53 protein-coding genes, 1 tRNA gene and 2 pseudogenes (1 of these 56 only partly in view) are annotated in these 57,671 nt (G+C 41.6%); 35 read left to right on the top strand and 21 right to left on the bottom strand.

The window, feature by feature from the left end; translation table 11 throughout:
* The first annotated feature begins 861 nt into the window (after positions 1-861).
* From HWQ43_RS28845 to HWQ43_RS28830, 4 genes are all read left to right on the top strand, one after another.
* On the top strand, positions 862-2,091 hold the full coding sequence (locus tag HWQ43_RS28845; protein ID WP_292740019.1) for a sedoheptulose 7-phosphate cyclase: 1,230 nt from the start codon (positions 862-864) through the stop codon (positions 2,089-2,091).
* 4 nt (positions 2,092-2,095) lie between these two features.
* Complete coding sequence (locus HWQ43_RS28840; protein WP_292740017.1) at positions 2,096-2,929, top strand: class I SAM-dependent methyltransferase; 834 nt, start codon at positions 2,096-2,098, stop codon at positions 2,927-2,929.
* A 59-nt stretch (positions 2,930-2,988) separates the two neighbouring features.
* The gene (locus HWQ43_RS28835) at positions 2,989-4,386 is read left to right on the top strand and encodes an ATP-grasp domain-containing protein (RefSeq protein WP_292740015.1); all 1,398 of its coding nucleotides are present in this window, start codon (positions 2,989-2,991) and stop codon (positions 4,384-4,386) included.
* A 290-nt stretch (positions 4,387-4,676) separates the two neighbouring features.
* Positions 4,677-5,723: a D-alanine--D-alanine ligase gene (locus tag HWQ43_RS28830; RefSeq protein ID WP_292740013.1), complete on the top strand. Its 1,047-nt coding sequence runs from the start codon at positions 4,677-4,679 to the stop codon at positions 5,721-5,723.
* A 321-nt stretch (positions 5,724-6,044) separates the two neighbouring features.
* On the opposite strand, the gene HWQ43_RS28825 is transcribed toward HWQ43_RS28830, so the two are convergent.
* Positions 6,045-6,473 (bottom strand): hypothetical protein, encoded by a 429-nt coding sequence (locus HWQ43_RS28825; protein ID WP_292740011.1) that lies wholly within the window; start codon positions 6,471-6,473, stop codon positions 6,045-6,047.
* Between the two features lie 414 nt (positions 6,474-6,887).
* On the bottom strand, positions 6,888-8,723 hold the full coding sequence (thrS, locus tag HWQ43_RS28820; protein WP_292740037.1) for a threonine--tRNA ligase: 1,836 nt from the start codon (positions 8,721-8,723) through the stop codon (positions 6,888-6,890).
* A gap of 607 nt (positions 8,724-9,330) precedes the next feature.
* On the opposite strand from thrS, the gene HWQ43_RS28815 reads away from it, so the two are divergent.
* The 5 genes from HWQ43_RS28815 to HWQ43_RS28795 all read left to right on the top strand — a co-directional run bounded on the left by HWQ43_RS28815 (position 9,331) and on the right by HWQ43_RS28795 (position 11,760).
* A complete protein-coding gene (locus HWQ43_RS28815) occupies positions 9,331-9,648 on the top strand; it encodes a DUF2605 domain-containing protein (protein ID WP_292740009.1) in 318 nt (105 codons plus the stop codon).
* A gap of 307 nt (positions 9,649-9,955) precedes the next feature.
* The gene (locus HWQ43_RS28810) at positions 9,956-10,285 is read left to right on the top strand and encodes a DUF2973 domain-containing protein (protein ID WP_104905415.1); all 330 of its coding nucleotides are present in this window, start codon (positions 9,956-9,958) and stop codon (positions 10,283-10,285) included.
* Positions 10,286-10,452: 167 nt separating this feature from the next.
* Entirely contained in the window at positions 10,453-10,638 is a 186-nt protein-coding gene (locus tag HWQ43_RS28805; RefSeq protein ID WP_292740007.1) for a hypothetical protein, read from the top strand.
* Entirely contained in the window at positions 10,623-10,919 is a 297-nt protein-coding gene (locus HWQ43_RS28800) for a type II toxin-antitoxin system RelE/ParE family toxin (protein WP_366932927.1), read from the top strand. Before HWQ43_RS28805 ends, HWQ43_RS28800 begins: the two co-directional genes overlap by 16 nt.
* A 151-nt stretch (positions 10,920-11,070) precedes the next feature.
* Positions 11,071-11,760: a DUF1877 family protein gene (locus tag HWQ43_RS28795; protein ID WP_366932926.1), complete on the top strand. Its 690-nt coding sequence runs from the start codon at positions 11,071-11,073 to the stop codon at positions 11,758-11,760.
* Between the two features lie 181 nt (positions 11,761-11,941).
* Here HWQ43_RS28795 and HWQ43_RS28790 read toward each other — a convergent pair whose 3' ends face one another.
* The gene (locus tag HWQ43_RS28790; protein WP_292740005.1) at positions 11,942-14,233 is read right to left on the bottom strand and encodes an amylo-alpha-1,6-glucosidase; all 2,292 of its coding nucleotides are present in this window, start codon (positions 14,231-14,233) and stop codon (positions 11,942-11,944) included.
* Between the two features lie 1,307 nt (positions 14,234-15,540).
* Between HWQ43_RS28790 and HWQ43_RS28785 the strand changes: the two genes are divergently transcribed.
* The 3 genes from HWQ43_RS28785 to trpE all read left to right on the top strand — a co-directional run bounded on the left by HWQ43_RS28785 (position 15,541) and on the right by trpE (position 19,907).
* Complete coding sequence (locus HWQ43_RS28785) at positions 15,541-17,550, top strand: DICT sensory domain-containing protein (protein WP_292740003.1); 2,010 nt, start codon at positions 15,541-15,543, stop codon at positions 17,548-17,550.
* Positions 17,551-17,804: 254 nt separating this feature from the next.
* Positions 17,805-18,227, top strand: a complete 423-nt coding sequence (locus HWQ43_RS28780) for a photosystem I reaction center subunit II PsaD (protein ID WP_292740001.1) — start codon at positions 17,805-17,807, stop codon at positions 18,225-18,227.
* A gap of 150 nt (positions 18,228-18,377) precedes the next feature.
* On the top strand, positions 18,378-19,907 hold the full coding sequence (gene trpE, locus HWQ43_RS28775) for an anthranilate synthase component I (RefSeq protein WP_292739999.1): 1,530 nt from the start codon (positions 18,378-18,380) through the stop codon (positions 19,905-19,907).
* Between the two features lie 491 nt (positions 19,908-20,398).
* Here the strand turns inward: trpE and HWQ43_RS28770 are convergent, their stop codons facing one another.
* Together HWQ43_RS28770 and HWQ43_RS28765 are read right to left on the bottom strand one after the other, a co-directional pair.
* The gene (locus HWQ43_RS28770; RefSeq protein ID WP_292739997.1) at positions 20,399-20,638 is read right to left on the bottom strand and encodes a hypothetical protein; all 240 of its coding nucleotides are present in this window, start codon (positions 20,636-20,638) and stop codon (positions 20,399-20,401) included.
* 69 nt (positions 20,639-20,707) lie between these two features.
* Positions 20,708-20,920, bottom strand: a complete 213-nt coding sequence (locus HWQ43_RS28765) for a chlorophyll a/b-binding protein (protein ID WP_292739995.1) — start codon at positions 20,918-20,920, stop codon at positions 20,708-20,710.
* Positions 20,921-21,525: 605 nt separating this feature from the next.
* Between HWQ43_RS28765 and HWQ43_RS28760 the strand changes: the two genes are divergently transcribed.
* Positions 21,526-22,488: an orange carotenoid protein N-terminal domain-containing protein gene (locus HWQ43_RS28760; RefSeq protein ID WP_292739993.1), complete on the top strand. Its 963-nt coding sequence runs from the start codon at positions 21,526-21,528 to the stop codon at positions 22,486-22,488.
* A gap of 355 nt (positions 22,489-22,843) precedes the next feature.
* A complete protein-coding gene (locus HWQ43_RS28755) occupies positions 22,844-23,536 on the top strand; it encodes a hypothetical protein (protein WP_292739991.1) in 693 nt (230 codons plus the stop codon).
* Between the two features lie 410 nt (positions 23,537-23,946).
* On the opposite strand, the gene HWQ43_RS28750 is transcribed toward HWQ43_RS28755, so the two are convergent.
* From HWQ43_RS28750 to HWQ43_RS28735, 4 genes are all read right to left on the bottom strand, one after another.
* The gene (locus HWQ43_RS28750) at positions 23,947-24,411 is read right to left on the bottom strand and encodes a nuclear transport factor 2 family protein (protein ID WP_292739989.1); all 465 of its coding nucleotides are present in this window, start codon (positions 24,409-24,411) and stop codon (positions 23,947-23,949) included.
* 138 nt (positions 24,412-24,549) lie between these two features.
* A complete protein-coding gene (locus HWQ43_RS28745; RefSeq protein ID WP_366932923.1) occupies positions 24,550-26,766 on the bottom strand; it encodes a Piwi domain-containing protein in 2,217 nt (738 codons plus the stop codon).
* A 50-nt stretch (positions 26,767-26,816) separates the two neighbouring features.
* A complete protein-coding gene (locus tag HWQ43_RS28740; protein WP_292739985.1) occupies positions 26,817-27,638 on the bottom strand; it encodes a PD-(D/E)XK nuclease family protein in 822 nt (273 codons plus the stop codon).
* 37 nt (positions 27,639-27,675) lie between these two features.
* The gene (locus HWQ43_RS28735; protein ID WP_292739983.1) at positions 27,676-27,897 is read right to left on the bottom strand and encodes a hypothetical protein; all 222 of its coding nucleotides are present in this window, start codon (positions 27,895-27,897) and stop codon (positions 27,676-27,678) included.
* A gap of 365 nt (positions 27,898-28,262) precedes the next feature.
* On the opposite strand from HWQ43_RS28735, the gene HWQ43_RS28730 reads away from it, so the two are divergent.
* From HWQ43_RS28730 to HWQ43_RS28720, 3 genes are read left to right on the top strand one after another with little or no spacing between them, the layout of a single operon-like run.
* Positions 28,263-29,357 (top strand): XRE family transcriptional regulator, encoded by a 1,095-nt coding sequence (locus HWQ43_RS28730; RefSeq protein ID WP_292739981.1) that lies wholly within the window; start codon positions 28,263-28,265, stop codon positions 29,355-29,357.
* Between the two features lie 23 nt (positions 29,358-29,380).
* Positions 29,381-30,082 carry an ImmA/IrrE family metallo-endopeptidase gene (locus tag HWQ43_RS28725; protein WP_292739979.1) on the top strand — a complete coding sequence of 234 codons (702 nt, stop codon included), beginning with the start codon at positions 29,381-29,383 and terminating at the stop codon, positions 30,080-30,082.
* A 57-nt stretch (positions 30,083-30,139) separates the two neighbouring features.
* Positions 30,140-30,727 (top strand): Uma2 family endonuclease, encoded by a 588-nt coding sequence (locus tag HWQ43_RS28720; RefSeq protein ID WP_292739977.1) that lies wholly within the window; start codon positions 30,140-30,142, stop codon positions 30,725-30,727.
* Between the two features lie 2 nt (positions 30,728-30,729).
* Here the strand turns inward: HWQ43_RS28720 and HWQ43_RS28715 are convergent, their stop codons facing one another.
* The 3 genes from HWQ43_RS28715 to HWQ43_RS28705 form a co-directional block, all read right to left on the bottom strand.
* Complete coding sequence (locus HWQ43_RS28715) at positions 30,730-32,664, bottom strand: hypothetical protein (RefSeq protein ID WP_292739976.1); 1,935 nt, start codon at positions 32,662-32,664, stop codon at positions 30,730-30,732.
* 402 nt (positions 32,665-33,066) lie between these two features.
* Positions 33,067-33,471 (bottom strand): biopolymer transporter ExbD, encoded by a 405-nt coding sequence (locus HWQ43_RS28710; RefSeq protein ID WP_094352241.1) that lies wholly within the window; start codon positions 33,469-33,471, stop codon positions 33,067-33,069.
* Positions 33,455-34,108 carry a MotA/TolQ/ExbB proton channel family protein gene (locus tag HWQ43_RS28705; protein ID WP_292739973.1) on the bottom strand — a complete coding sequence of 218 codons (654 nt, stop codon included), beginning with the start codon at positions 34,106-34,108 and terminating at the stop codon, positions 33,455-33,457. The genes HWQ43_RS28710 and HWQ43_RS28705 overlap by 17 nt, the downstream gene beginning before the upstream one ends.
* Positions 34,109-34,439: 331 nt before the next feature.
* Here HWQ43_RS28705 and HWQ43_RS28700 point away from each other — a divergent pair, with 331 nt between their 5' ends.
* The 3 genes from HWQ43_RS28700 to HWQ43_RS28690 all read left to right on the top strand — a co-directional run bounded on the left by HWQ43_RS28700 (position 34,440) and on the right by HWQ43_RS28690 (position 37,844).
* Positions 34,440-35,945 (top strand): energy transducer TonB, encoded by a 1,506-nt coding sequence (locus HWQ43_RS28700; RefSeq protein WP_292739972.1) that lies wholly within the window; start codon positions 34,440-34,442, stop codon positions 35,943-35,945.
* A gap of 602 nt (positions 35,946-36,547) precedes the next feature.
* Positions 36,548-36,793, top strand: coding sequence for a hypothetical protein (locus tag HWQ43_RS28695; RefSeq protein WP_094352238.1), 246 nt, complete (start codon positions 36,548-36,550; stop codon positions 36,791-36,793).
* A 10-nt stretch (positions 36,794-36,803) separates the two neighbouring features.
* Positions 36,804-37,844: a hypothetical protein gene (locus HWQ43_RS28690; protein WP_292739969.1), complete on the top strand. Its 1,041-nt coding sequence runs from the start codon at positions 36,804-36,806 to the stop codon at positions 37,842-37,844.
* A gap of 122 nt (positions 37,845-37,966) precedes the next feature.
* On the opposite strand, the gene ilvA is transcribed toward HWQ43_RS28690, so the two are convergent.
* A complete protein-coding gene (gene ilvA / locus HWQ43_RS28685; protein ID WP_292740031.1) occupies positions 37,967-39,478 on the bottom strand; it encodes a threonine ammonia-lyase, biosynthetic in 1,512 nt (503 codons plus the stop codon).
* A 392-nt stretch (positions 39,479-39,870) separates the two neighbouring features.
* Here ilvA and HWQ43_RS28680 point away from each other — a divergent pair, with 392 nt between their 5' ends.
* The 6 genes from HWQ43_RS28680 (at position 39,871) to HWQ43_RS28655 (ending at position 43,417) form a co-directional block, all read left to right on the top strand.
* Positions 39,871-40,176: an RNA-binding protein gene (locus tag HWQ43_RS28680; RefSeq protein WP_292739967.1), complete on the top strand. Its 306-nt coding sequence runs from the start codon at positions 39,871-39,873 to the stop codon at positions 40,174-40,176.
* Between the two features lie 334 nt (positions 40,177-40,510).
* Positions 40,511-41,029, top strand: a complete 519-nt coding sequence (locus HWQ43_RS28675; protein WP_292739965.1) for a hypothetical protein — start codon at positions 40,511-40,513, stop codon at positions 41,027-41,029.
* Positions 41,030-41,189: 160 nt separating this feature from the next.
* The gene (locus HWQ43_RS28670; protein WP_292739963.1) at positions 41,190-42,218 is read left to right on the top strand and encodes an aldo/keto reductase; all 1,029 of its coding nucleotides are present in this window, start codon (positions 41,190-41,192) and stop codon (positions 42,216-42,218) included.
* 521 nt (positions 42,219-42,739) lie between these two features.
* Positions 42,740-42,883 (top strand): hypothetical protein, encoded by a 144-nt coding sequence (locus HWQ43_RS28665; protein WP_292739962.1) that lies wholly within the window; start codon positions 42,740-42,742, stop codon positions 42,881-42,883.
* Positions 42,870-43,124: a type II toxin-antitoxin system ParD family antitoxin gene (locus HWQ43_RS28660; protein WP_292739961.1), complete on the top strand. Its 255-nt coding sequence runs from the start codon at positions 42,870-42,872 to the stop codon at positions 43,122-43,124. The genes HWQ43_RS28665 and HWQ43_RS28660 overlap by 14 nt, the downstream gene beginning before the upstream one ends.
* Positions 43,124-43,417, top strand: a complete 294-nt coding sequence (locus HWQ43_RS28655) for a type II toxin-antitoxin system RelE/ParE family toxin (protein ID WP_292739960.1) — start codon at positions 43,124-43,126, stop codon at positions 43,415-43,417. The genes HWQ43_RS28660 and HWQ43_RS28655 overlap by 1 nt, the downstream gene beginning before the upstream one ends.
* Before the next feature lie 103 nt (positions 43,418-43,520).
* Here the strand turns inward: HWQ43_RS28655 and HWQ43_RS28650 are convergent, their stop codons facing one another.
* The 3 genes from HWQ43_RS28650 to HWQ43_RS28640 form a co-directional block, all read right to left on the bottom strand.
* The gene (locus HWQ43_RS28650) at positions 43,521-43,769 is read right to left on the bottom strand and encodes a type II toxin-antitoxin system Phd/YefM family antitoxin (RefSeq protein ID WP_292739959.1); all 249 of its coding nucleotides are present in this window, start codon (positions 43,767-43,769) and stop codon (positions 43,521-43,523) included.
* Positions 43,770-44,031: 262 nt separating this feature from the next.
* Positions 44,032-44,769, bottom strand: coding sequence for a Uma2 family endonuclease (locus tag HWQ43_RS28645; RefSeq protein WP_292739958.1), 738 nt, complete (start codon positions 44,767-44,769; stop codon positions 44,032-44,034).
* A 64-nt stretch (positions 44,770-44,833) separates the two neighbouring features.
* Positions 44,834-46,060, bottom strand: coding sequence for a hypothetical protein (locus HWQ43_RS28640; RefSeq protein ID WP_292739956.1), 1,227 nt, complete (start codon positions 46,058-46,060; stop codon positions 44,834-44,836).
* Positions 46,061-46,424: 364 nt separating this feature from the next.
* Here HWQ43_RS28640 and HWQ43_RS28635 point away from each other — a divergent pair, with 364 nt between their 5' ends.
* The 3 genes from HWQ43_RS28635 (at position 46,425) to HWQ43_RS28625 (ending at position 48,795) form a co-directional block, all read left to right on the top strand.
* Positions 46,425-47,015: a chromophore lyase CpcT/CpeT gene (locus HWQ43_RS28635; RefSeq protein WP_289798593.1), complete on the top strand. Its 591-nt coding sequence runs from the start codon at positions 46,425-46,427 to the stop codon at positions 47,013-47,015.
* Positions 47,016-47,257: 242 nt separating this feature from the next.
* Positions 47,258-47,328: transfer RNA gene (locus tag HWQ43_RS28630), tRNA-Cys, on the top strand.
* A gap of 228 nt (positions 47,329-47,556) precedes the next feature.
* Entirely contained in the window at positions 47,557-48,795 is a 1,239-nt protein-coding gene (locus HWQ43_RS28625; protein WP_292739953.1) for a tyrosine-type recombinase/integrase, read from the top strand.
* Positions 48,796-48,855: 60 nt separating this feature from the next.
* Here the strand turns inward: HWQ43_RS28625 and HWQ43_RS28620 are convergent.
* A pseudogene (locus HWQ43_RS28620) lies at positions 48,856-50,078 on the bottom strand (ISAs1 family transposase).
* A gap of 168 nt (positions 50,079-50,246) precedes the next feature.
* Here HWQ43_RS28620 and HWQ43_RS28615 point away from each other — a divergent pair.
* From HWQ43_RS28615 to HWQ43_RS28590, 6 genes and pseudogenes are all read left to right on the top strand, one after another.
* Positions 50,247-50,567: a hypothetical protein gene (locus tag HWQ43_RS28615; RefSeq protein WP_292739951.1), complete on the top strand. Its 321-nt coding sequence runs from the start codon at positions 50,247-50,249 to the stop codon at positions 50,565-50,567.
* Positions 50,468-51,544, top strand: a complete 1,077-nt coding sequence (locus HWQ43_RS28610; protein ID WP_366932925.1) for an IS4 family transposase — start codon at positions 50,468-50,470, stop codon at positions 51,542-51,544. Before HWQ43_RS28615 ends, HWQ43_RS28610 begins: the two co-directional genes overlap by 100 nt.
* 215 nt (positions 51,545-51,759) lie before the next feature.
* Positions 51,760-52,050, top strand: a complete 291-nt coding sequence (locus HWQ43_RS28605) for a hypothetical protein (RefSeq protein ID WP_292739949.1) — start codon at positions 51,760-51,762, stop codon at positions 52,048-52,050.
* A gap of 46 nt (positions 52,051-52,096) precedes the next feature.
* Complete coding sequence (locus HWQ43_RS28600; RefSeq protein ID WP_292739947.1) at positions 52,097-52,402, top strand: hypothetical protein; 306 nt, start codon at positions 52,097-52,099, stop codon at positions 52,400-52,402.
* A gap of 5 nt (positions 52,403-52,407) precedes the next feature.
* A pseudogene (locus HWQ43_RS28595) lies at positions 52,408-52,560 on the top strand (site-specific integrase); the annotation flags it as partial.
* 198 nt (positions 52,561-52,758) lie between these two features.
* Positions 52,759-53,808: a DUF4158 domain-containing protein gene (locus HWQ43_RS28590; protein ID WP_292739945.1), complete on the top strand. Its 1,050-nt coding sequence runs from the start codon at positions 52,759-52,761 to the stop codon at positions 53,806-53,808.
* Positions 53,809-53,911: 103 nt separating this feature from the next.
* On the opposite strand, the gene HWQ43_RS28585 is transcribed toward HWQ43_RS28590, so the two are convergent.
* The 4 genes from HWQ43_RS28585 to fdhA form a co-directional block, all read right to left on the bottom strand.
* Positions 53,912-55,549 (bottom strand): cyclic nucleotide-binding domain-containing thioredoxin-disulfide reductase, encoded by a 1,638-nt coding sequence (locus HWQ43_RS28585; protein WP_292739943.1) that lies wholly within the window; start codon positions 55,547-55,549, stop codon positions 53,912-53,914.
* A gap of 21 nt (positions 55,550-55,570) precedes the next feature.
* On the bottom strand, positions 55,571-56,176 hold the full coding sequence (locus tag HWQ43_RS28580) for a nitroreductase family protein (protein WP_292739941.1): 606 nt from the start codon (positions 56,174-56,176) through the stop codon (positions 55,571-55,573).
* Positions 56,177-56,228: 52 nt separating this feature from the next.
* The gene (locus HWQ43_RS28575) at positions 56,229-56,546 is read right to left on the bottom strand and encodes a response regulator (RefSeq protein WP_292740027.1); all 318 of its coding nucleotides are present in this window, start codon (positions 56,544-56,546) and stop codon (positions 56,229-56,231) included.
* 107 nt (positions 56,547-56,653) lie between these two features.
* Positions 56,654-57,671: the 3' portion of a formaldehyde dehydrogenase, glutathione-independent gene (fdhA, locus tag HWQ43_RS28570; protein ID WP_292739939.1), read on the bottom strand. 179 nt of this gene lie beyond the right edge of the window; the window shows 1,018 of its 1,197 coding nt (coding positions 180-1,197); its start codon lies beyond the right edge, outside the window; its stop codon occupies positions 56,654-56,656.

Raw genomic sequence — 57,671 nt, 5'->3', positions numbered from 1 at the left:
TTACTGAGGTAAGTATGCTAAATACTGACCATTAAAATGACTAACAAAGGAGGTATCATACTGGTTTCCTGTATAGAATGCAGTGAGTCATCTTTGTTTTGAGCCATTTTATGGTTTGAGACTAATGCAAAAAACAGCGAGATGAGGATTAATCATGCCTGTAATATCAAATGTCAGCGTGGAGATAGACAGTGATAAACAATATGAGTAGTTTACTAAGATATGAGTTTTACAAAGTCTAACGATCACAAAGTTGTTAGAGACAAACATATTGGAGTTAATAAAAATTCAGGAAACTTCAGTTAAAATTCCTAAAATTCCACTGTTATTCTGAAGCCAAGAAAATATAGCGACTTTAGTAATATAAGGTTTGAGACTAATGCTAATAAACAGCCAACTAACGATTAATCAGGGTTCTAATCTCAAATTGAAGCTTGGAGATCAACTATATAATCAGTTATCTCGATTAGAATTTTTACGGAATCGTACAGTTGGAAAGCCACTATATTTAAATATAGTGGAATCAATCTGAATTCAGATGAATTTCCCAAAATTAAAGTCAATAATCCCCAGAAGAGGCAGGCAAGTATTATGCCAATATATTGCTAGTGGGGCTAATTGACTTGTTTGAGGTTATGCCGAATTAAAGGTTAACCCATCTACAGAATTTACTCAAATGAATGGTGTTGTTTCATAACATTGCCAGTCAGCAATAGGCGCTAGCTTTTGATTGAAAGCTAACTTTGTCCTGTCTTTTACCTGAAAGGGTAAAAAGCATAGTTGCTTGCTGACATTCATTAGGGTAAATCGCAATTATTACCGAAATCTCACAATCTTTATAATTGGAATAAGGGCAACACAATGAATAAGGTTCAAGCATCATTTGAAGCTACTGAAGCTGCGTTTCACGTGCAAGGTTACGAAAAAATCGATTTTAGTCTTGTCTATGTGAACGGTGCATTTGATATTGAAAACAGAGAAATTGCAGATAGCTATGCAAAATTTGGTCGCTGTCTGACTGTAATTGATGCCAATGTCCATGAACTTTATGGCGATCGGATCAGGTCATATTTTAGACACTATGACATTGAACTGACAGTATTTCCGATCATCATTACAGAGCCAGCTAAAACCCTGGCAACGTTTGAAAAAATTGTTGATACTTTTTCGGATTTTGGCTTAGTTCGTAAAGAACCAGTCTTAGTCGTCGGTGGTGGTCTAGTTACTGATGTGGCTGGGTTTGCTTGCGCTTCTTACCGTCGCAAGAGCAACTATATCCGCATTCCTACCACATTGATTGGTTTGATCGATGCAGGTGTAGCGATTAAGGTAGCAGTTAATCATCGCAAGCTGAAAAATCGCTTGGGAGCATATCATGCACCTTTGAAAGTAATCCTGGATTTCTCATTCTTGAAAACCTTGCCAACGGCTCAAGTTCGTAATGGGATGGCAGAGTTAGTGAAAATTGCGGTAGTTTCTAACTCTGAAGTCTTTGAACTGCTATACGAATATGGCGAAGAACTGCTTTCCACTCACTTTGGACACGTAAATGCGACACCGGAAATTAAAGAGATTGCTCATAAAGTCAACTACGAGGCAATCAAAACCATGTTGGAGTTAGAAACTCCTAACTTGCATGAACTAGACCTCGATCGCGTCATTGCTTACGGTCACACTTGGAGTCCTACCTTAGAATTAGCACCTCAGATACCCCTATATCATGGTCATGCAGTCAATATAGATATGGCTTTGTCTGCAACCATTGCAGCACAACGTGGCTACATTCCAACAGAAGAACGCGATCGCATCCTTGACTTGATGAGTCGTATCGGTTTATCACTCGATCATCCTCTACTAGATGGGGATTTGCTTTGGGATGCTACCCAGTCTATAAGCTTGACACGAGATGGTAAGCTACGTGCAGCGATGCCTTGTCCGATTGGTGAGTGCTTCTTTGCCAACGATCTGACTCGTGAAGAACTTGATGCTGCCCTAGCTGAACACAAACGTCTTTGTGCTAAATACCCTCGTGGCGGAAAAGGTGTTGACGCATACATTGAAAGTCAAGAAGCCAAGCTAGTAGGGGTGTGAAAATATGACCAGTGTTGTAGGACGAGAAACAGCTAGACCGATAACGCCACACAGTATCTTAGTAGCCCAGCTACAGCAAACCCTCAAATTAGCAGAAGAGAACAACATTCCCGTAGAGATATTAGATTCTTTGCGGCAGGGAGTTCAATTAGCGGCGGGTTTAGATCCCTACTTGGATGATTACACCACCCCGGAATCGAGCGCATTGACAGCATTGGCGCAAAAAACAAGTATTGAAGACTGGAGCAAACGCTTCAGCGATGGTGAAACAGTGCGCCAACTAGAGCAGGAAATGCTCTCAGGACATCTGGAAGGACAGACATTGAAAATGTTTGTTCATCTCACCAAGGCAAAGCGCGTTCTAGAAGTAGGAATGTTCACAGGGTATTCAGCCTTAGCAATGGCAGAAGCATTACCAAGTGATGGGCAACTTATCGGTTGCGAAGTAGATCCTTATGTTGCTGAATTTGCTCAAGCTTGCTTTAGTGAGTCTCCCCACGGTGACAAAATTGTTGTCGAGGTAGCACCTGCTTTAGAGACACTCCACAAGCTGGCTGCCAGAAATGAAGTATTCGATCTAATCTTCATTGATGCCGATAAAAAAGAGTATGTAGATTATTTCCAGATCATTTTGGATAGTAACTTACTGACTCTCGACGGTTTAATCTGTGTGGATAACACTTTGTTGCAGGGACAAGTTTACCTACCACCCGAACAACGCACCGCCAACGGTGAAGCGATCGCTCAGTTCAACCGTATTGTCGCTGCCGATCCTCGTGTAGAACAAGTTCTGTTACCCATCCGAGATGGTGTAACCCTAATTAGACGCGTGGTGTAGCGAAGTTTGTAGAGGCGTTGTATTGCAACGTCTCTACAATAAACACAAAGGAAAAACTTATGGCACAATCAATTTCTTTATCTCTGCCTCAATCTCCAACGTCATCAACGGGTATTAAGGTAAAGCTAGTAGCTCTATTCAAGACTCTCGGTACTCTGACATTATTACTAATAGCCTTGCCGTTCAATGCTTTGATAGTATTGATATCTTTGCTGTGGGGCATTGTGAGTTGGCCGTTTACGAAAAAAGCTGTCGTAGCTGCTCATCCTCAGACTATCTTGGTAAGTGGAGCCAAGATGACTAAAGCATTGCAACTTGCTCGCTCCTTCCATGCCGCAGGACACAGAGTTATTTTGATTGAAGGTAACAAATACTGGTTGTCTGGTCATAGATTCTCAAAAGCGGTAAGTCGTTTTTATACGGTTCCGGCTCCACAAGAAGATCCAGAAGGCTATATCCAGGCGCTAGTGGAAATCGTCAAGCGAGAAAAGGTTGACGTTTATGTACCTGTATGCAGTCCTGTAGCTAGCTATTATGACTCTTTAGCAAAGCCTCTACTATCAGAATACTGCGAAGTTTTCCACTTTGATCCAGATATAACCAAAATGTTGGATGATAAATTTGCCTTCACCGATCGGGCGCGATCGCTTGGTTTATCTGTCCCCAAATCGTTTAAAATCACCGATCCTCAACAAGTTATCAATTTCGATTTTAGTCAAGAAACCCGCAAATATATTCTTAAAAGTATTGATTACGACTCCGTTCGCCGCTTAAATTTAACCAAACTTCCCTGCGACACCCCAGAAGAGACAGCAGCCTTTGTCAACAGTTTACCCATCAGTGCAGAAAAACCTTGGATTATGCAAGAGTTTATCCCTGGTAAGGAATTATGCACACATAGTACAGTGCGGAATGGAGAATTAAGATTGCATTGCTGTTCAAACTCTTCTGCGTTTCAAATCAACTACGAAAACGTCGAAAATCCCCAAATCCGTGAATGGGTGCAACACTTCGTCAAGAGTTTGGCATTGACTGGGCAAGTTTCTTTCGATTTTATTCAAGCTGAAGACGGTACAGCTTACGCTATTGAATGCAATCCCCGTACCCATTCGGCAATTACAATGTTTTACAATCACCCAGGTGTTGCAGATGCCTATCTTGGCAAAACTCCCCTAACTGCACCTCTGGAACCCCTAGCAAGTAGCAAGCCGACTTACTTCCTATATCATGAAATCTGGCGACTAACTGGTATTCGTTCTTGGAAACAATTGCAAACATCGGTTAATACTCTAGTGCGGGGCACTGATGCTATTTACAGTCTTGATGACCCTATACCATTTTTGACTTTGCATCATTGGCAGATTCCCTTACTTTTGCTGAAGAATCTGCAACAACTCAAAGGATGGGTAAAAATAGACTTCAATATTGGCAAACTGGTGGAATTAGGTGGCGATTAAATAATTTGTAATTAAAGAAGAATTCAGTACATCATAGCCGCCTCGTCGCTTGCCTACGGTGTACACACAAGTCCTTTTGACCCCCTCTAACTCCCCCTTGGCAAGGGGGAGAACCGGATTGGATTTTTTCCCCCCAATGCATCGGGGGGATTAAGGGGGGTAAATCCAGGGTTTGGGCTTCATTACCAACATGTATGTACACCGTAGCCTCGCTTGCGGGGAGGGGTTTTTATAGCCCACTCAACTAATAACCGCTATATAAATTTTAACAATACATAGGAAGATGAATCATGCCAGTACTTCGTATCCTTCATTTAGTTGGGTCTGCACACAATGATTTTTACTGTGATTTGTCACGCCTTTATGCCCAAGACTGTCTCGCGGCAACGGCAGATCGATCGCACTATGACTTTCAAATTGCATACATCACACCCGATCGCCAATGGCGATTTCCTCACTCACTTAGCCCGGAAGATATTGCTGACACCAAACCGATGGCTGTGTTTGAAGCCATAGAGTTTCTAACAGCGCAAAACATTGACCTTGTGTTACCACAAATGTTTTGTATTCCTGGAATGACTCAATATCGCGCCCTATTCGACCTGCTGAAGATCCCTTATGTAGGCAATACTCCAGATATTATGGCGATCGCAGCGCACAAAGGCAGAGCTAAAGCAATTGTCGAAGCCGCAGGGGTAAAAGTGCCTCGTGGAGAACTGCTTCGCCAAGGAGACGTTCCGACAATTACACCTCCAGCGATCGTTAAACCCGTAAGTTCCGATAACTCTTTAGGGATGGCTTTAGTTAAAGATGTTACTGAATATGACGCTGCCTTGAAGCAAGCATTTGAATATGCTTCGGAGGCGATCGTAGAAGAATTTATCGAACTCGGTCGAGAAGTCAGATGTGGCATCATTGTCAAAGACGGGGAACTAGTGGGTTTACCCCTTGAAGAATATCTGTTAGACCCCCACTCCAAACCCATCCGCAACCATGCTGATAAACTCCAACAAACGGACGATGGTAACTTGCGTTTCGCCTCTAAAGATAATATGAAGTCTTGGATTGTAGACCCTAACGACCCGATTACCCAAAAAGTTCAGCAAGTAGCTAAGAAGTGTCATCAGGCTTTGGGTTGTCGTCACTACAGTTTATTTGACTTCCGCATCGACCCAAAGGGGCAACCTTGGTTTTTAGAAGCTGGGTTGTATTGTTCTTTTGCCCCCAAAAGTGTAATTTCCTCTATGGCAAAAGCAGCGGGAATTCCTCTAAATGAGTTATTAATCACGGCTATCAATGAAACGTTGGACAGTAATAAAGAGGTGTTGCAAAATTAATCGTGAATTTCTCGGCATAGGTTTTCCTGCTTGTAATTAATTTTGTTTATCTAATTACTTAGTGGTTGAGACTGCGATCGCTTAACTATTTGCTCTAACGTTTGTAATAAAAATCTGACCTTTCACGTCATATAGAAAAGCTAACGCTAAACCTGAGCAATGAGCAAATTTCATTACTAGGGAATGGAAGCGAGGTTTTCTAGATAAAAGTGAAAAGTCAGATATTGGAATGAGTGGAAAAAGAGATTGTATTTGTCTTATCGCCAAGTAGAATCAATGCTCAATTCACCTGGAGCTAAGCTTAATAAATGGGCGGAGGAATTAACCACGACCCCAGTCGCGATCGCGCTCATAACGACGGTTATTGTCATAAATGTTGCGAAGGTTATTATCGCGTTCATAGCGACGATTGTTATCGCGTTCATAACGACGGTTATTGTCGCGGTCATAGCGGCGATTGTTATCGCGGTCATAGCGGCGATTATTGTCGCGGTCATAGCGACGGTTATTATCGCGGTCATAACGGCGATTGTCACGAATGTTGCGCAGGTCATTCTGACGGTCATAGTCATCATTTCTATGGTGACGACTCTGAAGTTCATAGTTACCATCATCATTACGTTGATAACTATGGCTATCTAACTCAGCAAGATAAGATGCTGGTGTATTAGCATCAGCTTTTGGAGAAATAGCCAAAGCTGATGCAGATGCTATCAAACCAGCCAGCAAAATAGAGGTAAAGCGGTTCATAATGTTAGTCAAAAATTATTGACATTAATTTATGCAAGTCCAGTCTGTTTAGGAAGAGCAGATTCCACAAGTCTTTAAATCAATCCTAACAGTCTTGAATAAATCAGAAAGTTTTCTGGGGTGCGGTGATTGAGAAAAGTTTTGTTGTCTGCGATACTTTCTGACCTTCCAAATCCCATGAAAAGTTAAAATTAACATGAGTATTTGAACTGGATAAATCCACCTTTGAACTCCGTTAACGAGTCTTTAATACTTGTGAATTCACCTCATAACTTTGGCAATGACAAACTTAGGGTTTCAGCCTGCAAGTAGAACGCGATCGCACCCTTACCAAAACCTACCAGCTAGCTAATGCTCCAATCTACGAAAATAAACGCACACCAATTATAATTAGTGTGCGTCTGCGGTTAGATTTTAGAAATTCTCGAACTTAGCGATCGCATCCTTCATCTTATCCACCACCTCATCTACAGCGATAACTCCCAATTCCCCAGAGGCGCGGGTACGGATACTCAAGGTGTTGGTTTCCACTTCCTTGGCTCCTACCACTGCCATCACGGGTATTTTTTCTTTCTCTGCATTGCGAATTTGTTTACCCAAGCGATCGCCACTGGTATCAACTTCTGCACGGATGCCCAAGGCTCTCATTTTCGCCACCACATCTTTCGCAAAGTCTAGCTGTGTATCACCCACTGGCAGTAATCTAGCTTGCACTGGCGCTAACCACAAAGGGAAATCCCCTGCATATTCTTCAATTAAGATCCCAATCAACCTTTCCAGCGAACCAAAAGGCGCACGGTGAATCATCACTGGACGTTTGCGAACCCCATCTTCAGCGACGTATTCCAACTCAAAGCGTTCTGGCAAATTGTAATCAACCTGCACAGTTCCCAATTGCCACTCCCGTTCTAAGGCATCACTAAAGATAAAGTCAAGTTTGGGCCCATAAAAAGCCGCTTCTCCAATCCCTTCAAAGTGTTCCATCCCCAAGGTTTCAACTGCCCGGCGAATCGCACCTTCGGCTTTATCCCAAACCTCATCAGAACCGATGTACTTATCACTAGCAGGATCGCGGAAACTGAGTCTAGCTTTAAAGTTCTTCAGTTGCAGCTTATTGAACACCGACAAAATCAAATCCACCACACTGAGGAATTCGCTATCTAGCTGTTCTGGGGTAACGAACAGGTGAGAATCATCTACAGTAAAACCGCGCACCCGTGTTAAACCGCCCAATTCGCCTGATTGTTCATAACGGTAAACAGTACCAAATTCCGCCAAGCGCATCGGTAGTTCCCGATAAGAGCGCAACTCACTCTTATATATTTGGATATGGAAAGGGCAATTCATTGGCTTCATAACAAAGCCCTGTTCCTGTGCAGCCGATTCCTGATCGTCTGCCATCAAGGGGAACATATCTTCTTTATATTTCTGCCAATGTCCAGAGGTTTTAAATAAATCTACTCTGGCAATGTGAGGTGTGACTACAGATAAATAACCCCGTTTTATCTGTTCTTGCTTGAGGAAGTCTTCTAAAGTACTCCGTAACAGAGTGCCTTTGGGTGTCCACAAAGGTAAACCCGGCCCTACTAAATCAGAGAATATAAATAATCCCAGTTCCTTACCTAGTTTCCGGTGATCTCGCCGTAGCGCTTCTTCTTTGCGTCGCTTATATTCAGCGAGTTGTTCTGGGCTTTCCCAGGCGGTGGCATAGATGCGTTGTAATTGGGCTTTAGTTTCATCCCCACGCCAATAAGCGCCAGCAACGCTTTCTAGTTCAATTGCTTTCGGGTTTAATTCACTGGTATTTTCCAGATGAGGCCCCGCACACAAATCCCACCATTCATTCCCCAGGTGGTAAATTGTGATTGGTTCGTTTTTGATATCTGCCAGAATTTCTAGCTTGTAAGGTTCCTTAATTTCCTGAATCCGGCGTTCGGCTTCTTCACGGCTGACTTCTTCCCGAATTACTGCCAGTTTGCGATTGATAATCTTCGCCATCTCTTTTTTGATGGTTTTGAGATCGTTTTCGCTAAATGGTTCTGGACTGTCGAAGTCATAGTAAAAACCGTTTTCTATCCAAGGGCCGATTGTAACTTGTGCCTTGGGAAACAGCTTTTGTACTGCCATTGCCATTACATGGGAAGCAGTGTGGCGAATCTTTTTTAAGTTCTCCGATTCGCTGGTACGCGGTAAATAAATTTTTTCAACTTGTTCTGACTGTTGTGACTGATTTGATGAATTTGGCGACATTGGCTGCTGAACCGTTGGCGAAGTGATTACAAAAGTTGATTTATCTGAATCTGTAGGCTTATTCAACTATAACGACTTTGGTTAAGTAGTCATTTGTCATTTGTCATTGGTCATTGGTGCATACCCTATCCCTTGCAATCCCATAAGTAGTTCAACAAAGTTCACTGGAAACTTGCTTTGACGGTGGGTAGAAAAATTTTTTCTTTCATTGGAGTAATTCAAACTATGTTACAGAGTGGGCGTGCTTTCTCTTGGACTAATGAGTAATGACTCCGCGTAGCGATTTGATTCTCAGTCCTGAATTTTGACTCCTGAATTCTTCTTCAACCCAAAGATAAAGATAAATTTTTGATTTGTTACCTGAGTCTCGAATTCAGGATCATCCGCGATCGCTAAATTATCTTATGAATTGCCACTCGATGTCATATATACCTATAGATGCCTGTCCAAAGGCACTGTACAAACCAGATATCAAGACTATATAATAAATTTTGTGCCCTTTGTTACAAATTTTTACATCTGGGAATTATGAGAAAAATCAGATAAATGTTAAGAAACGTAAATAACGTTAATATTAGTAAGCAAGTTTGAAATATCCCCTTCATTTATGCCAGACTCAAATTTACCAGGGACTGAGTTGTTCAAAACGGTTTTAGATCCGCTGCTAGAAGATTTTCAGCATTGGTTTACGCGATCGCGCCATTTACTCGAAACTGAGGAACTATCATTTATGAGTCACCAAGAGCAATCTGACTTGCTCTTGCGGGTCAAGCAAGCGCAAGATGAACTAAATACGGCAAAGATGCTATTCAATGCAACTGATAAACAAGTCGGAATTGATATGGCAACGTTAATGCCTTGGCATGAATTAGTAACAGAATGCTGGAATGTCGCAATGCGCTTTCGTCAAGGACGTGAAGTCTAAGCGCTAAATTTCAGCAGACTACTTAGCGATGTCTCAAGACTAGCCAAGGAAGCGTCTACGCAAGATGGCAAATCAATCGTTAAAGAGATAGTAAAAAATTCTTAAGAATTTCTTAACATTATCTGGATTAACAAAATAATGTATCCTATGCTACCGTAAGTGGAATAACGGTTGACAAATAGCTCCATATAAATGTAAGCGCATGAAGAGTGCGTAGAATACTCGTCTTAACTGTGAGTCACAGTATCGGCGAAACAAAGCGTTACAAAATAAAGTTTAAAAAATTCCTGTCCTGGAGGAAAATCCAATGTTACATCTGCTTTACATTCTTGCTTTTACAATCCTTGCATTTATAGCTGTTGGCAACTTAATTCGTAACCTGATTATGTTCAGTTTTGATCGGGAACGAACTTACCCGACGAATTCCTCGCCAATGAATAATCAAGGTAACTATGGTTATTATTCGTCAAAGAAACAGTTTGTACCCCATCCAGAGTTATTAGATAGCGCTGGAAACTTAATTAAAGAGCCACTTTTGGTAATGCGTTCAATTAACGTTGAAGATGCGCGTCAACATCTTGATGCACTTTACGAAGCATCCCCAGGACATAAAAGAGAAAATTCCGAAGAAGCGTAAAAAAGTTAGGAGTTAACAGTTAGGAGTTTGGATGTAAATGATTGTTGTTTTTACATCCTTAATTTTTTTTAGTATAAATTTATTACCATGCTTAAATTTGGGGCGATCGCGTCGGTAGGCTGGTAAGTTAACATTGTGTTGTCCACTTGGCGCAGGTTTAAGTTGCTATGAGTGACAAAGAAGCCGTTATTGAGTTGGTAAAACATTTACCCCAGGATGTAACCCTAAGAGAAATTGTTCAGAAAATTGAGTTTATTGAAGCTATACGGGAAGGGTTTGATCAGATTGAACAAGGGCAGGGGATTCCAATTGAGCAGGTTGAGCAAATAATGGATACATTGACTACCAAGTAATTCTCTCGCCAAAAGCAGTTGGAGATTTAGAGACTCTCATTCGGTACATTGCTCAAGATAATCCTGAAGCTGCCAGAAAGCTTGGTAAGCGGTTATTAGTAAAAACTAAAGAACTAAGCCAATTTCCATTTAAGGGTCAAAAGGTTTCGGAATTTGATGAACCTAACATTCGCCAGTTAATCCTAAAGCCGTATCGCATTATTTATCGGGTTGAGGAAGACAAAAAACAGGTGAGCATTGCAAGGTTCTGGCACGCATCAAGATTCAGCCCTGAATTGTAATTGTAAACTTTTAAAAGAAAGCGTATTGACAACGTAAATACATCTTGCCTAGACTATGTGGTCGCAATCAGCAGTTAAACAAGGCAATATTCTGGTACACATCAAGATGTAGGTCTGAATTATAACTGTATAACATCTCATTTGAGCAGATATACAAAATACACTGGTACAGATAAGGTATGGGAATAGAGGGAAATTTCAAACAAATATCCGCATCTATTTTAGAGATAGGGAAACAAGATTTGTATGTGTTGAACTTGTATCTTCATGCAAAAGAAGCCCTAGAAACCGGAGCAGTTCAACATCTACCTACCTACTTAAAAAAAAAGGAATTAATCATAACCTAAACGCTCTTATTGCTGAGGAGCAATGGAGAATTGGAAGACTAGATATTGATTCATATTGGCACGCAATTCACTACTTGCTAACTGAGGACATATCTTCGTGGGAAGAATGTCAGATACCTTTTATTGTTGCCCGAAAGGAGGAAAACAACCGATTGCTAATCAATGCGGTGATGGGCAGAACCTCAATTGAAGGAACTAAAGGTAGTTTCAAAGATTTCGGCCCTGTAAAATATCTTGTTCCCTCAGAAACTCAGCAAATCTCCGAAGCGCTGCTTCAAATTTCAGAAAAAGAGTTTGCTAAGAGATATGAAGAAGCTTGTGTGCTGAATCCAGATGTTTACAGAACATTATGGGATGAGCAAGTAGATGAATATTGGTATATATTTCAGTGTATTTCAGAGTACTACAGAATAGCTGCTGAAGAAACCAGAGGTATGCTTCTCTACCTCGGTTATTTTTCCGGGGTTGATTTCATGTGGGAAATGCAAGACTAATGCCGCAGGTTAACAATTCAGTTGCAACGGACTGAAGGAAACCCTGGAGTTGATGCAAAAGTTATCTACGGCGGCTCAATTTTGAGATTATGCCAGCAAGCGATGTCTACAACGGGCTACGCCTACGCACCAATCATAAAATAGGGAGTAGTAAATTAATTCCTTACTCCCTACTCCCTTTCTAAGCTTCAATAACTACCCGCAAATTGCCCCGTTTTTTCGCAACGCGACAAGCAGTCGTAGTCCCAGAACGCTCGAATTCCAAATCGAGGATGGTGGGGCCGACTCGCAAATTATGAAATGACAGACGATTAATCGATTCTGGCAAAGCGGGGTCGATTATTCGCAAGCAGTTATTTTGAGCATCAGGCACCAAGTTGACCATCATTTGTAGGAGTTGGAAGATGCTACCCGTCGCCCAAGCTTGGGGAGTGCAGGCAACTGGATACTGCACAGGAGCATTATCACCATTCCGTTCGTAGCCGCAGAAAAGTTCTGGAGGACGTTGATAGGGTTGTTGCTGAGTCATATCGAATAAACCTTGGAATATTTCCAGGGCTTGATCGATAAGACCGAGCGATCGCAATCCCATTGCAATCAGAGCATTATCATGGGGCCAAACCGAACCAATGTGATAACCCATCGGATTATAAGCGGGTGACAAACTACTTAGAGTCCGAATGCCCCAACCATTAAACATATCTGGTGCCCGCAACCGTTCTGCTACACTATGAGCTTTTTCGTCTGTGAAGAGTCCCAAATGCAGACAATGACCAGGATTTGAGGTAATACTGTCTACTGGCTTACCTTCTCCATCCAAAGCCAGGGCGCAGAAATCTTGGTCTTCCACCCAAAAATCTCGATTAAACCGAACCTTAAGATTTCTGGCTTCTTCTTGCCAACGATCTGCCAAATCAAGCCGCTTCTTCATCCTAGCTATTTCTGCTAGACGCATTTTTGCAGCATAGACGTAAGCTTGTACCTCACAGAGGGCAATTGGGCCGTTGGCTAATTCTCCCTTACGGTCTACAATACAGTCGCCAGAATCTTTCCAACCTTGGTTAGCAAGACCGCGTTTCGATGTACGGAAGTAACTGAGGTAAGTGGTTTCTTTGGTATTGCGATCGATCCACTCCATTGCCGCTAGAGCATTGGGCCAAAGTTGCTCTAGGAGTTCTCCATCGTGAGTCCAAGCGTAATGTTCGGCATAGAGCAGCAACCACAAGGGAGTGGCATCAACAGTACCGTAGTAAGGTGTATGGGGAATTTCTTGACAACGAGCCATTTCTCCCAAACGTAACTCGTGCAAAATCTTACCCGGTTCTTCTTCGCGCCATTCGTCATCAATCTTGCCTTGGTATGTCGCAAGTAATATCAAAGTTTCCTTAGCGATTTGTGAGTTTAACATCAGGCTTTGAGAAGCTGTAATCAACGAATCTCGCCCAAATAATGTCGAAAACCAAGGTACTCCAGCGGAAACAGTCTTATGCTTACCAAAAGACTGGCGCAACAAATACATATCTTGTTCAGCCCGCTCAATCACTCGATTGAAGGTACTCTTATCTGAGCTAATGCGGGTAATTTGTTGTACCCAGTTTTGCTCCTCCATCCACTCAGCAGCTTTCGCTTGTCCTAATGTCGTGGCGGCGCTCACGGTTGAGCTGGACTGGTTGTTTCTCAACATATTCACTCGGTAGCCCAGCTTTTGAGTTTCGTGAGAAGCCAACTCTAGCTGCCAAACCGCAGTGTAACCCTTGAAAGAGTCTGGTTGCCGATGCTGGAATAAAATCCGGGATTCCATTACTGAGCCATCCAGACCTTGATAGGCAAGTGTTAAGGATTCTTCTCTAGAGGTAGATGGCTCTTTAGATACTGGTGCAACACCATCGACGTGAGAAAATGTTCCTTCCTCAGTCGTCGGTTCTACTAGGCGTAAAAGCCGACCTCGTTTTTCTCTGTCATAGCCCCGGACTTCAAATAAATCAACAAAATCCGCATCAAAGCTGATGGTTAGTTCAAAATTGACAGTAGTTGTGCTGTAGTTAGATACTTCTATTTCTTCAAATAGTGCCCCATTCAGCACGATTTCTCGGCGAATTCCGATAGTCTCGGCTTTTAGACGTTCGTCGATTCTGGGGGTAGTACACAAAACTGAGAGTGAAAAGCCTTTCTCAGCAGTACTACTGAGGAGTACAGGCGATCGCCCTTCAATTTGTAACTCCAAGCGATTGAGAAATCTCGTATCACAACAAAACAGTCCCATACTGGGATTGCCTTCGTTGAGGGAACAGCCAGAAATATTCCCGATAGTATCTGTCACAAAAAATAAATCATCATCTTTAACCGTTAGTGTCGGTTGCGATCTTTCTGCCACAACACAAGGCCACTCCGGGATCGGTAATTGTTCAGCAGGAATAAAAGTTTTTCCATCCAGAAAAATTTTTTCTGGGGTCATTAGCGTATCCGGTGTCATTAGCCAAAGTTCCGTGTACAGGTCTATATTTGTGTGGTCTTTTGAGTAGAAATCTCTTACCCAAGAGGCAGAGAGAAAGAAGAAATACCCTTTTGCTTTGAGACAGAGCAACTAAATTTATTCAGATCGAAAAAAGAAAGATTTGTGTCGAGACACGTAGTGCAAACAAAGAACAGCGTATCCTAGAGAGACACAAGATGCGGATTCAGGTCAGTTATCTGGCGCTGCTTTTACAGTGCTTTCAAGTAATTGATACACTAAGCTCCCCACTCCATACTCCCCGTCTCAGTCGTAGTCTAAATATCTGAAAATCGCTGTAAGTATGGGGTTTTCCTTTTAACCCCATCTCTTTGCTTTTTGTTCATCCTCACAATTTCCGAAAAAAAGACGCTCTTTAAAACTCGTTTGAGCTATTCTAACCAAAATAATCCTGATATATTGCTGACAAAATAGCAGCGCTTATATCTATATAAACAAATCTTGTTGAAGGATGCAGAAGGACGTTCAGCGAGCGCTCAATCGAGCCGCGGCAGGCGACAGGTAAGACTGCCCTGTCTACGACACGCTGCGTGAACAGCAAGAACTGTCTTTCTTTGATAAATTTATATTTTATAAGTGTGAGGTCAAGAGTGAAAACTGAAGATTTTGAGATATTTGAGATAATTTATTAGTCGTTGAACTTTCAAAGACACAAGATATATAGTATACTCAGCAAAAACTTGAAACTGCACAGTTATTTGTTGAACATAGATAAAATTTATTTAGTATACGATTTTGTTTTAAATAATCTTTGATATTTGATTAGACTAATTTATGATAATTAATTGATTAAGTTTAATAACTAATTATAGATTAAGTTATGTAAATATCGCAGTCACGATTTTTGGCTAAGAAAATTTATTTAGCGAGCAGAAATCAAGGTCGGCAAAGTAGCGATGTCTACGACAGGCTATTTTACCGACGTATAGACTGTAAATCGATCATCCGTGGTTATTAGCGAACACAGTAGTTAAAACCATACAATGATAAATGTTTTAGTACTTACTCCTGAAAGATTTTACCTTTGCAAGCAAAAGCATCAGTTGTCGAGAATGTATGTATATTGGGCGTAATAGGTTGTCAATCAACAAATCAAGTGTACCCACGCCCCTTAGTTAGTAACAAAGTGTTGCGACTGCTTTGGCGAAAAGCGCTTTTTAGCGTTCTTTACATATTGCAGCTGTCTATTTAACTTGAGAGTCCCTTGGAATTTGTACAATGCAGCTGTGACGTGGATCTGATCGAGGTTGAGCGTTTAACAATAATTCATGAGCATTTCGACTTCTGTGCTGAGTGATCTGCTAAAGTCCTTACCCTACTTGCGGCCCCAGCTATATTTTAAGGCTTCACTAACGGCGCTCTCCCACGCGATGGAAGATCAAGTTTTGGCTGCGACTTTAGCTAAACCCCTTGTAATTGCTAGTTTCCAGCGAGAGCGATTCTACCGCCAAGAAGCTCATCGCTACCAGCGACTTGCTTTGCGAAGTAATCAAATATACGTATTATCTGCTCCAGAAACGGATTTCACCAACAGTTCGGAACACTACGAAAAAGTGGCTTTTGAGCCAACGGATGGCTTAAGTCAGGAGTGGCATTTGGTAGTGATTGCTGACAATTATGCTACTTGTCTGGTTTGCCGAGAAAACCTTGGTTCTCTTGCCAAAAACACCCAACTACCGGAACTAAGCCCTAATCTGGATATAGACACAGCTCGAAGATTTGAGGGAATTTGGACATCGGAAAGAGGAGCTAGCCTCAAAGCAGCCGAATTACTGTTAGATAGGGTTTTGGTTTACAGACCAGAACTGACAAATAAAATTCAAGAGGCACGTCAGAGGTTTGGCATTGGGGAGCCGCGAAACTATTCTGGAGCCGAACAGGTAAACGAGTATGCCTGTGATATTGATACAGATCCCTTTGTGCAGCGCTTAGTAACTTATTTGCAAGCTAGTCAGTACAAATTGCACAAAGCTTACCGTTCTATTGCTGCCCAGGCACGAAAAGAACGATTAGTCAACTCAATTAGTACTGCCATTCGGCGATCGCTAGATCCTCACGAAGTTCTCCAAGTGGCGGCACAGGAATTAGGGCAACACCTAGAAGCTTGTCGCTGTTTAATTTACCGCGCTCAAGCTACAGATAGCCAAGCCATAATTGAACACGAGTTTTTGAATCCCGGTGTTTTATCTGTTTGCGGTCAAACCTGGGAGTTAGAGAACAATTCCCTATTTCGGGACATCGTGGAACAAGGCGAAGGTGTTTGTGTGAGCGATACGCTGAGTGACCCCCGTGTTACCAAGTCGCCAGGACTTTCCACGATCGCCAAAAAGTTTGCCATTCGTTCTTGGCTGATGGAACCAGTATTCTATCAGGGGCGATTATTGGGGATTGTGGAGTTACATTACTGCCGGATGCCACCCCACGAGTGCCAACCTGGAGAATTGGATTTGGTAGAAGCGATCGCTACCCAAGTAGGAGCAGCTCTCATCCAAGCGGAAGCTTACGCTAACCTAGAAGAACTTAACCAGCAGCTAGAAGCCCTAGACCGCACCCGCAGCAACCTCATAGCCATCACCGGACACGAACTACGTACTCCCCTATCCACAATTCAAGTGTGCCTAGAAAGTCTCGCTACCGAGCCGGATATGCCTTTGGAGTTGCAACAGGTGATGCTCAACACCGCTCTTTCCGACTCAGAGCGGATGCGAAAACTGGTACAAGATTTTCTTACACTTTCCAACTTGGAAAGCGGCCGGGTGGAATGGCATCCAGAATCCCTCACCTTACAAGAATGTGTGGATTTAGCACTCAGTCGAAATCGCACGCGTTCCTCAATGGAAAAGCCGCCCCAAATAAAGACTCAAATTGCCGAAAACCTACCTCTGGTAAGAGCTGACGGTGATTGGCTAGTCGAGGTACTGGCAAAACTCATGGACAATGCTTTGAAATTTACGCCGCCCCAAGGAGAAATCACGATTAAAGCGATTTACAACAGCCGTCAAATGGTCGAGGTGACTGTAGCTGACACTGGACGCGGCATTGAACCAAATCGTTTAGAAGTAGTTTTTGACCGCTTCTATCAAGAAGAAGGAGCGCTGCGCCGCACCACTGGCGGGACTGGACTTGGTTTAGCAATTTGCCGTCAAATTGTTAATGGCTGGGGTGGGCAAATTTGGGCAGAGTCAACTGGTAAAGACCAGGGTAGCCAGTTTCACTTCACCATCCCGATTGTTCAGAATAGCCAAGAGGAAAAGCGGACAAAAGTCAAGAGTAAATAGGCATTGGGCATGGGGCATTGAAAAGAGGCAGAGGGGCAGGGGAGCAGAGGAGAAATAATAACTCCTAACTCAGCACGGGCTAAACGCCCCGCTACCGCTAACAGCACTCCTGAAGGGCATGGGGCATTAATTTTTAACAAATGACAAAGAACCAAGGACAAATGACTAAAAACTGTTACAGTCTATGACGCGATCGCAATATGATCCTGGTTGCGATGTTAGGATTCCCTAAAAACGTTGAGAGAACAGACTTTATGGCAGAAACACTCTCTGGACAAACCCCGCTATTTGCTGGCAGCACTGGTGGCTTGCTTACAAAAGCAGCAGTAGAAGAAAAGTACGCGATCACTTGGACTAGCCCGAAAGAGCAAGTTTTTGAATTGCCTACAGGTGGTGCTGCTATTATGCGCAAAGGTGAAAACCTGCTGTATATAGCTCGTAAAGAATATGGCATCTTTTTGGGCGGTCAGCAACTTCGTAAACTCAAAATCACAGATTACAAAGTTTACCGGATTTTACCCAACGGAGAAACTACTTTACTTCACCCAGCTGATGGTGTCTTCCCCGAAAAAGTAAATGAAGGTCGTGATAAAGTGCGTTTTCTCCCACGCAGGATTGGGCAAAATCCCAGCCCATCACAGATCAAGTTTAGTGGTAAAACTACCTATGATGAATAGGGACTAAGACTGGGGACTGGGGAAGAAGCAAGGGAGCTCTTAGCAGGGAGCAAGGGAGAAAAGTTTTCCCCTCTGCCCCCTGCACCCCGCCCCTCTGCCTCTTTTCAATGCCCCATGCCCCATTCCCCATGCTCCATCTCTAAGCAATTTATGGTATTCCCCGATTTGTGCGAATTTTCTCAACTAGCTCTACAAGGCAACTTCGTCCCGGTATATCAAGAATGGGTGGCAGATTTAGATACGCCTGTATCCGCTTGGTATAAAGTCTGTGCAGGTCAGCCTTATAGCTTTTTGTTGGAATCGATAGAAGGTGGGGAAAAACTGGGACGCTATAGTTTAGTGGGCTGCGATCCGCTGTGGGTTTTGGAAGCAAGGGGCGATCGCACGACTCAGAAAAACCGTGATGGTTCGCAGGTGGTTTTTGCTGGCGACCCTTTTACAGCTTTAGCTGAATGTTTGGCACCTTATCACCCAGTGAAATTACCACAGCTACCACCAGGAATTGGCGGTTTGTTTGGGTTTTGGGGCTATGAGTTGATTAAGTGGATTGAGCCGCGTGTGCCCATTTATTCACCAGATGAGCGAAATATCCCTGATGGGTTGTGGATGCAGGTAGACCACCTATTGATTTTTGACCAGGTGAAGCGAAAAATTTGGGCGGTTGCTTATGCTGATTTACGTGAGCCGAATGTAGATTTCAAAGCAGCATATCAACAAGCTAGCGATCGCGTCACCCAAATGCTCGAAAAGCTATCTCTACCCCTATCGCCGGAAAAAACTCGATTGAAATGGAATCCGCCAGGGAGCAGGGGAGCAGGGGAGCAGGGGAGCATAGCCGCAGAGGAGTATAAGAGTAATTTTACTCGCCCTGATTTTTGTGCCAGTGTTGAAAAGGCGAAAGATTACATTAAAGCAGGTGATATTTTTCAAGTAGTAATTTCTCAGCGACTATCAACAACATACACAGGCGACCCTTTTGCCCTTTACCGGTCGCTACGTCAGATAAATCCTTCGCCTTACATGGCTTACTTTAACTTCCAAGATTGGCAAATTATCGGTTCCAGTCCTGAAGTGATGGTGAAAGCCGAAACCGATTCTGATGGTGGAGTGATAGCAACGGTACGCCCAATCGCTGGGACGCGTCCACGAGGTAAAACTACTCAGGAAGATGCAGCCTTCGCTGAAGATTTACTCCAAGACCCCAAGGAAATTGCCGAACACGTGATGCTTGTGGATTTAGGGCGGAATGATTTGGGGCGTGTTTGTCAAAGTGGTAGCGTCAAAGTCGATGAATTAATGGTGGTTGAACGCTACTCCCATGTAATGCACATTGTCAGCAATGTTGTGGGTAAATTAGCAGTTGGTAAAACAGCATGGGATTTACTGAAAGCTTCCTTCCCAGCAGGTACGGTAAGTGGCGCACCCAAGATTAGGGCGATGGAAATTATCCACGAGTTAGAGTCTAGTCGTCGGGGTGTTTATTCCGGTGTGTATGGGTATTACGATTTTGAAGGACAATTAAATACTGCGATCGCAATTCGCACAATGGTAGTGCATGATAAGACTGTAAGCGTACAAGCCGGTGCAGGTTTGGTAGCTGATTCTGAGCCAGAGAAAGAATACGAAGAGACGCTGAATAAAGCTAGAGGTCTACTAGAGGCGATTCGTTGTTTGCGTTGAACTGGGGACTGAAGAAGGGAATAGGGTACAGGTTAGAGGGTACAGATAGATTATTCTCTGTAACCTCTAACCTGTACCCTATTCCCTTTTACTGACTGTTTGTATAGTTACTTTCGTATACAATTAATTGCACACTGGTTTTTGTTGCTTAATTGTAAAAATGGGCTTGATATAAGTACAGTAACAGTTCGATCTGCGGTATGAGCATCTAGACCAGACTTTAAAAGTTGATGTACCAATACCCTTCTATTTTGAATTACATAGGTTTTACTTTGAACCGCAAGATGTTTGGAAACAATTTGTGCTACTTCTAAGCCCACGTATCCACAATACCGTGACAAATTGGGAAGCTTTATAAATCCAATCAACATCAGACTTTTTCCAAAGCTAAACAGAGTTTTTTAAACTTATTGAAAATTTAAAAGAAGTCCTGGTATCCAAATCCAAGACCTCTGTTGAAGTTACTACACACTAGAAATGAACAAACTTACTCATCCTAATTGGCTAAAGTAAATCGCCCAAATAATTCCAGTTACTCCAAGCGCAATTAAAAGGTTAGTGAAAAATCTGCCGAACTCAATTTCTTCTCCCAGCCCTTTGTCGTCTTGACCGACAGTAAAAAACAGTGACCAGGCTTGATTTGCATTGATAGTCTCAAAGTTGTTGAAATCAGGTCTAAAAACAACGGTTCCAATTAAATCCTTTTTGGGATAATCAAAATCAGTTTTCATAAGTAAGTTTGCCTCTAAATTGCTTTATTCGTCAAGTGAATAAAATTAAAAAATCTCAAAGTGTCTTATTTAAAGGCTGGTTAGCCATCCAATCAAACCATGTCCGGTAATAACTTCTACAGCTAGGAGTGAAACAAAAGCAATCATTGCCAAACGCCCATTGAGTTTTTCGGCATATTTGGTGAATCCTATCTGTGGAGTTTCATCAACATAAACTCTGGGTTCAATCGCAATTTTGTTGAGTTGACCGCGTTCGTTAATGGTAAAGCCTTTACTTGCCATTTTTACTCTTTGTTTTTGCTCTCCGTAAACGAATATTAACTATTGTAAATATTTTATGCAACTACTTGACATAGAAATAAAAGTAGTAATAACCGTACCAAGTGAGTAGGGTATTTTGGATTTGTACGAGAACTAGGCGTGTCTACAGTCGGCTCAATACTGTTTGCTTAAGGCAAGAGACGCGATTCTTGGAAGGGAATGCATACAAAAGTACCAATTGCATTAAATAAGACATAATAAAAACTTATTGCTTTTATAAGCAGAAGTTATCAATATATAACTGAGAAAGTATTGCTTATTTGTAACAGACTTGTTATGTTTCTTTACATAAAGATACAAAAACAGATCAATGCGTTAAAGCACCGTTAATCAAGGCTTTTTAAATAACTATGCAGTTGAGCCTGCAATGTGCTTTGCCAAGTATCTAAACTCAACGGCAACAGCATCACTATGCCTTTATTAGAGCTATGTCTACAACAGGCTGTCTAGTGATGTCAAAACTACTGAGTGCCTTTATTAACACTAAAACGCATTTATCCTCGGTCTTTGCACATTTGATTTTTCACATTCGGTAGAACTGTAATTTTCTTTTTGGAATTTCTGCTATGTCTTTTACCATCCAGTCGGCTCAAAGTATTTTTCCCGGCACCCTAGTTGCTGACGTTGTTCCAACCGTCGTCGAATCATTCTCTAAGCTCAATGCTGAAGATCAACTAGCATTACTTTGGTTTGCTTATACCGAGATGGGTAGAAGTATTACAGTTGCTGCTCCTGGGGCAGCCAACATGATCCTTGCACAAGGCTTACTCGAACAAATTAAGCAAATGCCTTTTGAGGCTCAAACGCAAGTCATGTACGATTTGGCTAACCGTGCTGACACTCCTCTGTGCCGTTCTTATGCATCCTTCACCGTAAATATCAAGTTGGGCTTTTGGTATCAGTTAGGAGAATGGATGGCTCAGGGAATCGTTGCTCCCATCCCACCAGGTTACAAGCTTTCTTCTAAAGCTGCCGATGTGTTACAAGCTATTCGCAATGCAGATTCAGGCCAACAAATTACCATCCTACGGAATACCGTAATTAGCATGGGATTTGATCCGAATGCTCCTGGCAGTTACAAAAAAGTCTCAGAGCCGGTAGCTCCTCCCACTGCACCAGCATTTCGGACTAAAGTCACCATCGAGGGCGTCAACAATTCTACAGTACTTGGCTATATCAACAACATGAATGCCAATGACTTTGATGCTGCGGTTTCTCTGTTTCGTTCCGAAGGTGCTTTGCAACCTCCCTTTGAAAGACCAATTGTTGGTCAAGACGCAATCCGCGCTTATATGCGTGAAGAATGCCAGGGGCTGAAGATGCTCCCAGAGCGCGGCGTATCTGAGCCTGTGGAAGATGGCTATACCCAAGTTAAAGTTACAGGCAAAGTCCAAACCCCTTGGTTCGGTGCTAGTGTGGGCATGAATATTGCATGGCGCTTTTTGCTAGATCCCCAAGGCAAAATCTTCTTTGTAGCGATTGACTTGTTGGCTTCTCCTAAAGAACTGCTGAACCTAGTACGTAAATAGAGGGCTAGATTAGTTGCTGCTTAAGCGTGGATGAGTGAAGAAGCAATTGCCACCTCACCACGCTTAAGCAAAAGAAACTTTGCAGGATAAGGGCTTCTTTAGTATCTTTGTCCTGCGATCGCTATTGAAAACAAACGATTCCATCAGCGATCTTTTAAAAGATTATTAAATAGTTTTAAGGTGAGCGCTGGCTTTTTAAGTATAATAATATACAAAATTATAAATTAGTACTGACTTATAGAACCTTTCTCGCTCAAGAGTATCTCAACTATTCTTTACTTGTTTATATTTAAATAACAATACATCTTTAGATAGAGTAATAATTTATTCATCTACCAAGAGTAATAGATTATCAATGACTTTTTTCAATTCCTCTGAGCCGCTCGTGCGTGAAAAACAGCAAGAGCTAGATTTTCAAGATATTCAAGGTCTAGTCTGTCTCAACTACCAAATTGGAAATTTCATCCTCTTTTCAAAGTTTTATACTCGCGTCGATCAAGCATTTATTCTCTGGGGACTAATTTCATCTGGAATTTTCGTAACCGCGCAGTTTCTACCCATTAGCTGGAGTAGCCAAGCAATTTTGTGGTCAGTGCTTACCTTATTAGGTGCAGTTGGTATGGTAAGTTTAACTTGGTTTTGGGCAACTGTAGAACAGCTACGCTGGGTTGTTTATAGCTGGGCGATTTTAATCTTAATGGGTTTAATCTTGACCGATCTGAGCATTTTTTTGGGATGGGGAGAGGTGTTAATCCGTTTGTGTCCACTGTGGTTAGGATTAAGTGCCATCGGCTATCTTTGCACCGGGATAGGAATGCGTTCACGCACATTTATTCTGATGGGGTTTATTCATTTGCTGGGAATTTTAGTTTTACCGTACTGCGGTGTCATGCAGTTTCTCTCAACGGGGCTAATTATGACCGTTAGTTTACTGTTACTAGCAGAATTACAATGGGATATGCAATCTTCAAGTGATTACAACCAATTAACACTACAACAAAAGCAGTTTAACCAAGTACAGTCTCAACGGCGTCAAATGACTAGCTAAAGTTATAAAGAATTAAAATCTTACTTTAGACAAGTTTGTATAAACAATATAGCTATATCTCTTGACTAGGTAGTGTTTATACTTCAGAGAGAGAGTTTTTCACCCAACTGTTAGTTATTCTAGTTTATGAAAACAGACAACACTGTATGGGTGTTATGCCGCTGTGGCCCATTATCGGACATCGAAGGAGAGCGACCGCAGATGTTTGAACAGTGTAAATCAATCAAAACCTTTGACGGTGTGGAGTTTTTGTCGCTTCCTCCACTTTATTATCACTTAGGGAAGGTTAAATTCTTCATCAGAGCGGTCTGAGGTGGTAGGCGTCTTGTGTTTTTATTAGATTACAAATTAATTTTTGATACTCCAATATCCTTGATTCAAAATAAATTAAGGATATTGTAGTTTCGCGGCTAATGTAAATATCTGTTACTTGGCGTTTGTGTGTCAAAATATTCACGCCAACGACTAATTTGACTATCCCTAAAATCTACAACAATTACGTCATCAGCTTTATTACGACGACCTGTCGCCTTTTCTGTATCTTCATAGTACCATTCTACTGCTGCCTGATTTGCTCCAATGATAATCCGCTGGATGTCTATTTTGACATCTGAATACTCTTGTTTAAAATTGGCAAGTCCTTCTCGAATTCTTTCTTGCCCCCGCCAGCATTGACCAGGTACGATTAGTTCTCCATCAATTGTAAACAATTGTGCAAGAGCATCGACATCTTGAGCAACCCATGAATCTTTAGCTTTTTCTATTAATATCTGGATATCTTGTTGGTTCATAGACTGACTGGCAAATAAAGGTGTGCTAAAAGTTAAGCTAACAAATATAGTTCCTAACACTAGCCATTGAGATAACCAAAGCATCTAGATTTTTCTACCCTCTAAAGTATCAAGCTATAGAGCATTAGTAAAATTTAACCAGAAGTTATTTGCATTGCAATCGCACCTGCGAAAAGTCAGGTTTTGATTGAATGCAGAATGTCTGTAACGTTGATGTTAATTCTACAGCCAAAACTGGCGATCGCCTTCTACTGTACCTGGAGCAATTCCTTGTAACCGCCGATAAGCTATTTTGTCAGAACCGTATAATGGGACGGGTAAGCGAGGTTCTTTCAACGCCCCGTGATGTAGCAATGTCAGTTTAAGTGTAGCTTCTATTAAACTTTCAATTGATACTTGCTGTTCATGTTCAGGATCGGGAATAACCTTTAAACGCAGAGGATAAGGTAAACCCATTTTCTCAGACTTAACTTCAGTAGTGACTAAAATTACTTCATAGGGCGATAAGCGAAGAGCTAACCCTTTAGTTGGTGCTGTCACTACAGACTGCTGAAATTTATATAGTCGTGGAATCTGAGATTTTACACACTCTACCAAAATAAACGTTGAACCAATAACTTTTGCTCTTTCTCTTAAATTCTTTATTTCATCACCACAAAAACGTCCATCACGATAAATTAGTACAGTTTTTTGTCTTAATTCAGCAGATGGTAGAAACCTCTCTAGTGTTCGTTTATCAATTGTTTCACCCTCGGTTAAAGCATCTTCCAGTCGGAAACGAATAAATTCCCCTCGTTTGTCATAGAGACGCACGCTAGCACAAACATTTCTACTTCCAAACCCTTTCTTTTTAGAAATTCGGGAAATATCAAAGCCGATAAAATAATCAGCAATTTCTAAAGGTTCAGCTAAAACAAAAGGTAAATTTCCTAACTTTGCAAGAATTCCTGGAATTACCTGATGAAGGATATTACCATAATTACTAGTATTTTTTAATGTCTCTTCATAAATTACTTGACTAGCAATTTCTCGCCGGAGTAAGCGTGAAGAAATAAATGAATAAAAGCTACCATCATCATTATTATCAGCATGGCGATCACTCTGAGGGAGAAATGTCAAAACAATGTCAGTCGGAATCGCCATTAATTCATTAATAGCTTGTTCCACTTTTTCTCTATCATCAGAGACACTTGAACTACTTACTGATACACCAACTCGATGAACAATTATGCTTTCAAATCCATAGGATTTTAGACGTTTCTGAACCTCCCTGATAAAAGGATCTACCTTCAAATCACAAAGTTTCAAAGCTGTAATGCGAATCGGTGTTGCTTTATCTTCATATTGAGCTTGACGACGATAAACGCCTCCTTGTGATAGTCCTTTAAGGACATCTCCTCTCCTACTAATAAAATTTTGAACAGATTTTTCCTTTCCAAATAGAAGTTGAGTATCTTCAAGCTTAAATTTTAGTGGCAAGAATAATTCAGAGCAATTACCGCTCTTTCTACTATTAATACAGGTTTCCGATAACACAAATCCATAAATACTTAAAGCTAGTGCAGCTTCTTTTTTGTATGAAGCTAAACTATTTTGCCGCTCTTGATAAGGAATCTTAGCTTCTTTGAGTAAGTCCCCATAGTTTACATCAAATCGTTTGGCAGTATCCTCTGTGATACAAGGAATAAGAGCAGCCATTGCATAAGGATACCGTATTTTATTCTTACTAAACTGCACAACTACAACAGGTTGATCTCTAGGTGCTTCACGAATAGCGATTTCACTCGTTGATGCAGGCTTATAGTTGAGCAATTCTTCTTCACGCTCACCAATAGTTCCTTCTATATCTACAATAGTAGCTGAACTATTCTTTTCAATATCTCGAACATTTAAACCAATTAATAAATCTTTTGGATTTTGTCTATAAGGATGATTATCGTAGAATTCAGACAATTTTCCTTTAAATACAAAAGAACTGCGAACGGTTATAGCAATAGCTGGGTGTGAAATATTTTTAATTTCAATTGCTTCTGCCCAAAATTTTGCTTCTCGTCTAACTTCAATTTTGTTAAATGGAATACTAAAATATGAAAATGGTCGTCTAATTTTTAATATTCTTATAGCTAGTTCAGAAAGAATATCAGCAGATATCTGTGGTTGGCTTACCCATTGGATTGAATAATAGCGATCGCCAATATCTTTTTTCAATTTCTCTGGAATTTCTGTTAAAGCTTTTCGCCATTCATCTAAACTTGGCATTGCTTGATCGGGTTTAGCTAAAACCCAGAAATTTCCATCTGCAAAGATGGCCATAATATCACGAAATTTCTGACTGAAGTGCCAACTTAAACGATTTCCTATTTCAGTATCTACTCTGGGAGTCAGTCGAAAGCAGATTAAGTTAGGTTGAGGAATATTTAGTAAAAATATTTCTGCCAAAAATATTGGTGATATATTAGTTTTTAAGGGGGATTTAAGCACACCAGCAGTCATCTAGAAACCTCTGATATAGTAAATTCACAAATTGAGTTAAACGGACAGTAGCGACAACTTACACCCGGATTTTGGGGAAATATTTGACTGAAATCAGCAGAATTTTTACGGTAGCGTCTCAATTCCTCTTGATGTCGTTGAGCTATTAAAGCTAGTTCTATCTGAAAAGCCTTAAGAGTGTTAGGTGTTGCACTGATAGGTTCTGACCAGTTACCATTTTCTAAGTTATAAAAAGACGCTACTGCTTTTTGCTGGGGGTATCGGTAACTAGCAGCTAGTAAATAAATATACCCTTGTCGCCGATCAAAATCAGAGTGGCCAGTTTTGAAATCTAAAATGTGCAAAGTATCATCTTCTTCGGCAAAAATGCAGTCAATCGCAGCAAAGAAGTTAAAAGATTGATTACCCTGCTTAATCAGAATTGGTTCTGGAAAACCCTCATCACCTCGGCTAAGTTGAATAATTTTCTTCTCAGCAAGAATTGGATTTTGCTGGTAGTTTGTCAGTATCTGAAGTACTCGCTGCTGAACCAAATCTGACTCTTTCCGCAATTCCAGAATCTCTATTATTTGTTTTACAGCGTCTTCTTGATGTAACATCGGGGAGTTTTCATGAAACTCATAAACCCCCCTTTGTGCTAGTAATCCAATTCGCTGAGGAGTGCTATCACTTGCCAAGATTGCTGCAACCGCAGGTTCTCGCGATCGCGCTTTTGTAAAACCTCGTTTCATGTCGCAGTGTAAGTGTTCTTTCCCTATGGGTGGAGAATACTGCAACCATAGGTTGTAACTGGCAAATGGTAGCCAATTTTGGCTCATTAATGTCAATTTCCAGATTTTAGCAGAGAAAAAAGTTTTACTTGGTTAGGATTTCGTAGATTGCCGTATTTGCTCTCTTCGATTTGGATACACCAATCTCGGTTGCCATTTCCAAGGTTCGCAAGCCTTCCAGCATTTGTTCCACAGCCTTTCTGAGTTGTGGATTGCGGCTTGATTTTTGCACTTCCTCAAGCAGAACTGGTAAAGGTCTACCAACAGAGAAACTTAATTGTTCAGGGTTCAACGATTGTTTATTCATGCTTTTGCTCTTGTGTAACGGAATTTGACTCAACGAACATCAGTATAGCCGCCTGAATTGCTATATAATTTCAACAAGGCAAGATATCAGTTGTTTAGTATTGGATCATATTATTCAACTTGTACTAAGCTTGTCAACTGTATAATTTATATAATTAAATTATAAATTTATATTGACCAAAATAGTCAATACTGATACTATTTATCTATGAGTGATTCAAAGGCTAAAAACTTTGGGTAACTTATAGCCGAGCGACTCCTGAAAAGCTTTTTAAAATAAGGCTTTCAGCCTACTATGACTCAAACCGATAGAAGGTTTATTATTATGTATGCTTCAGGCAATGCGTTAGGCAGTTGAATGTGATTATGGATAAACAAGAGAGTCAGAGTTTTGGCAGGTGTATTTGGCAAGCTCGTAGAAAGAAGGGATTGAGTCAGCGTGAGCTAGCAGTAAAGGTAGGGGTGGACTCTACGTACTTGTCGAAACTAGAAAACGACCACGTTGAGCCAAGCGAAAAGGTGATCCGCTCGTTAGCAGAACATCTCAGTTTGAATGCAGAGCAGTTAATGTACCTAGCTGGACGTATGACTCAAAATGACTCGGAGGCTTTCGAGCAATTGCTTAAGGCTAACTACAAAGAAATGCCTGCTTTATTTCGTCGAATGAGAGAAAGTCCGGGTATTGATTCTTTAGTTAAAGCAAGAGATGAGCAAATTGTAAGATTACAAAAAGAAAATGCTGAGTTGAGAACTAAAGTAGAAAAGCTTCAAAAAAAACTTACCTTCTTTAAGCCTTATATTTTTTACTCTAAAGAGGAGATAGAAAGAAGAGCTAATGAAATCTTACAGAATATGCAAAGTTTACATAATGATGCTGCTAAAATACCAATTGATGCTAGTAGAGTATGTGATTATTTAAATTTAAGCATCGAAATTGGCGAAATATTGCCTGATGAACATGGGTTAATAGTAGCTAAAATTTTACCATTAGAAAGAAGAATACTAGTAAACTCAGGTCTTCCAGAAATGTTAGGGACTTTTACAGAGTTTACAATTGCCCACGAAATAGGTCACTGGGTACTTCATATTAACCAAGAAGATGCTGATATTTTATCACAAGAAATTAAGGAAAATAGTGATGATGAAAATCAAGTAATTTTATTCCTATGTCGTAGTGCTAGTAGCCCAATTGATAAATTTGAAGCATTTGAGTGGCAAGCTCAGTATTTTGCTAGTTGTCTATTAATGCCTCGTTACGTTCTACAAGAATTACGTAAAGAACGTGATTTAACTAATTGGAGCCACCTTTATGCAATGACAAAGGAGCTTGGTGTAACAACATCCAGTCTTATTGATCGGTTGCAAAATCTAGGTTGGATTTATATATCTAAAGGTTCTAAGCAAATCTATCCCGGAAAAATAGGATTAGAGCCTGAGCAGCCAAGAATGTATTATTTATGAGGAAAAAGTGAGGAAAAAATAAGGTGAGCATTTTCAAGGCATATAGATACTATTCTAAAGCAGAAATTGAGCAGAAAGCTTATGAAGTTCTAGAGATGATGAAGGCAGAAAATTTTACTCCCAAGTGGCCTTTTGACGCTAGTTGTACTGCTGATGCTTTAGGAATAATGATTGACTGGCAAAGTATACTTCCTGATGACAAAGGAGAAATAGTAGCTAAAATAATTCCTACCAAACAACCAAAGATAGTACTTAATAGAAACATACATAAATTAGAAGAAGAGGGTTTTCAAGCATCTACAATTGCTCATGAAATTGGACATTGGATACTTCATATAAATCAAGATGTAGCCAGAGGTTCTGTGCAGCAGTTAGAGCTAACCTTAAGTATTGACTCAATTGAACAACAATTTCTATGTCGTAATGTTAGTGAGCAGATTTATAAGAGCCATCCTGAAACTCAGGATGACTGGCGAGAATGGCAAGCTCAGTATTTTGCTAGCTGTCTGTTAATGCCTAGAGAAATTTTGGAAGCTAAACGAAAAGGACGTGATTTAACTAATTGGCATCACCTTTATGCAATGCAAAAGGATATTGGTGTAACCATATCTAATCTTGTTTATCGTTTGCAAGACCTTGGCTGGATTAATATTCCTAAAGGTTCCAAGCAAATATATCCGGGTAAAGCTGCACCCAATGGGCAGACAAATTTATTTAATAGGTAAAGTGCGATCGCACCACACACAGCACTACACTAGAAAGTAAGATGCTCAGAATAGCCTATGAACGTTACGACAACCACTTTCCCTTCTACACTCAAATTGAAAATTGACTTGACTGATGAGCAATTTTTCCAGATGTGTCAGAAAAACCGCGATTATCGATTTGAGCGCACAGCATCAGGGGAATTATTAATTATGCCACCTACAGGTAGTGATACTGGCAACCGTAACTTTGATATGGTTGTTGAATTAGGAATCTGGAATAAACAAACTAAATTAGGCAAAGGTTTTGACTCTTCAACTGGTTTCACTCTACCTAATGGCGCAGAACGTTCTCCTGATGTTTCTTGGGTGAAAATTGAGCGATGGAATGCTTTAACCGCAGAACAACAAGAAAAATTTGCCCCAATTTGTCCTGATTTTGTAGTAGAGTTGCGTTCTCGTACTGATTCCTTGAAAGAATTGCAAGAGAAAATGCAGGAGTATATCGAAAACGGTACTCAATTAGGCTGGTTAATTGACTGGAAAAACAAGCGAGTAGAAATTTATCGTCCAGGTAAAGATGTAGAGATATTAGACAATCCTGCTAGTTTATCAGGAGAAAATGTACTATCTGGGTTTGTGTTGGATTTACAGCAGATTATGTAGTTTTATTGATTAGGATAGATATAACGCATTTCAAAGCGACTTTGTTCCCAAAGTGGGATTAAAACGTGTTTAGCAGCATTTAACTGAGCTTGTGAAAAAGATATTTTCCCATTTTCTATAATCCAAATAAATATGCGAGTAATTAAATCTGCCTTAAAACTATTTTCGTATTCACTATTATTTATTCTTACTACTTGCCGATCTAAGCAATCTATAGCATATTTAAAAGTCAAGTTTTTCCAGTCTGCGGAATTGCTATAATTTTCTTCTGGCGTATTTTTCCACTCAACTCTCCGCAAATTTCCGAAAATATAGTCTATGCCTATTATGGAAGAATCCGTATTACGCACTAAATTTGTATAGGCTTGGTAATATGGTTTCAATAGTGAAGCTGCAATATTTTCCACATAGATATGTAACCAAGATTGGATATCACGAAGATAAGGTACTAAATCTCTGATATTATCAATTTCTTTGATTGGGGCGCGTTCACTTCTGTAATTTATTATTTTTGCTAGCAATTCAGATTCAGATAATTGAGATTTGTTTGAGTAGTATTTAATCACTTGGGGAATATATTTATCTAATAACCACTGTTTGGTATATTTAGCTGTCCAAGTTCCTCGTACTCCAATATCTTGCTTCCATAAGCTAAATTTGGCTGTTTCAATAGATTGTAAATTAATATCATTTAGTTCGTAGAGTATGTTCACTTGATTGCTAGGTAATAAAGATAAATCTCTGTCAAACTTGGGGAAGATAAATGCATGATCGCGAATTCCTCGACTCACTCGAATTGATATATTTTGTCTATGGAATATGTGCCATTCTGACTTGCCTTTCTTATAATCAAATTCCTTAGCGAACTGTTGCATCAACTTCCATAATTCTTGTCTTACAGAAAAAAGGATAAAACTACGAACTTCTGAAAATTTTACGAATTTAAAATCCCATGTTTCTAAAGCATTCTCAAATTCAATTATTAAGTTTTTATATTTTTGGCAAACTTCATCGATACACAAACACAAGTCTGTTGCTTCTAACTTTGATAAAATAACTGTTATTTTACCCAAATTTACTGTAAAATTATTTTTATCTAATTCTTTCAAAAAACGACGACAACCCCAATTTGGATGGGTATGTAATCCTGTCATTAATTGACCTAAAATATCTTGATGATTTAAGTGAATTTTTAAACCTTTAAAAAGAATACTACTGAATTCTATTTGACAATTACCTTCTCCAAAAGCTTGGGGTAAATTACAGGCGATCGCTACTTTGGGTTTAACAACAACTAAGTGGCAGCCTTCTCGTGTTATAGAAGGCTCAAAATCACATTTTTCTAAAAAATACTGTAAATCTGGATTACGTGTGATTAATTTTTCTATTAAGTTGCATTTAGTATAGGTTAAAATACTGGCTGTATTTTTATCGATGTTTTTAACTAAATCAAAATTGAGTTTATTATAAAACTTTGAGGCAACATCGTTATTTTTTAAAGTATCTATATTTATATCAAATACTAATTCTTCTCGATTGTAATGTAGACGCTGAAAAACCTTGATATCATATCCATTGGTGACAATAAAAAATAGTGTTTTAAAATGATTACTATAAAATCTAGCTTGCTCAATAGCCTCATTTAACTTGGTTTGTTGCGGTTCTATAGCTTCTACAAAAACCAGTGATGTATCTGTATTTTGTTTTTTAACATCATCTGTTGCAAAATAAATCTGAGCAATTTCTGGATTCTTGGTGTAGGTTTCTGATTGATATGTTTTCAAAGAGTATTCACGATGACATATCTCTGGATAGCAGAGATAGTGAAACATTGGCAAAATCAACCTTTTTTTTACATCATCTTGATTTTGTAAAACACGATGGTCAAAACCTTGTATGCATGTAATGAATTTTTTAATTGACTCTGCAATAGTCATCAGATAATCTACCTGCTTGTATAAATTTGCTATGCCTTATTTTGTTGGTGTAATTAGCAATTTATCAAGTCAGTTTGGATTATGTCGTGATTGTAGATACTAGAATGGAAGCATTCGGCTGAAACTTAACCTTGGAACAACCTACAGCATTGAAGAAGAAGTTAGAAGTCAGAATGAAGATGCTTGTTCTGGCTCCTGAATTCTGTTTTGATAAAAGTTACTGCCTTTAGAATTAAACATCTGGTAAAAATCAGGTAGGCAAAATTAATTAATTGTGTATAACAAGGATTTTGGGTAACACATAATAGATTGCTGGAGATATCTATTAGATAAGAAGGAGTTAAGAGCCAGAATATAGAATTTTCCTGACTCTTTGAACTTCGTTATGCCTAATATATCTATTTATTCTCTTTGGGTAGCGATCGCTAATTTAGCTCCCGGAACCTGACGTACCCGATCCATCACCGCCACCACCCGACCATAATCAACTTTTTCATCAGCATTAATAATCACTAACACTTCTGGGTTAGAACCAACTAAAGTCCGCACTTGCGCTGTCAAATCATCAACTGCAATTGGTTTACGATTCAGGCTTACCTGTTCTTTTTCATCTACCGTAATAGTAATTTTCGTGGGAACTTGCTGTTGTTTCGCTGTGGCAGCCTTCGGTAAATTTACTGGCAAACCTTCTGAACGTGTTAAAAACAGAGTTGACATAATGAAAAATGTCAAAATCGCAAAAATCACGTCAATCATCGGCACGATGTTGATCTGTAGCGGAAGCTCTGGTTCATCTGGTAGACGCATACGTTTTTTCTCCTCGTTCATAGCGACGGCGGTAAAGTAATTCTAGCTGTCCACCATACTCCTGAATTAGTGCAATTTGCCGTTGGTACAATCCCCGGAAGGTATTGGCAAACATGAGTATGAATATAGCAACGATCAATCCTGATGCAGTTGATACCAGGGCTTCACTAATCCCAGCCGTAACACTTGCCGTTTTACTACCTCCCACATCACCAAGATTTAGGGAAGCAAAGGAGGCTATCAATCCTAATACTGTGCCGAGAAGACCTAACAGTGGTGCCAGACTAATTATTGTCTCGAAAATGTTTTGGAAACGTTTGAGTACAGGTATCTCAGCTTGCGATTCACTTTCTAACGCCAAACGAAATTCCTCTGGATTTGGCTCTTCTAATTCTAAAGCCGCCAGAAAAATCCGAGCGAGTGGCAAATCTGCGTTTTTCTGAAGTTTATCCATTGCACCGACAAGATTATCGAGACGGTAGAGATTCAAAACATCTCGCACCACCCGGTTTTGACGCTTATTAATCCGTACCCAAAACCTGACCCGCTCGACGATCAGTGCTACACCCAATACCGAAAACGCCAACAGGGGCCACATGACCACACCGCCTGCTGCAAATAAATTTTGAATTCCCATGTAGTGCCTCTATAACGTCATCCACAATACAAAATTAGACTACCAGAATCTAGAGAAAAGCTGAAACTTATTCTCAACAAAATATAAAATATAATGAGAATTTTTTCAAATGGAACGTTCATAATTTTTATTTACTCCTTCGTTTGTTTTACATAAATAATTGCAATAAAAGTTAATTTTGTCCAAAAACCATGATATTGGTGGTTTAAAAATATGTTTATGCTAGTCCGGGGTTCCGTAAAGCTATCCCAAATAATTTGAATTGTTTACTTGATATTTGTAACCTTGCATTCTAAGATAGCTAAATTAGTGACAATAGGTAGCAATAGCTATGAGCTTTTCCGGCATTACTGTCGAGCAACGTTCCAAAGAAGTTGAGGCTCTCAAGTCTTTTCTGACTTACAGTCTAATAGGTTCACTGGCGCTGCATATCGGCGTACTGTCTTCTGGCATAAGTAATTATTTGACGAGAGTGCCCACAGGAGAAGAAGAACCTATAGAGGTCGCGATCGTGGATTCTCCAACTGCGGAACCAGAAAAACCAATTGCAGAGATTCCAGAAGAAATAAAAAAACAACCAGAAATTGTCCAAAAACAGCCTATAGAAACTCCACCAGTAGAAAAATTTGAACAGATTACAGCAGTCCCTCAGAAGCCACAGCCGATAAATACGCCGCCAAAAGCAATTCCTATCAAGCCAGAAGTTGCTGTGAAATCTGCACCTATTCCACGATCGCTACCAGAAGTACCTGTGAAATCTGCACCCATTCCCCAATCAGCTCCGTCTGAAGATTCCAAAGCAAGTTCGGCAGGTGGCGGTGGTGGTGGTGGCGGTGGCGGTGGCTCTGGTGTTGGTTTAGGCTCAGGTAGTGGTATTGCTGTAGGTACAAGCAGTGGTACTGGCCCTGGTGGAGGAACTGGCACTGGCACTGGTGGTGGCATTGGTAGTGGAACTGGCACTGGCACTGGTAGCGGCATTGGTAGTGGCACTGGTAGCGGCACTGGCAGTGGAATTGGTAGCGGCACTGGCAGTGGAATTGGTAGTGGCACTGGCAGTGGAATTGGTAGCGGCACTGGTAGTGGAATTGGTAGCGGAGTAGGAAACCGTCCGACAGTAGCAACAGGGCCAACACCTCCAAAAACTAACAGTTCAGGTAATGGTAATGGTCGTGCAGCTTGCCGCGAATGTAATGCCAAGTATCCAGAAGCCGCAAGACGGCGAGGAGTTGAAGGCAGAGTAGAAGTAGCTGTAGATACTGATGCAGAAGGCAATGTTACTAATGTGCGGATTGCTCGCTCTAGTGGAAACCGCGACTTGGATGAAGAAACCAAGAGACAAGCGCGTGACTGGAAATTAAAACCCGCACAAGGTGGTAGACAAGGGGTATCGATCGCCACTGAATTTGCTCTACAAGGTTCACGGCGATATCGCCAAGTTCAAGAACGGAAAACACAAAGACAAGCACAAGAAAGAGAGAGAACCCAGCAGACAACGGCTGCTAACTCCACAGAGGCAGCTCCAAGACGTAGGCGCAGAGAGTTGACACCCCCATCAAGCCCAGCAATATCTGGATTTAGTCGGCGACTGGAACCTCAAAGAGCAGAAAGTCCTGCTAGAAACTCATCACCAGAAGCTAGAACAACCCGTACTCAAGGAATTACAAGAGAGTCCTTACGCCGCATTCAGCCAGCGACTACCGATTCATCACAAAAGCCACAAGCAACCACAAATCGGCGGCGGCGAAGAGATAACGCTAGCCAAAATAAATTGCGAGACTCTTTGCGCCGTTTACGCCAACAACCTCAATCGCAACCTGCTACTCCCAGTCAGCAGTAGTCTGTCAAGTTGAAATTCATGGGTTAATAATCAGCGCTTGAGCGCTTAACAAAGGACTAAAGTCCTGACTACGAATTTATTGACCCCGTGAAGTTGACTTGACATACTACTAGTAGAGGGATCAAACTTATTGGAATCATACTTTGATTAACAACGATCGCCGCCTCCTGTTTTTAGGAGGCGGTTGTTCTTTAGACAGAAATGGCTTCATTAAGCATTACCCATCTAGTATGAGGAAGAGGGGTTAGGAGTGCGGTAATTTTATGATGGGCTATTAGAGACACTGGTGATCGCTTGATTTGCCAATCAATAGTAGTGAAAGTAAATCATCCTGCACTTTCTCCTACCAACTTTTATGAGCGGGGCAATGTAAATCGCCTGCGCTTAGAGAATGGTAGTAGTGTTTGCTCATCACCAATTATATGCTGATAGATATAGGCAATAGCTAACTCTCAAGTTGCTCATCTGCACTTTATGTCTAGATGTCAAATTCACTGATTTGAATAAAACTTCTACATAAACACACACTGATGCGGTTTGATTTGCTTGAATAGCTATATTGATAGGACATTGATAACGTCGGCAATTCACAATTCCTGATTATGGCAAGTAAATTCATTGATGTTAGAGAATATACTGTCAGGGCGCACAAAAGACAGATTCATACTCGTGTGTTCCAGTTTGTCTGTAAAGAGTGTAACGATCTGACAAAACGCGAGACTTTCGGCCCTCGACCTTTATATTGTGAGAGATGTCGCCCTCCCCAAGCGCCTAAGAAATCCCAGCCAGCATCTCACAAGGCAAAACCCAGAGCAATGTCTTATAAAAGTGACATCGATTTAAATTGATTAAAGCCCTATGACTCAAAATGGACAATTAGAACCGCCTCCGGGAACCTTTCTCTCACCATTGTTGGAATTACGAGACTATTATGCTCGCCTTACAGAAGAGTATGAACGCCTATTTGTACAGGCGCGATCGCAGCTGGATCATGTAGAAGCGTTGTTGTCTCACTGGTCTTTTTCTGATACCAACAAGCAGATATCAAGATTAACTGCGACTGATGAAACCTCAAATCTTTCTGGGGAAAATTCTCTGCGGTTTTTATCACCCCTTGATGACATCGGCGAAATCAACTTGGTGGAGTCTTCAGAGTCAGAACGAAAAGACTCAGATCGAGTTGAGATAAATAATTCTTTTTCTGCTGCTGTTGATACAAAAGAGAGCCAATCTCTAACGACATCAACAGATTCAAAGATCGCCCCAGAGAACAACGATAGTTCAACGAAGGTAGTGGAAATTCCGATGCTACCTCAGTATCAGCACGCTATCTCGCGAATGGAAGCTATAAAACAGCTATTGCAAGAACAGATAGGTACTGTTTGTCATATCGATTTTATCGTGCGATCGCTTTATGGAGAGTTAGATTCCCATCTATTCAAAGTAGTTAAAGGTAGAGTGCAATCTTCCCTCACCCAAGGTAGAGAAAGGAATTACTGGGTAACTATTCCCGATGAGCCAGGTTGTTATACTCTGGATTTAAGTTTGGTAGCCCCAAATAATCGCAATGGTGCTTCTAGGAATATCAAGAACAAAAACAAGAAGCCTTTCGTTCCCCCGACAAAAACAGTCCCGATGCTCAAAGCCTTTGAGGGTCAATTCTTAATTGATGCCCTCACCTCTCTGTTACAACAAAATCCAGGTAAAGTTTTCAGCGTGGCTGAAGTCATCGCTGGAATTTATGGAGAACTAGATTCTCAGCAAATTAGAGAGATCAAAAATAAGGTGCTGAATGAACTATCTAGAGGCTATCGGACAGGCAGATTCGCTAGGGTTCCTAATCAAATCGGCTTCTATACTTGGGACTCAAATCTGATATTGAAGGGGAGTTCTCGTTAAATTGGGCATTGGGCATTGGGCATTGGGCATGGGGCATGGGGCATTGTTTACTGCCCCTCTGCTCCCCTGCCCCTCTGCCCCTCTGCCCCTCTGCTCCCCTGCCCCTCTGCCTCTCTCCCCACCTATCCCAAAAACAGCTTGTACGCCGGATTCTTATTCTCATCCCAATAGCGATAGCCCAGACGATCGAGAAAAGCTTGCCACTCTTCCATCTCGTGGGGGGGAACCTGGATACCGACAACTATTCGTCCGTAGTCTGAGCCGTTGTTGCGGTAGTGAAAAAGACTAATATTCCAGGCAGGATTCATGGAAGTCACAAACTTCATCAATGCGCCGGGACGTTCGGGAAACTCAAAACGGTAGAGTAATTCATTGTTAGCCAGGGGAGAGTGCCCACCCACCATGTGTCGCAGATGTAGTTTAGTTAGTTCGTCGTCTGTTAAATCAAGGGTTTCAAATCCATGAGCTTCAAAGGTTTCTACCATCTTGATAGCATCGGCACGGTTTTGAATTTGCACACCGACAAAAATATGGGCTGTTTTTTCGTTGGCAATACGATAATTAAACTCGGTCAGATTACGGTTGCCAATACATTCACAAAACTGGCGAATACTTCCCCGTTGCTCTGGAATTGTGACTGCAAAGATCGCTTCGCGGCGTTCGCCGAACTCTGCTCGTTCTGCCACAAAGCGGAGGCGATCAAAATTCATGTTTGCACCACAGGCGACAGCAATTAAGGTTTGTCCCTCGATTTGTTCTCGTTCGGCGTAGGCTTTGGCAGCTGCGATCGCTAATGCACCGGCTGGTTCTAAAATGGATCGCGTATCCTCAAATACGTCTTTAATCGCAGCACAAGTATCGTCTGTATCCACCAAAATAATTTCATCTACATACTGCTGACATAAACGGAAGGTTTCTTCACCGACTTCCCGCACTGCCACGCCATCAGCAAATAACCCCACTTGGGACAAGCGCACCCGATGTCCGGCTTTAAGCGATTGAGACATGGCATCAGCATCAACTGGTTCAACACCAATAATCTTGATTTCGGGACGCAATCGTTTCACATAAGCCCCAATCCCAGAAATTAATCCGCCACCTCCAATTGCCACAAAAATTGCATGGATGGGTTGCTGATGTTGCCGCAAAATTTCCATCCCGATTGTCCCCTGTCCAGCAATTACATGGGGATCGTCAAAGGGATGAATAAAAGTCAATCCTTTTTCTACTTCTAATTCACGCGCATAACTATAAGCATCGTCGTAAGTATTTCCATGTAACACCACTACTCCGCCCCTCATTCTCACCGCATCCACCTTGACTTGGGGTGTGGTTACTGGCATGACGATAATCGCTTTGGTTCCCAAGCGTTGGGCTGCAAGGGCGACTCCTTGAGCATGGTTCCCCGCAGACGCTGCAATTACACCCTTTGCCAATATATCTGGTGGCAGTTGCACCATCTTGTTATAAGCACCCCGCAGTTTAAAGGAAAATACTGACTGCATATCCTCACGTTTCAACAGGAGTTGATTATTCAGCCGCGCAGACAAATTTGGAGCATACTCCAGTGGTGTTTCCTGGGCAACATCATATACACGGGCAGTCAGAATTTGGATGAGGTAGTCGCAAAACATGGGCGTCAAGGTGTTAGCAAATGCTGGATGGAAATTAATTCTACGTTACAAGCGATCGCACTGGTTTTATTGAATTGTTTTCTCTCGAATTTTTGATTGAACAAAATTTAAAAATTACCTAATTAATATTCTTTGAAGAGAGATAAGTTCAACTATGGAAATTTTTTGATGACTGCAAATTTCATGCGATCGCTGGTAAGTTAATTTTAAACAAGTTTTGCTAACTATTTGAGTATATTAAGTATACTGCTGCTTAAGAACATAACTTCTCAATTTATGTTAAAGTATGCGTGGAAGATGAAATTCGGCTGTACAGTTTGTTTTTATATATACTTGTATTACAGACCTCTCCGGATCTAAATCTCTACATCCTCTGATTCTGGAGACATTCTATGTCAATTTACGTCGGCAATCTATCTTATGAGGTTAAAGAAGATGACCTCCGCCAAGTCTTTGCAGAATATGGAACTGTAAAAAACGTTCAATTGCCTATCGACCGAGAAACAGGTCGGATGAGAGGTTTCGGCTTTGTGGAATTGGAATCAGACGAACAAGAACAAGCAGCAATTGATGCCCTTGATAATGCTGAATGGATGGGTCGAAGCTTAAAAGTTAATAAAGCCAAGCCCAAGACAGACGGCGGTTCCTCTGGTGGTAGACGAGGAGGCTATGGTGGCGGTGGTGGTGGCCGCTATTAAGGTCTAAAACCAAAAATTTAACTCTAAGGTCTTAAGGGCAGACAAGGAGTCTGCCTTTTTTGCGTTTTGGTTGACCGAAGAAATGCAGTTCCGATAAAACAAGTTTCAAAAGCCTTGGATAAAAGAATGACTGGGGACTGGTATTTTGATTCAGCAATGGCTCAACCTTAGCTATTCGCTAACAGCACTCAGCAATGGCTCAACCTTAGCTATCCGCTAACAGCACTTTCAAATCAGAGAGCAGGATGCAGGAGGTTTTAGGAAATAATTCTTATGAAGCCATGCGTTAGGGTAGCTTCCCGCAGGTATCGTTTTTGTAATAGGTGTAGCAACCATGAACCCAGAAGCTAAACATATTGTTAACGAACTAAGGCATAAGTTTTACTCTAACTTTGCTGCTACTATGAACATGCCAGTACTTATAACTGGTACATCTTATAGTAGTAATTCACCGATCGCATCTTGGATGGATCGTAAGCAGAGACTCAACTATATAAATGTATACGCCTATACAGCACCCGATAAATTTGTTCCATTTCGCCCATTCATTCTGCGAGTGGCTATTAACAAGAGTGCTGGTAGAGTGACGACGATTAGAAAAGGACAAATCTGCCGAGGTCTGAATTTGGTGTGGGATTTCGAGTTAACTGTATTACCAAAAGAAATCTTAGACTTTCTTCCCTGGATAGTTAACTTAGTTGAGGCCCATGATAAAGGTTCGCCCTTGTTGCTAGAATCACCACCCCATTCATTTGAATTAAACGTGTCAGAGGTCAAGTTATTTAATAACGCCTGGACTGAAAAAGCTTGGCTCTTGGCAAATCCGACCATATTCCCTACTCGAAATATATAATTTTTTTAATTTTCATAAATAAATTTAGTTTCTCTCAAACCCTTTTGGCAGAGAGAAAAACTATTTTTTACAAGCTCCTGCCTCCTGCCTTTCTCCGATGAATGATTGAGGACTGCTATATATGCCTGATAATTAATAAGGCAATCTACAAACAGCAAAGATGCAGACTCTCCAAAAACTCTCTCTCCCAAGCATGGGCTGCGGCACTTGGGCCTGGGGCAACCAACTGCTTTGGGGATATGACGAAAGTATGGATGAGCAGTTGCAGGCCGTCTTTAACCTTTGTGTCAGCAACGGTGTAACTTTATTTGATACAGGCGATTCTTACGGAACGGGGAGATTGAATGGCCGGAGTGAGTTACTTCTGGGACGATTCAACCGAGAATATGTAGGTTCAGGCAAAGACAATATTTGTATTGCGACTAAGCTGGCTGCTTATCCGTGGAGATGGACACGTCAATCAATGGTAAGGGCTTGTCAATCATCTGCCCAACGCCTGGGAAAAAATGTCGATTTGGTACAGATGCACTGGTCAACAGCAAACTATGCTCCTTGGCAAGATGAAGGACTATTAGATGGTCTTGCCGATTTGTATGAGCAAAGACTGGTCAAGGGAGTAGGATTATCCAATTATGGGCCGAAACGGCTTCAGCGAGTGCAGAAGAAATTTGCCGAACGAGGCGTTCCGATTACAACTCTGCAAGTTCAATACTCTCTGTTGTCTACATATCCTGTCACCCAACTCAAGCTCAAAGAGCTTTGTGATGAGTTAGACATTAAATTAATTGCCTATAGCCCTCTCGCTTTGGGAATATTAACAGGAAAATACTCTGAGCAAGGCCCTTTGCCTAAAGGCATTCGAGGTCTGTTATTTAAACAAATATTATCAGGAATGCGTAGAGGTGTTCGCGCAGCGTCTCATAGAGAAGCGGCTTCTGCTGGCAAATCGCTTTTGGAATGTTTGCGAGAGGTGGCACGGTTCAGAAACAAAACTATGTCACAGGTAGCAATTAATTGGTGTATTTGTAAAGGAACTATTCCCATCCCTGGAGCAAAGAGCGTCGAACAAGCCAAGGAGAACCTTGGGGCGTTGGGTTGGCAATTAGACGCTGGTGAGATTGCAGAGTTGGATAAGGCGGCAGCGAATACAGACAAAAAAATGGTACAAAATATCTTTCAAACTAAGTAAAATTTTAACGTTGCTGAATTTGCCCTACTAAAGCCTAATTCTGGTTAAGTGAAATCCACAGATTTGGTATTTAATGTAACAATAGACTCAGCAATATCCACTAAAAATATGATGTTTGTAACGAAAATCGTAGTGGTGGTAACTAAATTCGTAACATTGTAACGAAAATAATCATGTTTGTAACGAAAATCGTAGCGGTGGTAACTACACTCGTTATTTTAGTAACAAACTCGTAATATTGTAACGAAAATAATCATGTTTGTAACGAAAATCGTAGTGGTGGTAACTAAACTCGTTATTTTATTAATTTAAAGCGTGATGTTAGTGGCGATGTTTAGTAACGGCAACTGGTTTCAATTCAAAAAACCTAGATATCACACGCAATATATTGATAAAGTAATGCTGAACTGTGCAAAATCCGTAACGCTGAGTAAAATATGGGTTTTTTAACTTAGTTGCGGAATTTAGAACAAAAATGGTGTGTTAATAAGTAAATAGGATGCACATAGTCAAGGCAGGATATGATACTTGAAACTGCGGCGATCGCTATTTTCTCATCAACCAAGGTGCGATCGTTAAACGTTTACACAAAGACAACGCCTAACAATCTTGATAACATGGAAAAAATAGTTCAACCTCACTTCCAAGGTTATGAGCAACATTAATATTTCCTTACCTGGGTCGATGAAAGTCTTTATTGAGGAACAAGTGGCTGAAGGTGGCTACAGTTCAGTTAGCGAATATCTACAAGAGTTGATCGTTCAACACCAAAAACGCAAGATGCAAGAAAAGATAGAAAAACTTTTAATTACAGGACTTGAAAGTGGAGAAACGATAGAAGTTAATGATGAATGGTGGCAGGAAAAACGCACACATCTGATCGACCTGATGCATCAAGAGAAATAATGACAAAGCAGATAGTCATTACACCCAAAGCAAGTTTAGATATTGATGAGTATTTTGCTTACATTGCCCAAGAAAACCCCGAAACGGCTCTTTTATTTTTTGACTCTGTAAGAGAAACTTTTGCACAGTTAGCAAGAACGCCTGGAATGGGTAGCCGTTATCCTCTGGATAATCTTAGTTTACAAGGTTTACGTAAATGGGCTGTTAAAGGATTTAAAAAGTATCTAATTTTTTACTTTGAGGGAGATGAAACCATTGAAGTTGTGGGATTCTCTATGCTGGGCAAGATATAGAAAGGATTTTAGAATAGGAATAATATTGATTAGCGATCGCTTGTATGATTATTTTGGTGGAGCGATGTCTACGACGGGCTACGCCTACGCTTTTTTCTCATCGCTAAACTAGATTAGAACTGTCAAAATCATTTAGGATATCTTCTGGTAAAGGCTCGTCAAAATCTGGTGCAATGATAACTTTACCTTTATCCAATCCTGGAATTCGAGGTGAGGCTGTATCTGTGAGAGCGACTAGGCGTGCAACTGGAATACCCTTCTGTGCAATCACCACCTCTTCACCAAGTAATACCTGACTCAGCAATTCAGAAAACTTAGCAGTTAATTCAGAAACATTAACGGTAATACTCATTTGCCTAAGTAATTGTTAATTCCTAATATTTCTTAGGATAACACTGGCTATAATTCTTTTTACTTTGAGCAATATTAAAACATTGAAGTTGTGCGGATTCTCTATGCGGGGCAAGATATAGAAAGGATTTGAGAACAGGAATGATATTGATTAGCGATCGCTTTTATGATTACTTTGATGGAGCGATGTCTACGACGGGCTACGCCTACGCTTTTCTCTCATCAACACAAATGCTGTATCTTCTGAGTTCTACGTTTCTATCTCAGATACATTCAAACCTGTCTGTTAACCTAGCTACCTGTTCTACTGTCATCCCAGACTCAAGTAAGTTGCGTGCAGTTTGTAATAACTGCGATTCTGCCTTGTCTGCCCTTTGACGTTCCTTTTCTTCAGGAGTTGGCAGCAATTCTCCTGCCAAATTTGCCCAGCGTAACCAAGTAGCATCAATACCTTTATAACTTCCCTGCCACAACTGCAATGCTAACCCTAAAGATTGGCTCACTAACTGATTTTGAGCATTGAATGCAATAGGTTGATAAGCTCCTTTTGCAATAGAAAAACCAGCCAAATCATTAGGGTTAAAAGGGTCATACCAGAAATATTCTGGCACACGCATTTGATTTTGATAAATTAGCTTTTTCTGATTTTTATCTGCTTGGGCTGTGCTGTCAGAAAGCAACTCAATAACGACATCTGGTGCTTTCTCCTCTTCCCAAACCACCCAACTGCGACGTTCTCCTTTCGGGACTCCCAACACAGCAAAAAAGTCTGGCCCTTTAAAGTCTTTGTTTCGCACTTGGGCCAGACTGTAATAAAAAAACATATTACCGCCGATAAACCCATCCTCTCGTTCTTCCAACCAAGGTATCAAAGTATCTATCAGCAAATCCATCTGGGCTTTGTGTCGTACGCTTTCCATCGGGATACCGTCATCATCGGGTAATTCTGCTTGGGTAGGTGGAAGTTGAATATCTGGTGCAGCTAGGGTAGTTTCTGACATAGCTTTTCACCTTGTGGTTAGGCGTGACGGGTATTTTTATGTTAAGCGATCGCAGAAATTTCAGTTAATTTGCTTTCGACAGTTTTGCAATTTGCCCAGTAAAGTATGCTTCTTGATGTTTGAGTTGTTGCGCCAGTTTTAACCCTTGTTGAAAAGCTGTTAATGCTTGAGGGAATTCTTTGCGTTCTAGATGCAATTGCCCAATTTGGTCATAACCTTGCATCATTCCGTAAAAATTGGCAGCTTGCGCCTGTATCTGCACCAGAATTTCGCTAGCCTGCAAAGCCTCTTCTGTTTGTCCTTGGGAACGATACAGCGCAATTAACTTCTGCAAAGCATCACCAGCCCGAACGTACTCCTTTAATTGCCAAGCAGTGGTATAAGCTTCTTGATAATTATTAAAAGCTTCTAGCAGTAAGTTAGGATCTTTCTTGGCTAGAGATTCGTAATCTGAAGCGATCGCTAGCTTTAATTCTGGTATTTCCGTAAGCTTATTTTCATTAACATAAATTTCTGCTAGTTTGTTAAGTACATTCAATGACTGCTGTGGTTGGCTTGTCTGCTCGTAAATATAAGCCAGTTGTTGCAGATATATTACCTCGTTTACACGATCGCCAAGAGATGTAGCGAAACTCAACAATTCCTCGTAGATTGGCGCAGCTTTGCGATAATCAAACCAACTCAAATGCAGTTCTCCAAGTGTTTTGAGGGTTTCTAATAGCGCTGTTTGGTCTTGTTGTTGTCGCACTACTAGCAAAACTTGGTTGTAAGCTTCTATAGCTAATTTAGACGATCGCACATTTTTGTAAGCTTCACCTAGCGATCGCCACAATTCTAGATCAATTGGGGCAGTTTTTTTCTGAGATTGCGCCTGTTTTTGAATCGCTTGCAATCTTTCCGTAATATATTGTACTTCTTGGCTGTCATTTTGCTTCCAAGCGATCGCCCCAACTCGTGATAATGCTTGCACCTCTGCTAATGAACCTAAAAAGCGCCGCAAACGCAGTTCTCGGTTCCAAATTTCAAAGGCCGCAATCGGTTCACCTGCTTGCAGTTTCGCCGCCGCTTCTTGATTTAACGCATCTAACGCTGGTTCTAACTTTTGTCGTTCTTGGGGAGTTAACGGCTGTTTATCCTTGGGCGATCGCGGTGACAGTGGATCGGGTGTGGTAATCTCTAGAGGGCTGGGAGGAAATTTATCAGGTGGTTTTGGCGGTTTACTCTCTGCCAGTGTTAAGGAATTGCTAAAAAGTATAGTGGCAGTAGCGATCGCAATTAAGTGCCTGAGCATGAGTACTTTACTTTGCCTTGAGTGATTTGCATGAGATAATTAGCAATTATCCCCATGCCTATTATTGACTAACTATTCTCCAGCTTTTCTCCAGCTTGACAAGAAAAGCTTACCTGAGAGCTATGTGGCTTCAGGATACACTAAGTGCGGATTTTGCCAAAATAAATGCCTAACGAATTTTAGTTGTTAAGTACAAGATGTCAGCAGTTTAACTTGTACTGAAGCAGCCTAATTTTCTCTAGTCAAAGCATCCATCGTACATATAATATAATTTAAAAATTGCGATCGCAACCGGGATTTTTGAGTCTAGGGAGTGTCAAAATAATCCTAGATCATATTTAAGCAATTAGTCGATCCTTTTGTAATGACTCATTCTACTGATATCGCCACCTTAGCCCGCTGGATGGCAGCTGACTTTAGCAATCAAGAACAAGCTTTTGAAAATCCACCTTTTTATGCCCATATCCGCGTGTGTATCCGTCCTCTTCCCTTAGAATTGTTCTCAGGGGTAAGTTTGTTTCTCGAACAAGCTTATGATTTTATGCTCAATCAACCCTACCGGATGCGGGTAATGAAGTTGATTCCGGCAGAAAACCACATTGCGATTGAACACTACACAGTTAAAGAAGAAGAAAAATTTTACGGTGCATCCCGTGAACCCGAACGCCTCAAAGAGTTGTCTGTTGACCAATTGGAAAAAATGTCAGGTTGCAACATGATTGTAGAGTGGACAGGGAAGAGTTTCAAAGGCAGAGTTGAACCTGGTAAAGCCTGCATAGTGGTTCGTGACGGCAAAAATACTTATCTGGATAACGAATTTGAGATTGACGCTAAAGAATTTTTCAGCCTCGACAGGGGAAGGGATTTAGACACCGATGAGCGTCTCTGGGGTTCCATCGCCGGCCCATTTCACTTTCTGCGTTGGGGTAGTTTTGCCGACGAAGTAAAGGTGTAACAAGTGAAAAGTGAGGAGTTACAACCCAAAACTCTCTTTAATTTGCTAAGAGTTGTCTGTGGTTTGGTCAACTTGTAATCGCAACTTTTAGCGATCGCCCAAAGACTACCAAAAACATCCAGTTAACCTACTATCTCTACCTCAGAATCCTATGCTATCATGGTTTAACTAGCGCCCTATGGCTACTAAATGGCTACTAAGACACCTTAGCAACATTAAAGTAGTTCAGGGTATCTTGCTGTGGCGGCATAGCCAAGTGGTAAGGCAGAGGTCTGCAAAACCTCCACCCCCGGTTCAAATCCGGGTGCCGCCTTTAAATAAATATAATCATTACAGGGCTTTGAAGCCCTTTTTTGATGGGAGTTGTAAGGCTGGTTTCCAGAGCCTTACAAGATTTTTGGGGTAATTTTGGGTAGTTTGGGGAAACAACTGGGGTAAAACTGGGGTAAACATGTAAGGTAAAGGTGTTTACCCCAATAGACATTTGTAAAACTGGGGTAAAGTGGAAAAGTAAAAATGTTTACCCCAGTTAATTAAGCTTATGGAGCCTAAAAAATCTCAAAGTATTGCCAGTCGGGGTTCGGTGCAGATAAAGAACTCTAACGGCAGTCTCCAATTAGTTTTTTCTCATCCTATTATTACGCCCACTGGAGAGCTAAAAACCAAGCGTTTCTATCTTTCAACAAGGCACGATGATACACCTTTTGGAAGACATCAAGCATCGGCTTTGGCGACAAAAATCCAGAGAGATATTGACTATGGAGAGTTTGATGCCAGTTTAGTTAAGTACAAACCAGCAGCGTCATTAAGCACCGTTACCCCAATTACCCCAATTACACCTTCACCTAAACCCCAACCAGACTTGGGAGAATTATGGGAAAAATACACTGAATTTAAAAAACCACAGGTTAGTCCTTCTACTTATGCGGTTGACTACCGCAAGTATCGCAATCACATTGCTAAGTTACCAACTAAAACTTTAGATGATGCGATCGCAATTCGAGACTATTTAGTTGCACATCTCAGTGCTAATGCAGCTAAACGTACTTTGACAAATATAAATGCTTGCTGTGATTGGGCACTCAAGAGCCAGCTAATTGAATCAAATCCCTTCCCAAGTATGGCAAAAGATATCCAAATACCGAAGTCAGAATCGGCAGAATATGAAATTAATCCCTTTACTAAGGAAGAACGGGATAGCATAATTCAAGCGTTCGAGGAGAGTAAGCTCTACAGCTACTATGCTCCTTTAGTAAAATTATTATTTTTTACTGGATGCAGACCATCCGAAGCGATCGCTCTACAATGGAAGCATATCAGTGATAAATACATTACCTTTGAGCAAGCAATTACCATCAGTACTAAAGGGTTAGCTCTGAAAGATGGATTAAAAACCCAAAGCCAAAGACGTTTTCCGATTAATAATCAGCAACGTGAAATTTTAAACTCTATCAAACCTGAGAACTCTAACCCAGATGATTTTATCTTTAAAAGCAAGAAAGGTGGCATAGTAGACTTTGGAGATTTTCTCAATCATGCCTGGAAAGGTTACAAAAATCATCGTGGTACACATATAGATGGAATCGTAACTCAACTTGTAAAACAGGGTGTAGTCAGCGAATATCGCAAACCTTACCAATGCAGGCACACTTTTATTACTCTTTGCCTTGAAGCTGATATTGATGCGAAGGATGTAGGAAGGTGGGTTGGTAACTCTCCAGAAATTATTTACAAGCATTATGCAGGTAATAAACGTAACCTACAGGTGCCAGAACTATAAATTTGTTGAATTAAAATATAGGCAGGGTTAGCGCGTCTCAAACCCTATTGACAGGGGGATTTATGGCAGAGGTACTGAGTTTGAGAGAGCCGCAGCTAACACAGAAAGCATATAGCGATCGTTCATAGCTGCCCGTCGTGATTTTTGGCGAATACTGCGACGAAAAGACGATTCTCGCTCTAATGCATTAAGAGCAATGCGACGTAGTAAAGCAAAGTTTTGTGGACTGTGTAAAGAACGAATTCGGCATTCAACAAGAGTGGAAGGTAACATCCAATGTCCAATGAACAGAATTTTCTATTTCCCAATGCTGTCGAATTGCACTAGCAATCTTGTTTGCATCATTAATAAGGCTAGTAATGTAAAATTGTACTTCGTGTGTTGTTTTATTCCAATGCTGAATCGAACGTACTACCATGACTATTGTTTTTAGTCCTCCCCATAAATCTAGTTGATAAAGTCCAGGAATCTGCGACACAGGTACGGTGTAAACTGTACGTTTTTCGATGCGGTAATGTCCTTTTTCAATACGTTGACTAATACCGATATCAATATCTTTAAATCCAATGGATTGTGCTGCCTCAAACCAATTTTTTACTTGTTGATGGAGTGTTGGGTGATTATCTTTCAGACTCAGAATATAATCCGCATTAGCTGCAATAATTTTCTCGGCAATCAATTTCTGTGAACACAAAAGCATCAATGGTAATGATGCAGCCAGAGATGTCTAATATGTCCAATAGTGCTGGAATTGCAGTGATTTCATTTGATTTAGAACTGACCTTTGTTTGTCCCAAAACTAAACGATGTTCACTCGACCAGGCACTCACTGTGTGCAAGGCTTTTAGTTTTGATTCTCGGTCATAAGACCCTCTATGAGTTTTGCCATCTATGGCTACTACTTCTACTCCCAATTTCTCAACCAAGGATTGAACCCACTGCCGAAAACATTGCTCAAATTCTTTTGGGTTAATTCTTTCAAATACCCTCCTAAAAGTATCGGGGCTGGGTATTCCCAATGGTAGTTCCAAAAACGTTTTCAACCACTCCTGTTTACTGATTCCATACTCCTCAATATCTTCCCAACCTGACGCTCCTGCTATTACTGCCAAAATCGCTATGGTGATGATATCTGTGAGTAAATGATATCTTGTCCTTTCCACTCTGGGGTCTTTTATTTGTGTGAAGTATTCCTGAAACTTAGTGGTAATGTCTTTGCTATTTACACTGGGTGTAAAAGATGCTTTGGTTTTGCTTTTCTTGTTCTCAAATCCTGCTGGCATTACTCGAACCTTGCACCTAGATGGATTAAATCTTACCCTAGCCCGGATAGTGCCACTTTGTTTCCAACTTGATTGCTTATCAGGTAAGTCCGCTTGTCAATAGGGTTTGAGACGCGCTAACCCTGGGATAAATTTAATCAAAGTTTAGGTTTACCTTTTAAAGAACTATTGCCAGAATCTGCAATAAAACTTGCAATCTCTGAAGTGAAAATTAAATATAAAAAGCGATTATTTGAGCCCTTTATTACTTTGTGGGCGTTTTTGTCGCAAGTTTTGGATAGTGATAAAACTTGTCATAATGCTGTGAGTAAAATAATTGCCCATTTAGCAGGTTCAGATGTAGAAATTCCTTCATCGGATACGAGTGCTTACTGTCAAGCTAGGGCAAGATTGCCAGAAAAATTATTAGAGAAGCTTTTCAATTATTCAGCACAAAAACTGGAAGAAAAGTACCCCAAGAGTATTTATGGTGTGGTCGAAATATTTTAGTGATAGACGGCTCGACGGTATCTATGCCAGACACTGTAGAGAACCAAAAAGAATACCCTCAACCTAGCACTCAAAAAGATGGATGTGGCTTTCCAATCGCCAAAATTGGTGTGATATTCAGTTTAGTTACGGGAGCCGCCGTTGCTTTGTGCATCGATGTATTGAACACTCATGATATTAAATTAGCAAGGAGGCTGTATGGTTTTCTCAAACCCAATGATGTGCTTTTAGGGGATAGAGCTTTTTGCGCTTATGCCGATATGGTTACGATTACCAAACTCGGTTGTGATGCTATATTTCGGAAGCATCAATCTCGCACAACAACCATGCGGAAAGGTAAAATTGTTGGAGATTGCGATAAATTGGTTACTTGGTATAAACCTAAAAGTTGTCCAAAAGGTTTGAGTAAAGATGAATTTGATGCTCTACCCACTTACATAAGAGTGCGAGAAATCTACTATTATATTTTTATTCCTGGTTTTCGTACTCAACGAGTTAGTTTAATTACTACTCTTTTAGATAAAGAAACTTATTCTACTCTGGCGATTGTTGAGCTTTACGGTCAACGATGGAACGTTGAACTAGATTTAAGACATCTTAAAACTACTCTGGGAATGGAGATTTTGCGGTGTAAAAGCCCCTCAATGGTACGCAAAGAAATTTACGTTTTTTTGCTTGCTTATAATCTACTTCGTAGTTTGATGTGGGATGCCGGAACTACTTACACCACTCCTCCATTACGCCTATCGTTGCAAGGTACTCGCCACCATTTAATTAACTTTATTCCCAAATTATTAGCTACAACTTCAACAACACGTCTTAAAATTTATCGCACTCTACTCAAAATTATTGCTCACAAGGCTGTTCCTGACCGTCCTGCCAGAAACGAACCACGAGTCCGTAAACGCCGCCCGAAAGCTTATCCCTTAATGACCAAACCCCGGCACGAATTACGAAAGCAGTTGCAAACTGCTTAAACCGCAAGGGTTTCGGCTTTTCTTAGTGCCATTCAGTACTGGAGTTTAGACTAAATGGAAGCAAACAGAAAATAACAGCGATAGACTTACGGAACTAAAAAAATACACCATAAACGGAGAGAGGAAGCGCGCCAAAAAAGAAAAAGTGGTCAGTGATGTTGAACTAACCACTATTTGGTCAATGCTGAAAAGAGGAAATATCTTACAGCTTGACCATGACATTAAATAAGCTTAAACAATTCCGTACAGGAACATACACTATCCTGGGCAAAGCCAAAGATGCTTTATTTGACCTGATGGATGCAGTCTTAGTAACACGTAGTGTTTATTCATTTGCAGAATTATCAGTATCTCCAGTATTTAGAAGAAAGTGGTCTAGTGTCTACGAAGCAATACAAGACGGCAACCCACCTAGAACAGAATTAATGAAGTTGTATATAAAACAACTGTCATTCCCAGAACAAATTATCTTAGCAGGAGATCATACAGCTTGGGCAAGACAGTAAAGCTCGCACACTCAAAGAGCGAACTTTTGAGCATCAAGCCCATCCAATGTCAGGTGCAAAACCCGTGACAGTAGGACAAGGTTACAGCACCATAGCAATAATTCCAGAAACAGAAGGTAGTTGGGCATTACCGTTATTACATGAGCGCATTACAAGTTTTGAAAATCCGATTGCAAAAGCTGCGGCACAACTAAAACTTGTTTGTGAAAATTTGCCAACACGACCAATTAGCTTGTGGGATGCGGAATATGGCTGTGCAAGTTTTATCAAACAAACTGCCGACATTGCCGCAGATAAATTAATGCGCGTGCGTTCTAATCGACTATTCTATGGTGCGCTGCGTTTAGTCTAAACTCCAGTACTGAGCGTGTTGGTTTAATGGGGATTGAAGAATTGCGGGCACTGATGGGTCATGAAAATATTCAAACAACTCTACGTTACCAAAAAGTTACATCATCTAGGGCAGAAGAAGTTGCACGTCAGGCTTTAAATAATTTAAGCTTTTTATAGTCGTAAGTAATTATGTAAAAACTCGAAGATGACTATTAATTTTTAGCATTTGTACTTATATAAATTAGAATTTTACACACAAAACTAATTAAAAAGCTGGTAGTTGAAGAGAAGACACTATACTATGGGGTTGAACAGTGAGAGGTCAACCGTTATCTAGTTATTTTGGGCTTTTTATATGTTACAAGTATTACTTTAATGACCTTAATTGACCGTACCGCATATCCTAAATTTAAACAATTTCCCGACCCTAAAGAACTCGCAGAACTTTATACACCAACAGAGACGGAAATTAAGCTAGTAAAGACTCGTACCAAGAGCCATGAAGGGTTTCTTTGTTTCATGGTGATGTTAAAATCCTTCCAGCGGCTTGGTTATTTTCCCCATCCCGAACTGGTACCAATTGCGGTTATTAAACATTTAAGGTCGTATTTAAAGTTACAAGACTGGGTAAAAGCTATCCCCTCCGAACGTCAGCGCTACAATTACCAAAATGCGATTCGGGAATATTTGGGGGTTAAACAATACGATAAACCAGCCCAAAGATTAATTGCGATCGCTATTGCAGTATCAGCAGAAGTTAAAGACCATCCGGCTGATTTAATCAACGTAGCAATTGAAGAATTAGTTAAGGAAAGGTACGAGTTACCAGCATTTAGCACCCTTGACCGTTTAGTTGGCCATATTCGCGCTTCGGTTAATAACCGTTTATTTTCCCGGATATCTACGGGTCTTTCTCAAGTCGAACAGATTTATTTAGACCAATTGCTATCTGCTGATGCTTTGGAATCAACCGCTACACTTAATTTACTGAAATCACCACCTAAAAGTGCGACTTTAAGTGGTGTTCGACAATTACAAACCAAGTTTGATGCGTTGATGACTTTTGGTGATGCTAAACGATTGTTGGCGAGTATCGCCAGAACCAAAATTAGGTACTTTGCAGCCCAAGGCAGAGCTTTGGACATATCCGAGTTTCAAGATATCAATTTGCCCAAACGGCGAACTTTGCTCCTATGTCTATTGTACGAGGCACAGATTAAGACCCGCGACCATCTCGTCGAAATGTTTCTTAAACGTATTCTCAAGATTCAAAACAATGCCAAACTTCGATTAAAAGAACTGCGCGACAAGCATTTAACAGAAACATCCGAGTTACTGGCTACGTTTGCAGAAGTATTAAAGGTATCGAAAGAAGCAACATGTGCAACTTTAAGGAGGGGGTGGCTGCTCATAGCGGTGGTTTAGTAGGGTCGATGCTTTGATTTTAAGGGTAATTTTAGCGATCGCCATTTTATCCACCCACTGGGGTTTTATATTACCTCAATCGATCCTGCGATCGGGGTCCCATTTAGCTAGAAGCCAGGTACTCATGAACGAACTGCACTGCCATTGCCCCTTCTCCGACGGCAGAAGCCACCCGCTTGATGGAACCCAGCCGCACGTCTCCCGCTGCAAAAATGCCGGGAAGACTGGTCTCCAGCAGAAAGGGTTGGCGACGCAGCGTCCACTCGCCTGACTCCATCACTCGCAGACCTGTCTTGACAAACCCGTTGCGATCGCACTGAATGGCATCTGGCAACCATTTCGTATGCGGCACAGCACCGATAAAGACAAAGACTGCCAAACATTTAATCGTGTGAGCTTGTCCGGTTTGACTGCAAAACACCTCAACGGCTTCGAGCCACTTGTTGCCGTACATTTTGCAGATTTCGGTGTAGCATTGCACTTCGATGTTGGGCGTTTGCTCAATCCGCTGCACCAGGTAATGAGACATGGTTTTTCTTAGATCACCGCCCCGAATTAGCAAAAAGACTTTTCGAGTCTGTTCGGAGAGGGAAACTGCCGCCTGACCCGCAGAATTGCCGCCACCCACGACGACCACCTGGGCACCCCGGCACAGCAGAGCTTCCACCGCTGTCGCTGCGTAATAAACGCCGGAGCCTTCAAAGCGATCGCAGCCCTCAACGGCAAGCTTGCGATAGGACGCACCCGCGCAGATTAGAATGCATTTAGCAGAGATTTCTTCGCCGCTCTCTAGTCGCAGCGCGTAGTACCCAGTTTCACGGCTCAGTTGAACTACTTCCGCTGGTGCCGTTAATATAGCCCCAAATTTCTCAGCCTGGATCACGGCTCGATTTGCCAGATCGCTGCCGGAAAGACCCGTTGGAAAGCCCATGTAATTCTCGATTTTGGAACTGGTGCCCGCCTGCCCACCCGGACCCATTTTGTCCAATACGAGGGTTTTCAAGCCCTCCGATGCGCCGTAAATCGCTGCCGCCAACCCCGCCGGACCCGCCCCCACGACTACCAAATCATAGATGGTGTGTTCGATCGGTTTTTTAATGCCGAGGCAGTCAGCCAACTCAGCCATCGAAGGATTTTTCAGTAGCTTATCGTTGCCGCAAATCACAACTGGGGTTTCATCTTCACTGATCCTGAACTGTGTCAGCAGTGTGTCAACTTGAGGATCGTTTTCCAGATCGATCCAGGTAAAGGGAACCTTATTTTTCGCCAGAAACTCGCGAATTCGATGAGTTTCAGGGGAATAGCGTGAACCGACCACCCTGACGGCTACGAAGCCGGATTCCTCAAGCAACTGACGGCGCATCAGAAATGCCCGGAGTAAGACATCACTCAGTCGTGGCATTTCATTCAAAATCCGTCGTAGATCGTCTGCTGCAATCTCATACACCTCACAGTTGGAGTGGGCGATCGCCCTAACAACAGCCGGTCTACCTGTCAAAATATCCACATCCCCCGTAAACTCCCCCGGCTCGTGGATTGTGACGATCTGGTCGTGACCAGAGGAACGATCGACGATCGCAACTTCGCCACGCTTGATCACGAAGAATTGGTAATCCGGTGTGCCTTCCGCAAACAGTGTCTCGCCTGCCTGAAATGCTTTAAGTTTGGCGAATTTGCCCAATGCCGCGATCTGTTCATCGTTGAGTTTGGGAAACGCGATCGGGTGATGCTCTAATGCCATGATTGAAATCCTCGTTCTTGATCACGATACAATTGACGACACCTTTCCCCACTTGCCGCCAAACACAAACTCCCGCTGCGGCTTACGCTGTCTCGGTGTCATATCTCGCTCTCTAAGCGACTCCGGCAACTGAGTTGGATCTCCCAAATACCCAATCGCCAGCGCCGTCCATGCCTCTGAAGCCTTCGGAATCTCGTAGACCTCTCGTGCCCTCTGCGGAACAATCCCGATCATTTGATGCACAAACAGCCCCCGTGCTGTCGCCTCCACACACAGGTTTCCTGCCGCCAGCCCCAGATCGTGAACGGCTGCCCGGTTGGGCTGGTCATTGAGAATAAAATGCAACCGCACAATGCCCAAAGCCAGGACGGGTGCAGCCTTTGCCCAGAGATGGTTTCCCTCTACCAGACAGGACAGGAGTTTCTCAAATTCAGCGGAATTCTCCCGTTTCGCAACGATGTAGGTCCAGGGCTGTTCGTTATAGGATGACGGTGCCCAACGAGCTGCTTCAAATAGTGAACGCAGATCGTCATCCGAAACAGAGCGGTCTTGAAAGGCATAGGGACTCCAGCGTTCAGCGAGAAGTGCATGAATTGGATGATCAGTTGACGCTTTTTTGTTAGTCATAAAACCTACTTCTCCTCAATTCGACTAATATTTCAAAACAACAAGTTCAAAATTACAGACATCGTCTATCGGCTTTAACGTTAGCCACTGTCCACAGCAACTCATCGATATCAAAGGGTTTGGTGATAAATGCTTGATATCCTGCTGCTAACGCCTGATGTTGAGTTTCTTGAGCAACATCGGCACTGAGTGCAATTGCCGGAATGTGTCCTCCCTGCGTTGGACATAATTTCCGTATCCTGCAAATTAAGGAGATGCCATCTTCCTCAGGCAACCGAACCTCACTGATCAGCAGATCTGGTTTGGCTGCCAATAACGTGAATGCCTCACAGGCTAAGCAGGCTCTGATCACCTCCATTCCCGCCTCCATCAGAACAAACGACAGTAACATCAGATTATCTTCGTCATTCTCGACGACTAGGATACGGAGACCACTGAGAGCATCCATAGCAAGATTCCTCCCTTGCTCCAGGAGGCTTACTTCAAGCTGCCGTGGGGGTCAATCACAAATTTTTTGGCGGCTCCTTTGTCAAACGCTTGGTAGCCCTGGGGAGCCTCGTCTAGGGGAATCACCTGAACGTTGACAGCCTTAGCGATTTGGATCTTGTCGTTAAGAATTGCCATCATCAAGCCACGGTTGTATTTTTTGACAGGGGTTTGACCTGTGTAGAACGAAAGGCTCTTTGCCCAACCCAACCCGAAGCGCATGGTCAGATTACCGAGCTTCGCTGCCTCGTCCTCTGCTCCCGGATCTTCGGTTACGTACAATCCAGGAATACCCACCGCTCCGCCAGCCCGAGTGACTTCCATCATGGTGTTTAATACGATCGCGGGTATACCTTTCTTCGGATCATAGTCTTTGCCGTGCCCGTGCGCCTCAAAGCCGACGCAATCGACTGCACAATCGACCTCCGGCACACCGAGAATTTGTTCGATTTGTTCGACGATCAAGGCATCTTTGGAGATATCAACCGTTTCACAGCCGATACTTCTAGCATGAGCTAAGCGAGATGGGTTGCCTGCTCCAACAATCACGACAGCCGCTCCCAATAGCTGTGCTGATGCGGCGGCTGCCAGACCAACCGGACCTGCACCAGCAATGTATACCGTTGAGCCACTTGTGACTCCTGCGGTCACACAACCGTGATAACCCGTGGGCAAGATGTCAGTCAGGCAGGTCAGATCCGGGATCTTTTCCATTGCTTGAGCCTTGTTTGGGAATTTCAGGAGATTGAAATCGGCGTAGGGAACCATGACATACTCTGCTTGACCGCCAATCCATCCGCCCATATCAACGTATCCATAGGCACCACCGGGGCGATCCGGGTTCACGTTCAGGCACACATCTGTATGACGTTCCTCGCAGTTGCGGCAGCGTCCACACGCCACGTTAAATGGCACAGAAACTAGATCCCCTTGCTGAATAAATTGAACGTCGCTCCCACATTCGATCACCTCACCCGTGATCTCATGACCCAGCACCATGCCGATTGGC

Source organism: Nostoc sp. JL31 (assembly GCF_017114965.1).
In the GTDB taxonomy this organism is placed as follows: domain Bacteria; phylum Cyanobacteriota; class Cyanobacteriia; order Cyanobacteriales; family Nostocaceae; genus Nostoc; species Nostoc punctiforme_A.
This window is presented reverse-complemented; position numbering and strand designations above follow the sequence as displayed.

Coding starts and splice junctions, on each gene's coding strand:
- HWQ43_RS28645 (WP_292739958.1), bottom strand. CDS start 44,769: ATGTCAGAAACTACCCTAGCTGCACCAGATATTCAACTTCCACCTACC.
- HWQ43_RS28805 (WP_292740007.1), top strand. CDS start 10,453: ATGAGTGACAAAGAAGCCGTTATTGAGTTGGTAAAACATTTACCCCAG.
- HWQ43_RS28625 (WP_292739953.1), top strand. CDS start 47,557: ATGGAGCCTAAAAAATCTCAAAGTATTGCCAGTCGGGGTTCGGTGCAG.
- HWQ43_RS28600 (WP_292739947.1), top strand. CDS start 52,097: ATGTCAGGTGCAAAACCCGTGACAGTAGGACAAGGTTACAGCACCATA.
- HWQ43_RS28695 (WP_094352238.1), top strand. CDS start 36,548: ATGGCAAGTAAATTCATTGATGTTAGAGAATATACTGTCAGGGCGCAC.
- HWQ43_RS28710 (WP_094352241.1), bottom strand. CDS start 33,471: ATGCGTCTACCAGATGAACCAGAGCTTCCGCTACAGATCAACATCGTG.
- HWQ43_RS28675 (WP_292739965.1), top strand. CDS start 40,511: ATGAACCCAGAAGCTAAACATATTGTTAACGAACTAAGGCATAAGTTT.
- thrS (WP_292740037.1), bottom strand. CDS start 8,723: ATGTCGCCAAATTCATCAAATCAGTCACAACAGTCAGAACAAGTTGAA.
- HWQ43_RS28720 (WP_292739977.1), top strand. CDS start 30,140: ATGAACGTTACGACAACCACTTTCCCTTCTACACTCAAATTGAAAATT.
- HWQ43_RS28705 (WP_292739973.1), bottom strand. CDS start 34,108: ATGGGAATTCAAAATTTATTTGCAGCAGGCGGTGTGGTCATGTGGCCC.
- HWQ43_RS28780 (WP_292740001.1), top strand. CDS start 17,805: ATGGCAGAAACACTCTCTGGACAAACCCCGCTATTTGCTGGCAGCACT.
- HWQ43_RS28655 (WP_292739960.1), top strand. CDS start 43,124: ATGACAAAGCAGATAGTCATTACACCCAAAGCAAGTTTAGATATTGAT.
- HWQ43_RS28715 (WP_292739976.1), bottom strand. CDS start 32,664: ATGACTATTGCAGAGTCAATTAAAAAATTCATTACATGCATACAAGGT.
- HWQ43_RS28605 (WP_292739949.1), top strand. CDS start 51,760: ATGACATTAAATAAGCTTAAACAATTCCGTACAGGAACATACACTATC.
- HWQ43_RS28790 (WP_292740005.1), bottom strand. CDS start 14,233: ATGACACCGGATACGCTAATGACCCCAGAAAAAATTTTTCTGGATGGA.
- HWQ43_RS28770 (WP_292739997.1), bottom strand. CDS start 20,638: ATGAAAACTGATTTTGATTATCCCAAAAAGGATTTAATTGGAACCGTT.
- HWQ43_RS28825 (WP_292740011.1), bottom strand. CDS start 6,473: ATGAACCGCTTTACCTCTATTTTGCTGGCTGGTTTGATAGCATCTGCA.
- HWQ43_RS28815 (WP_292740009.1), top strand. CDS start 9,331: ATGCCAGACTCAAATTTACCAGGGACTGAGTTGTTCAAAACGGTTTTA.
- HWQ43_RS28680 (WP_292739967.1), top strand. CDS start 39,871: ATGTCAATTTACGTCGGCAATCTATCTTATGAGGTTAAAGAAGATGAC.
- HWQ43_RS28845 (WP_292740019.1), top strand. CDS start 862: ATGAATAAGGTTCAAGCATCATTTGAAGCTACTGAAGCTGCGTTTCAC.
- HWQ43_RS28700 (WP_292739972.1), top strand. CDS start 34,440: ATGAGCTTTTCCGGCATTACTGTCGAGCAACGTTCCAAAGAAGTTGAG.
- HWQ43_RS28575 (WP_292740027.1), bottom strand. CDS start 56,546: ATGGAGGCGGGAATGGAGGTGATCAGAGCCTGCTTAGCCTGTGAGGCA.
- HWQ43_RS28690 (WP_292739969.1), top strand. CDS start 36,804: ATGACTCAAAATGGACAATTAGAACCGCCTCCGGGAACCTTTCTCTCA.
- HWQ43_RS28635 (WP_289798593.1), top strand. CDS start 46,425: ATGACTCATTCTACTGATATCGCCACCTTAGCCCGCTGGATGGCAGCT.
- HWQ43_RS28750 (WP_292739989.1), bottom strand. CDS start 24,411: ATGCTTTGGTTATCTCAATGGCTAGTGTTAGGAACTATATTTGTTAGC.
- HWQ43_RS28590 (WP_292739945.1), top strand. CDS start 52,759: ATGACCTTAATTGACCGTACCGCATATCCTAAATTTAAACAATTTCCC.
- HWQ43_RS28735 (WP_292739983.1), bottom strand. CDS start 27,897: ATGAATAAACAATCGTTGAACCCTGAACAATTAAGTTTCTCTGTTGGT.
- HWQ43_RS28765 (WP_292739995.1), bottom strand. CDS start 20,920: ATGGCAAGTAAAGGCTTTACCATTAACGAACGCGGTCAACTCAACAAA.
- HWQ43_RS28580 (WP_292739941.1), bottom strand. CDS start 56,176: ATGACTAACAAAAAAGCGTCAACTGATCATCCAATTCATGCACTTCTC.
- HWQ43_RS28670 (WP_292739963.1), top strand. CDS start 41,190: ATGCAGACTCTCCAAAAACTCTCTCTCCCAAGCATGGGCTGCGGCACT.
- HWQ43_RS28585 (WP_292739943.1), bottom strand. CDS start 55,549: ATGGCATTAGAGCATCACCCGATCGCGTTTCCCAAACTCAACGATGAA.
- HWQ43_RS28830 (WP_292740013.1), top strand. CDS start 4,677: ATGCCAGTACTTCGTATCCTTCATTTAGTTGGGTCTGCACACAATGAT.
- HWQ43_RS28640 (WP_292739956.1), bottom strand. CDS start 46,060: ATGCTCAGGCACTTAATTGCGATCGCTACTGCCACTATACTTTTTAGC.
- HWQ43_RS28650 (WP_292739959.1), bottom strand. CDS start 43,769: ATGAGTATTACCGTTAATGTTTCTGAATTAACTGCTAAGTTTTCTGAA.
- ilvA (WP_292740031.1), bottom strand. CDS start 39,478: ATGTTTTGCGACTACCTCATCCAAATTCTGACTGCCCGTGTATATGAT.
- HWQ43_RS28665 (WP_292739962.1), top strand. CDS start 42,740: ATGATACTTGAAACTGCGGCGATCGCTATTTTCTCATCAACCAAGGTG.
- HWQ43_RS28740 (WP_292739985.1), bottom strand. CDS start 27,638: ATGAGCCAAAATTGGCTACCATTTGCCAGTTACAACCTATGGTTGCAG.
- HWQ43_RS28755 (WP_292739991.1), top strand. CDS start 22,844: ATGACTTTTTTCAATTCCTCTGAGCCGCTCGTGCGTGAAAAACAGCAA.
- HWQ43_RS28785 (WP_292740003.1), top strand. CDS start 15,541: ATGAGCATTTCGACTTCTGTGCTGAGTGATCTGCTAAAGTCCTTACCC.
- HWQ43_RS28835 (WP_292740015.1), top strand. CDS start 2,989: ATGGCACAATCAATTTCTTTATCTCTGCCTCAATCTCCAACGTCATCA.
- HWQ43_RS28840 (WP_292740017.1), top strand. CDS start 2,096: ATGACCAGTGTTGTAGGACGAGAAACAGCTAGACCGATAACGCCACAC.
- HWQ43_RS28810 (WP_104905415.1), top strand. CDS start 9,956: ATGTTACATCTGCTTTACATTCTTGCTTTTACAATCCTTGCATTTATA.
- HWQ43_RS28730 (WP_292739981.1), top strand. CDS start 28,263: ATGGATAAACAAGAGAGTCAGAGTTTTGGCAGGTGTATTTGGCAAGCT.
- HWQ43_RS28760 (WP_292739993.1), top strand. CDS start 21,526: ATGTCTTTTACCATCCAGTCGGCTCAAAGTATTTTTCCCGGCACCCTA.
- trpE (WP_292739999.1), top strand. CDS start 18,378: ATGGTATTCCCCGATTTGTGCGAATTTTCTCAACTAGCTCTACAAGGC.
- HWQ43_RS28660 (WP_292739961.1), top strand. CDS start 42,870: ATGAGCAACATTAATATTTCCTTACCTGGGTCGATGAAAGTCTTTATT.